This is a genomic window from Microscilla marina ATCC 23134 (genome assembly GCF_000169175.1).
GTDB classification, from domain to species: Bacteria; Bacteroidota; Bacteroidia; order Cytophagales; family Microscillaceae; genus Microscilla; species Microscilla marina.
Window position 1 is genome coordinate 1 of the sequence record NZ_AAWS01000059.1, and the last position, 56379, is coordinate 56379.

General features: G+C 41.0%; 34 protein-coding genes. 21 read left to right on the forward strand and 13 right to left on the reverse strand.

What is annotated here, in order from left to right:
* The 9 genes from M23134_RS32125 to M23134_RS32165 all read left to right on the forward strand — a co-directional run.
* A partial coding sequence (locus tag M23134_RS32125; protein ID WP_045114774.1) for a hypothetical protein occupies positions 1–639 on the forward strand: 639 nt, incomplete at its 5' end.
* Positions 640–829: 190 nt separating this feature from the next.
* Positions 830–1114: a hypothetical protein gene (locus M23134_RS32130; RefSeq protein WP_157558756.1), complete on the forward strand. Its 285-nt coding sequence runs from the start codon at positions 830–832 to the stop codon at positions 1112–1114.
* Between the two features lie 162 nt (positions 1115–1276).
* Positions 1277–2530: an RHS repeat-associated core domain-containing protein gene (locus M23134_RS40675; RefSeq protein WP_053337434.1), complete on the forward strand. Its 1254-nt coding sequence runs from the start codon at positions 1277–1279 to the stop codon at positions 2528–2530.
* Entirely contained in the window at positions 2517–2885 is a 369-nt protein-coding gene (locus tag M23134_RS39260) for a hypothetical protein (protein ID WP_002703908.1), read from the forward strand. The genes M23134_RS40675 and M23134_RS39260 overlap by 14 nt, the downstream gene beginning before the upstream one ends.
* 314 nt (positions 2886–3199) lie before the next feature.
* On the forward strand, positions 3200–4690 hold the full coding sequence (locus M23134_RS39265; RefSeq protein ID WP_053337435.1) for an RHS repeat-associated core domain-containing protein: 1491 nt from the start codon (positions 3200–3202) through the stop codon (positions 4688–4690).
* Positions 4687–5067 carry a hypothetical protein gene (locus M23134_RS32150; RefSeq protein WP_045114775.1) on the forward strand — a complete coding sequence of 127 codons (381 nt, stop codon included), beginning with the start codon at positions 4687–4689 and terminating at the stop codon, positions 5065–5067. The genes M23134_RS39265 and M23134_RS32150 overlap by 4 nt, the downstream gene beginning before the upstream one ends.
* A gap of 109 nt (positions 5068–5176) precedes the next feature.
* Positions 5177–5407, forward strand: a complete 231-nt coding sequence (locus M23134_RS32155; RefSeq protein ID WP_002703912.1) for a bacteriocin immunity protein — start codon at positions 5177–5179, stop codon at positions 5405–5407.
* A gap of 69 nt (positions 5408–5476) precedes the next feature.
* Positions 5477–6118, forward strand: a complete 642-nt coding sequence (locus tag M23134_RS32160; RefSeq protein ID WP_002703914.1) for an SMI1/KNR4 family protein — start codon at positions 5477–5479, stop codon at positions 6116–6118.
* A gap of 307 nt (positions 6119–6425) precedes the next feature.
* Positions 6426–6878 carry a hypothetical protein gene (locus M23134_RS32165; protein ID WP_002703920.1) on the forward strand — a complete coding sequence of 151 codons (453 nt, stop codon included), beginning with the start codon at positions 6426–6428 and terminating at the stop codon, positions 6876–6878.
* A gap of 608 nt (positions 6879–7486) precedes the next feature.
* Here the strand turns inward: M23134_RS32165 and M23134_RS32170 are convergent.
* Positions 7487–8431, reverse strand: coding sequence for a substrate-binding domain-containing protein (locus M23134_RS32170; protein WP_002703922.1), 945 nt, complete (start codon positions 8429–8431; stop codon positions 7487–7489).
* A gap of 260 nt (positions 8432–8691) precedes the next feature.
* On the opposite strand from M23134_RS32170, the gene M23134_RS32175 reads away from it, so the two are divergent.
* A complete protein-coding gene (locus tag M23134_RS32175; RefSeq protein ID WP_002703924.1) occupies positions 8692–9609 on the forward strand; it encodes a TIGR01777 family oxidoreductase in 918 nt (305 codons plus the stop codon).
* A 670-nt stretch (positions 9610–10279) separates the two neighbouring features.
* Here M23134_RS32175 and M23134_RS32180 read toward each other — a convergent pair.
* Entirely contained in the window at positions 10280–10765 is a 486-nt protein-coding gene (locus tag M23134_RS32180; RefSeq protein WP_002703926.1) for a hypothetical protein, read from the reverse strand.
* Positions 10766–11555: 790 nt separating this feature from the next.
* Between M23134_RS32180 and M23134_RS32185 the strand changes: the two genes are divergently transcribed.
* The gene (locus M23134_RS32185) at positions 11556–13940 is read left to right on the forward strand and encodes a PKD domain-containing protein (protein WP_002703928.1); all 2385 of its coding nucleotides are present in this window, start codon (positions 11556–11558) and stop codon (positions 13938–13940) included.
* A gap of 157 nt (positions 13941–14097) precedes the next feature.
* Here M23134_RS32185 and M23134_RS32190 read toward each other — a convergent pair whose 3' ends face one another.
* Entirely contained in the window at positions 14098–14766 is a 669-nt protein-coding gene (locus tag M23134_RS32190; protein ID WP_002703929.1) for a hypothetical protein, read from the reverse strand.
* 413 nt (positions 14767–15179) lie between these two features.
* Between M23134_RS32190 and M23134_RS32195 the strand changes: the two genes are divergently transcribed.
* Both M23134_RS32195 and M23134_RS32200 read left to right on the forward strand, forming a co-directional pair.
* Positions 15180–15926, forward strand: a complete 747-nt coding sequence (locus M23134_RS32195) for an LOG family protein (protein WP_002703931.1) — start codon at positions 15180–15182, stop codon at positions 15924–15926.
* A gap of 5 nt (positions 15927–15931) precedes the next feature.
* On the forward strand, positions 15932–16903 hold the full coding sequence (locus M23134_RS32200; protein WP_045114776.1) for a lytic transglycosylase domain-containing protein: 972 nt from the start codon (positions 15932–15934) through the stop codon (positions 16901–16903).
* Between the two features lie 699 nt (positions 16904–17602).
* On the opposite strand, the gene M23134_RS32210 is transcribed toward M23134_RS32200, so the two are convergent.
* Positions 17603–18325 (reverse strand): LytR/AlgR family response regulator transcription factor, encoded by a 723-nt coding sequence (locus M23134_RS32210; protein ID WP_002703936.1) that lies wholly within the window; start codon positions 18323–18325, stop codon positions 17603–17605.
* Between the two features lie 1549 nt (positions 18326–19874).
* On the opposite strand from M23134_RS32210, the gene M23134_RS32215 reads away from it, so the two are divergent.
* The 4 genes from M23134_RS32215 to M23134_RS32225 all read left to right on the forward strand — a co-directional run bounded on the left by M23134_RS32215 (position 19875) and on the right by M23134_RS32225 (position 43695).
* Positions 19875–24596 carry a T9SS type A sorting domain-containing protein gene (locus M23134_RS32215; RefSeq protein ID WP_002703938.1) on the forward strand — a complete coding sequence of 1574 codons (4722 nt, stop codon included), beginning with the start codon at positions 19875–19877 and terminating at the stop codon, positions 24594–24596.
* Between the two features lie 722 nt (positions 24597–25318).
* Positions 25319–25510 carry a hypothetical protein gene (locus M23134_RS41505; protein ID WP_002703940.1) on the forward strand — a complete coding sequence of 64 codons (192 nt, stop codon included), beginning with the start codon at positions 25319–25321 and terminating at the stop codon, positions 25508–25510.
* Between the two features lie 159 nt (positions 25511–25669).
* Positions 25670–33715 carry a T9SS type A sorting domain-containing protein gene (locus M23134_RS32220; RefSeq protein WP_002703942.1) on the forward strand — a complete coding sequence of 2682 codons (8046 nt, stop codon included), beginning with the start codon at positions 25670–25672 and terminating at the stop codon, positions 33713–33715.
* 1244 nt (positions 33716–34959) lie between these two features.
* Positions 34960–43695, forward strand: a complete 8736-nt coding sequence (locus tag M23134_RS32225) for a T9SS type A sorting domain-containing protein (protein WP_002703944.1) — start codon at positions 34960–34962, stop codon at positions 43693–43695.
* A gap of 319 nt (positions 43696–44014) precedes the next feature.
* Here the strand turns inward: M23134_RS32225 and M23134_RS32235 are convergent, their stop codons facing one another.
* The 8 genes from M23134_RS32235 to M23134_RS32270 form a co-directional block, all read right to left on the reverse strand.
* The gene (locus tag M23134_RS32235; RefSeq protein ID WP_002703946.1) at positions 44015–45871 is read right to left on the reverse strand and encodes an OmpL47-type beta-barrel domain-containing protein; all 1857 of its coding nucleotides are present in this window, start codon (positions 45869–45871) and stop codon (positions 44015–44017) included.
* 822 nt (positions 45872–46693) lie between these two features.
* On the reverse strand, positions 46694–47113 hold the full coding sequence (locus M23134_RS32240) for a hypothetical protein (protein ID WP_002703949.1): 420 nt from the start codon (positions 47111–47113) through the stop codon (positions 46694–46696).
* Between the two features lie 606 nt (positions 47114–47719).
* Complete coding sequence (locus tag M23134_RS32245) at positions 47720–48139, reverse strand: hypothetical protein (RefSeq protein ID WP_002703952.1); 420 nt, start codon at positions 48137–48139, stop codon at positions 47720–47722.
* A 597-nt stretch (positions 48140–48736) separates the two neighbouring features.
* The gene (locus M23134_RS32250; RefSeq protein ID WP_002703956.1) at positions 48737–49156 is read right to left on the reverse strand and encodes a hypothetical protein; all 420 of its coding nucleotides are present in this window, start codon (positions 49154–49156) and stop codon (positions 48737–48739) included.
* Positions 49157–49502: 346 nt separating this feature from the next.
* Positions 49503–49922 carry a hypothetical protein gene (locus M23134_RS32255; protein WP_002703958.1) on the reverse strand — a complete coding sequence of 140 codons (420 nt, stop codon included), beginning with the start codon at positions 49920–49922 and terminating at the stop codon, positions 49503–49505.
* 321 nt (positions 49923–50243) lie between these two features.
* The gene (locus M23134_RS32260) at positions 50244–51119 is read right to left on the reverse strand and encodes an SGNH/GDSL hydrolase family protein (protein ID WP_002703960.1); all 876 of its coding nucleotides are present in this window, start codon (positions 51117–51119) and stop codon (positions 50244–50246) included.
* A 46-nt stretch (positions 51120–51165) separates the two neighbouring features.
* Positions 51166–51531: a hypothetical protein gene (locus tag M23134_RS32265; RefSeq protein WP_002703963.1), complete on the reverse strand. Its 366-nt coding sequence runs from the start codon at positions 51529–51531 to the stop codon at positions 51166–51168.
* Positions 51532–51997: 466 nt separating this feature from the next.
* The gene (locus tag M23134_RS32270; protein WP_045114779.1) at positions 51998–53053 is read right to left on the reverse strand and encodes a hypothetical protein; all 1056 of its coding nucleotides are present in this window, start codon (positions 53051–53053) and stop codon (positions 51998–52000) included.
* 797 nt (positions 53054–53850) lie between these two features.
* Here M23134_RS32270 and M23134_RS32280 point away from each other — a divergent pair.
* Positions 53851–54516 carry an HAD family hydrolase gene (locus M23134_RS32280; protein WP_002703968.1) on the forward strand — a complete coding sequence of 222 codons (666 nt, stop codon included), beginning with the start codon at positions 53851–53853 and terminating at the stop codon, positions 54514–54516.
* 55 nt (positions 54517–54571) lie between these two features.
* Here the strand turns inward: M23134_RS32280 and M23134_RS32285 are convergent, their stop codons facing one another.
* The gene (locus M23134_RS32285; RefSeq protein ID WP_002703969.1) at positions 54572–55186 is read right to left on the reverse strand and encodes a hypothetical protein; all 615 of its coding nucleotides are present in this window, start codon (positions 55184–55186) and stop codon (positions 54572–54574) included.
* 322 nt (positions 55187–55508) lie between these two features.
* Here M23134_RS32285 and rpsF point away from each other — a divergent pair, with 322 nt between their 5' ends.
* The 3 genes from rpsF to rplI all read left to right on the forward strand — a co-directional run.
* Positions 55509–55883 (forward strand): 30S ribosomal protein S6, encoded by a 375-nt coding sequence (rpsF, locus tag M23134_RS32290; RefSeq protein WP_002703970.1) that lies wholly within the window; start codon positions 55509–55511, stop codon positions 55881–55883.
* Position 55884: 1 nt separating this feature from the next.
* Positions 55885–56136, forward strand: coding sequence for a 30S ribosomal protein S18 (rpsR, locus tag M23134_RS32295; protein WP_002703971.1), 252 nt, complete (start codon positions 55885–55887; stop codon positions 56134–56136).
* A 44-nt stretch (positions 56137–56180) separates the two neighbouring features.
* On the forward strand, positions 56181–56379 hold a 199-nt coding region (gene rplI / locus M23134_RS32300), incomplete at its 3' end, for a 50S ribosomal protein L9 (protein ID WP_002703974.1).

Here is a 56379-nt window from a genome sequence, read left to right on the forward strand (position 1 = left end):
AAAAAAAGGTGTAAAATGATATACAAGCTAGGGATATTTATATTGCTTTTTTGTCTGAAAGCAATGGTAGTACAAGGACAAGGTAATCCAAAAATATCATTCAACATACAAGAGATAAAGCGAGTTTCTTGGTTAGAAAAAGATGGAAAAAAGGAGGATACTCTTGTTCGTTTAATAGCAAAGGTTACATTCAAGTCACTAGATAAAGATACTTTAAGGTTTATTTGGGATCACAGAGCTTTAGAAAACAAAATAATGGATAGTCATGAGGTGCTACTTAGAAAAAATACAAAGGGGAAGTTCAACAATAGCGTTGGCATTACTCAAATCTTGGATAAAAGCACCATCCTAGTAGAAAACCAAAGTAATGAATTATGTTTCTTGGGTGATATATCTTGTTTGAAGGAAACCATATATTTTGGAGGCCACTATGATTGTGAGCAAGACTGCTTAGAACAAGTAAGTATATTACCCAAACAAGAAAAAAGAATTAGGGATATCTCATTAATTTTAAATTTTCTAAGAAAAAATAAGAATGATACGAAGGTTAGATTACATTATTTATTTAAGCCTACAGAAAAGCAAATGCTTGAAGGTTACGACAGCTTAAGGTTGGTTTCCAATTGGATAAAAATTTAACTTTATCTTAGTTTAAAATCCCAGCCATTTCAAGTCTTCCAAATGAGACTGGAAAGGTTGAGTAAACATAAGCTGAGTAAAAAACTAAAGCCCAAATCATGTAAAAATGGTTTGGGTTTTCTTATGAGCCTGAAAGGTAGGAGTTTATGAGTTGTGAAAGTGTATGATTGTATATACTTTTGCAATACAGATGATTTGGGATAATCACTTTGTGTATGAGTATCATTACAAGGATCACTTGGGCAATTTGAGGGTGGCTTTCAGAGAAGGAGAAAAGAAAATTTACCGGGCTGATTTTGAATATTTTAGTGTCCATCAACAAGCAGGAATTGAGTACGATGAGGTGGTGCGGGTACCCCACCCAATGGGCAACGGATACGCGGCGAAGCTTGGGGGAAACACTTCCTCGTTAGGCTCCTGGAAAACCCTGAAGGTAAGTAAAGGTGACCAGGTATCTTCAGAGGTGTACGCCTAGGAGGCTTCCAACGAAGGCGAAGGCGGAGAGTTTGGCTTGTTTTTGGGGACGCTAACGAAGCCTTCTCAACCATCGGGAGAAACCACCCACGCCGAAAACCTCCGGACTTTACAGGTAGGTCTGAGTTTTACTCCTCCCAACCCAAGTAGTCAAAGCAGCGGTTTGCCCAATGCCTATTTGCGCTACGTGCTGTATGACGAAACGGGCACTAAAGCCTTGCAAAGCGGTCGGGTGTTTGTGACAACGGCGGCCAAGACTCACTGGGAAAGACTGCATTTTGATTATGAGGTGCCAGCCAATGGGGTGCTGCAAATTTATATCGCCAACGAAACCGAAGATGAGCCTGTGTATTTTGATGATATGGTGGTGGAACATACCCCACAATTGATTGTACAGGAGAATCATTATTATCCGTTTGGACTTGAGCTCGAAGGACTTTCTAAACACGGAAAACCGGAGCATAGGTGGAAGTTTACCAGTGTTGAACTTGTAAGTGACTTTGATCTTCAATGGTATGATTATAAATACCGTAAGAATTACAACTCACAAGTTGCCCGTTTCTTTTCTGTTGATCCAATTGCAGAGGAATATATTTATTTGACTCCTTACCAACACGCCAGCAATAACCCAGCAAGTAATATTGAAATTGAAGGCTTGGAAGGACAACCTGTTGCAGGAAATGAAAAAGCTGGAAATAAAGCGAAGCATATACCTGTAGTTGCAGGAATGTCCAAAGCTGCTGGAGAAACAGCAAAAGCAACTGTCACACAGAGTGGTGCAGGAAGAGCACTTTCAATATTAGGCGTAGCGGCTGGTACAGGTGTTTTAGTTGCCACACCTCATAAAGTTGGTGTGGGTAGCTCTTTGACTGATGATCCGAGGCATGCTCATAAATTTCGTTCTGGTGGTGAAGGTAGAGGAGGAGTTGTCGGTGAGATGCTGTTTAACATCACCAAGGCGAAAGTGGAGAACGCTTTGAATACTGATGAGCAAAGATACCTCAAAGAGCTGAGAGAAAGACCTGCTGGATCATTAAGTGGACAAGAGAAGAATGATTTGCAGTGGTTGGAAGGGAAGGAATCACAAAGTAGAGGTAGTAGTACAAAAGGAGTTGAAATCACATTTAAAACGAAGGAAGTTCCTGCTATTGCTAAACTTGCTGAACAAACATTTGTTGGTAATGAGGCTTTACGAAATGAAGCAAATGGTCTTCTAGAGCAAGTTAAAAAAGGAAATGATAATCCTGGAATTGGTACAAAGAGTATAGGAGATGGAATTCATGAATTACGAGGTAGGAAAGGGGTAAGAATATATTTTAAGAATACAGATAATGGTATAGAAATATTAGGCTACTCTGATAAAAAGAACCAGCAGAAAGTAATTAAAAAGCTAAAAGAAGTGTATGGAAAAAAGTAAACGCTCATTGACAAGGCTAAGCTTCCCAACAGGGTATAAAGCTCAAGAGATTCAGGATAGTAATGTAGATGTTTATATTATTTTGGATAATCAGGATGTTTATTATGCTACTTTCTTTACGTTGAAGAACATTCAGAAATTGATGAGTAAGGCTGGCATTGGTAGTGCTGAGGGGTGTTACTTTTGGGTTGCTGATATGGTCATCATAGAAAGCATTACTTTGAATAATATAGTTGTTGCAATTCAGGATTTAATACAAAGTTATAGCATTGATAAAGCTTTGTCTAAAGTTGGCAACGAGAGTGAGTTTGTAAGTACTCCTTCTGAGTGGTTAAATTTAGTAGAAGTTGCATAGCAAAATATAGGCTGAGCAAAAAAAAAAAAACCAAAGCCCAAATCATGTAAAAATGGTTTGGGCTTTTTTATTTCTTATGAACCTGAAAGATAGGGGTTTATGAGTTGTGGAAGCTGTATGATTGTATGTAGCTTTGTGCCAGATGATTTTGAGATAGTCATCAAGTAAAAAAAAGTTGAACCCTGTACTAAATTGTTAGTGCAGGGTTGTTTATTTTGGAACCGGGTTACAAACGCTCGTAGAAAAAAAGACACGCATTAAAATGCGCGCCAGGGGAGATTGAGTACGATGAAGTGGTGCGGGTGCCCCACCCAATGGGCAACGGATACGCGGCGAAGCTTGGGGGAAGCACTGCATCGCTGGGCCCCTGGAAAACCCTGAAGGTAAGTAAAGGCGACCGAATATCTTCAGAAGTGTACGCCTACATCAAGGAGGCTTCCAACGAAGGTGAAGGCAGAGAGTTTGGCTTGTTTTTGGGAACGCTGGCGAGGTCTTCTCAATCATCGGGAGAAACCACCCACGTCGAAAACATCCGAACTTTACAAATAGGTCTACGTTTTACTCCTCCCAACCCAAGTAGTCAAAGCAGCGGTTTGCCCAATGCCTATTTGCGCTACGTGCTGTATGACGAAACGGGCACTAAAGCCTTGCGAAGTGGGCGGGTGTTTGTGACAATGGCGGCCAAGACTCACTGGGAAAGACTGCATTTTGATTATGAGGTGCCAGCTAATGGGGTGCTGCAAATTTATATCACCAACGAAACCGAAGATGAGCCTGTGTATTTTGATGATATGGTGGTGGAACATACCCCACAACTGATTGTACAGGAGAATCATTATTATCCGTTTGGAATGAACCTGCGAGGGATTGAGAAGGTAGGGAAGCCTGAGCATAGGTATCTCTACAATGGTAAAGAAAAGCAAGAAGAGTTTGGGTTGAATTGGATAGACTATGGGGCTAGGTTTTATGATGCACAACTTGGAAGATGGCATGGAGTTGATGAGCTATCTGAAAAATATCATGCTACATCCCCTTATGCGTATGTTGTAAACAACCCGTTAAAATTTATTGACCCCAATGGTAAAGAAATAGAAAAAGGTAGCCAAAAAGAATGGGATAAGCAGAAAAAAAAGATTGCCTCTAGAAGAAGTGAATTGCAGAAAAAAATTGAGAATTTGAAAGCAAAAGCTGAAAAAAAAGGATGGAGCAAAAAGAAGTTAGCTAGAAAAATAGGCAACCGACAAGAACGTATATCAAGACTTAGCTCAACTTTGACAACAATGGATGGATTAGAGTCCAGCAAACAAACTTATGCATTGGAGAAAACCACTGATGAATTAGGAGAAACTAAACTAGATCCGAATACTAAAAATATTGTTATTAAATTTGGTGTTACGTCTAATTTTGTGCACGAAGTTACACATGCTGGTCATTTTGAAAAAGGAGAAGTTGGATTTTCTGCCAAAACAGGGAAACCGGTGTTGCATGATGTATTTGATGAAGCTGATGCATATCAAGCACAATTTGCATACAGTCCATCTAGCGTATCACAATTAAGTTCTATACATACAGCGAATTCTTTTAAAAAGATAACTGCAAGCTGGGTTCAAGGGATTACCACATCAAATAATAAGCAGCCATATAAGCCAGGCGGTAGCGCCAATACTGCTGGAGTTCGTCTTAGCATAAATTCTAAAAGAGATGACTTGATAAAAGCCTTACCAAGGTACAAGGATATGTTAATGAAATATCCTGCAAATACCAACATACTTTTCTTTTTAAAAGGCACATATTATAAGAAATGATGAAAAATTTAATAGTTCTATTGATTTATATATTTATTTCCTCTTGTGTTGCAACAAGAACAACACTTGATGATTTGCCAGGGGAGTTTTTCGGGCAAACCAAAAAAAGCAAGAAATATTTAATGGTTATCTATCACTTGATAATTAAGCAAGATGGCTCTTTTATTTGGACTCAGAAGATGCCTGGCGCAACGCCAACCTGCGAAGGAAAATGGGAAGTAGTCAATAATAAGATTTTATACCTTAAGTGCAATGAAGAGCGAGATTTAACTACAATATTAAGTTCAGGGTTTATGAATAGAAGAAGTCTGAATGTTGAGATATTGAGTAATAGTAAACTCAAAATTGATGACGTTGTTTTAAGAAAAAAAAAGTAGCCCCAGCCCTTTCAAGTCTTCTTCAGAAGACTTGAAAGGTTGAGTAAAAATAAGCTTAGTTAAAAATCAAAGCCCAAATCATGTAAACTAAAAAATATCATAATGAACCATGAACAAAGAAGAGTTAATTGATTTAGTGAAGACAATTATTGCGTGTAAGGGGACAGAAGAAGAAATGAATGCCCTGATTGACTTATTCGATGAGAATGTACCTCATCCAGAAGGGAGTGATTTTATTTTTATGAAAAAACATGAAGGGCTTACACCAGAAGAAATAGCAAATAAAGTAATGAATTATCAGCCTATAATAATACCTTCATCTAATACAGGCCAAGCGTAAAGTAGCCAAAAGTGGTGCTGAAGCAAGCTCTCAAGCTTGTGTCCGGCAAAGATAAGTTAAGGATGATTGATGATGAACGTAAAAAATGAATTAAAAAAAAATAAAGTAAAAAACTTTAGTCCTCCCACTATAGATAGTTTAGAGTTATCACAGGTTCAAGAAAGCATCAATGATAAATATTACTTAAAGTTTTTAGATGAGATGAATGGAGGATATTTCTTTAATGGTTCTTTGCACTTTTATGGAGTTTGTGCTGATCTTCCTTTCCATAGCATAATGAATGTCAACAGTCACTTAAGAAGTTGTTATAAAGACCTGTCTCAGGGTATTTTTTCTTTTGGAGAAGACTTATTTGGTAATCAATTTTGTTTTTCAAAAGATGGTGTAATTCTTTTTAACTTGGAAAGTGCAGAAAAGGAGAAAATAGCAACAAACTTTGAAGGGTTTCTTGCTGCAATATTTGACAATTCTGAAGATTTAGATTATTACACAGGGCAAAGTTTGATGCAGGAATGGCAAAGCTTAGGTCATTCCTTGCAATATGGAGAGCGTTTATGCCCCAAACAACCGTTTATTATAGGTGGGGAATTTGAGGTTGAGAATTTACACGTTAAAAGTTTTGACAAGAATTTAGAATATAACTCCAAGATTGCATATCAAATATCTAATTTACCAGATGGAACCGAAATAAAGATAACGATAGAATCTTAGAGCTTTTTAAGCTTCTACTTATTACAATAAATATATAGCCTGATTCATTCACTTGAGTCGGGATTTTTTTATTGCCCACATTAGTAGCACACCCAGTCAAAACACAGCAAGCAGCTTAAGCTTGTTTGCTCCATAAGCTAAAACAGTGGCTTGCCTAGTGCCTATTTGCATTATGTCTTTTATGACGAAACGGATACGATAGGTTTGATAAAAAGGTGACATTGCCTTATTCGGGGTATAAACATGCTTCTGATTTAGCATTAGTATGGGTACTTAGGTTATTGGAAATTAATGAAATAGGAGAAAAATGGCGATATGGCAATATAATTTTATAGTGGTTCCCAGAAAGTATTTGATTAATTCTGAAGTAAAAGTCAGTTTTGATAAAGATGGATTTTTGGATGATGAAACTTATTGGTTAAATGATAAGGTCAATTGTGACTTATTTGGAGAGATTAGCACAGTTCTTCCAAAAGCAAAGCCCTGGCATAAAGATTTGACACTTTTTGGAAGGCAAGATTCAAACTGTTTTGAGGTTTACAGTGAATATGGCCTGGTAGAGTCTGTGTCTTTTAGAATTGATTTTACCACGCTATACAAGGATATATTAGATTTCATATTAGAGTTTTTAAGGTTACATGATTTCTTGATTATTGATGAACAAGGTTACTCTTCAAGTTTAGACAGTTCAGAAATTAAAATGCTTATTGAAAACTCAAAACAGTTTCATAAGTATAAAGCATTGTCCTCTTCTATCTAATCCAATAAAGTTATTGGGTGGGGATATAGATGTTATTGCTAACGAAACAAAAACTTGGGCCAGAGACAAATAGAAAACGAGTTTTGCTGAGATTGTTGGGCTTCAAATAGCATATGGTACAGGTCGTAACTCTTTTGTAATGTATAGATACCCAGCTCTTTTAAACCTTCCGAAGGAGACTTAAAAGGCTGAGTAAATAGAAGTTTCGATCCTTACAGAACAAGTTTTCTTTGCGCAACAAAATATAAGCTGAGTAAAAAACCAAAGCCCAAATCATGTAAAAATGGTTGGGGCTTGTTTTATTTCCCTGGTATGCGTTACTCATTAGTGATCTGGAAAAAATAAGCTGTGCCAATTCAAGAAAATATATTGTTCTCAGACGATTCAAAAAAAACGGTGCATAGCCAAAGCTATGAAGCTTTTTTTTGAGAAGAATGAGGGCAATAGATACACTTTAATGGCTCAAATTATTTATGAAAGATCACTTAGACATATTTAATTCTGTCTTGGTACTTATACTCGAAAAAAAATCGCACTGCTCAAGCAAACAGTACGATTTCAGAAATAAGATGGTGAGTGAAGTATTGTATTGAACGATAATGAGTAAACTAATCGGTGTAATAGTTTAAAATGAGCACGAGTTCTTCTAACGAACTGGCCATTTTTCGGATAGGGTCGTACCAGGTATTTTGGGCTTTTACAAAATAAGTTTTTTTGCCTGAGGTATGCCATAGCTTTTTAAAAGCTGCCTGTAGCTGAGGAGCGTTGTCGGGCATTTTCAGAAACGCCTGGCCAATGGCTGTCTTCAGTGACTTGTCAAGTTGGGTACGCACTGCTATGGGGCCGTTTACTATGGGTGACGACACCCATAATACCTCCACGGCTTTTTTTGAGATCTTTCCGGTAGCCATCATTTTTTGTAAATCGTCGTAAGAGCAGGCGCCCAGGTCTGCCTTGTGGCTGGCTATCTGCCGGATGGTGTTGGTGTGGTTGTTACCAAATATAATTTCTTTAAAATGCGACTCGGTATAGTTGAGCCCCAGCGAGTTGAAATAAAGGCGGGGCACCAAATGTCCTGAAGTAGAGGTGGGGTTTACAAAGGCAAACCTCAATTGAGCTGCATTAGACTTTTTCACTACATCGGGTATGGTTTTTACTTTGGTATCGGGGTGCTTTATCAGGCAGCTTTTATAGGCAGCTGGTTGGCGGGCATCTGCCGACACTACCACCAAAGGGTCTATAGCTACTTCGGCCGACGCCAATATATACCCAAAGGTATTCAAAAAAGCAATGTCTACTTTTTTGTCTTTGAGCATTTGAATCAGCTCATTATTTTTTTGCGGAAGCAACACCACTATTTTTTTTTGGAGTTTTTTTGCCAGATAAGCGGCAATGGTTTCACCCGCTTTTTGTCTCTCTTTGAGGCTGCTTACATCGGTGCTTATGCCCACCACCAAAGGGCGCTGTGCATAGGCTATGCTTACACAAAACAAAGTGCTTGCCCAGCAAAATATAAGGGCTGCTTTGATGTACTTTTTAGGAATAATGTTCATTGTAGTATGTCATTTTTTTACTTGTCGAAAGTTACAAATTATCAGGCAGTTAGAGGTTATTAAAAGGTGAAGGAATGTTTATGTTTGTGGGGCTTTGTATAAATAATTTGGGTTGTTTTGTGAATATTAAAGGTTTTTGGTAAATCATTGGCAAAAACTGTCTGAATACCGCTTTTGAGAAAGGATTCAAGGGAGGATTCAGGCGCTTTGGGGCGATGTAAGAAATCAAAACAAAAGCTTATTTTAATTGTTGGTAATGTATGACTAAAACGATACTAATTACTGGAGGAACCGGATTGATAGGACAACGCCTGACCGAACTGTTGTTAGCCCAAAAAGGCTACAGTATTCGGTACTTGAGCCGAAGCAAACGTTCTATAAAAAATGTAGAAGTATTTGAATGGCATCCCCAGAAGGGGGAAATAGATGCAGCGGCTTTTGAAGGGGTAGATGTGGTAGTGCATTTGGCCGGAGCCGGAGTAGCCGATAAGCGTTGGACAGAAAGCCGCAAAGAAGAAATATTGAAAAGCCGTACCCAATCTACCGAGCTGATTGCTCAAACCATCCGTAAGATGTCTACTGCCCCCAAAGCATTGGTCAATGCCTCGGCCATAGGCTATTATGGTATCAACACTGGCGACCAATTGCTGCACGAAGAAAGTCCGGCGGGCAACGATTTTTTGGCAGAAGTAACCAGTAAGTGGGAAAATGCCACCAAAGAAATAGAAGAACAAGGCATTAGAACCGTAAAAATAAGGGTAGGCGTAGTGCTCAGCCCCCAAAGTGGCGCTTTGCCCAAGTTGCTTCAGCCAGTGCGTTTGGGTTTGGGGGCACCATTGGGCAGCGGCGATCAGTACATGTCGTGGATACATATAGATGACATTGCCCGCATATTTATGAAAGCCCTGGCAGATGAGACCATGCGGGGTGCGTATAATGGGGTGGCCCCTGCGCCCGTTACCAACGCCGAAATGACCAAGCGGTTGGCTTCGGTGGTGCATCGTCCTGCGTTTTTGCCCAATGTACCCGCCTTTATGCTCAAGATGATGCTGGGCGAAATGGCCTCTATTGTATTGGAAGGCAACAAAGTATCTTGCGATAAAATAGTAAGGGCTGGTTTTGAGTTTGAACACCCTGGGCTGACCGAAGCTCTGAAAGATTTATTGGGCAAGCATTAAAATAGTCTACAGACCAATGGTGGCGTAGCTCACTGCGTTCGGTTCCATAAGTATTGGGCGCTTTAGTCCATAGACCACAGTAGATGGTCGATAGTGCTGACATATACTATCAAATTATGGCTAAGGAACTGGTAGTGAGTTTAACAAAGTTACGCCACCATTGGTCGACAGTGCTGACGCTTATGATTACTTGCAAGTGTAGGCTCGGAACCGATATAAAAGTGTATTATCAACCCAAGTTACGCAGTTTTTAGGCTTGACTTCACTTCTGTTGTTAGATGGTTACTATGATTACAATTGTTGCGCAATGCGCTGATTACACCAATAAATTTTACTGCACTCAAATTATTTAAGGCACAAATTTATGGACTGTTCAACAATGGCCGCAATCTAGCAATTAAAACAATACAAATAAGCATACTTAGGAATGGTGAGCAATTAAATTACCATTCTTGAGGTAGAGGTTTTGTTTTGAGACGAGGCTATTTTTTGCGCCCATAGCAGCGCTACGGGCAATAACCGATGGCTACAGCTAGGCTGTGCCGAGCTCTGCCAACGGCTAAAAATAACGAAGTATCAAGGCGAAAAATCACCTCTCAGAGTGTAAATTTATTTTTGAACAATTCCTTAGAAGAAGTTGCGTAACATCAGTTATCAACAGAACAACACCCTAAAACGGAATCAGGCTTTTGTGGAGGGTGGTTTTGGTAAGACGCTTTGACCGATCAAAATAAAACTTAAACAACCACTTGGCTTTAGTCATCACTTTCTCGCTGATAATAGGGGAGGAGGCGGTAATAAAAAAACCTGGTGGATGCGGGGTAAGTGGAGAAGGTGATAAGCCTTGTTTTTTGCAAAACTGGGTGACTATTGCAGGGGTGGCTTTTAATGGCACTTTTTGGGCAATAACACTTTGGGCACTATCTTCTTTCATTCCTTTCCATTCAATGAGTTCGGGATTGTTTCGATGAGTAATAGGGTCGAGGCAACTGCTCAGGCTGCATAAGGTCAATAGTATAATAAAGCAGCATTTTAGGGTCACTTTTTTATCAGTTATTTTTTTTATATACACCTTCAGATCACCTCTTTCCTCTTCGATATTTCCCATCAATGGATACTCATGCCTGTTTTGTCCTACTTTATTTTTTTCTGTCATAAAAGTATCTAGTGCATTGGGGATTAAATAAGTTGCCTATTAATTTGGATGAATTAACTACGTTGAGCTCGCGAAAAGCTCGGTTTTGTTTTCTGACGAGTCGTGAAAATGGCGGATAGCCATAGCTATCTAACTTTTTTACGAGGAAGTCAGGGGGCAAAAGTCGCCAAATAATATGTGAGTAACTTAGTACCCAATGCACTAGGTTTTCACCTCATATTTAATTCCGAACAATTAGTCTATCTTCATGACTATCAACTGTACTTAGCTAAAATATTATAGCAACAAAAGTTGTTGATCTTCAAAGTAAAAGAGTAGTAAAGCTATTTATTCTTTGAATCAGACAAAAAAATAACCGCAAAATATCTTTTTAAAAAAATACTAAGTCAATAACTGACATACAGCGGGTGAATATAAACCTATGTGCTTGTTTGTTTCTCTACCTTTGCCGCACGCAAAAAAGTGGTTTGCGTTTGCCGTACTTGATGTCTGACACATCAAAATGTGCAATTTATTTATGTAATTTTTTTAATTACGATTATTCATCAATACTCCGCAGTGATTTTAGTCAAAGTTGTTTGCTGGTTCTCAGTTATTTACGAATTTAAAAACTATTTAATTGGGTGTTTGGGCGTAAAACCGACACACTTTTAAAAATAAATTGAGTAAGCAATCTTAATATAAGATACTGGTTTACAGTATTTAACAAGGTAAATATTTACTCGAATCAGCTATCGACTATCGGCTAAATACTATGGACTATTGTTCATACAACCATCAATTAAATACAATGCAAAATATCACATTGAACAAAATCCTGTTAACATTTGCTATTTTTGTCAGTAGCCTTCAACTAACTACTGCCCAACAGCAAGTAACCAACGCCCTTGTTACTACCTATCCTTATACCGAAAGTTTCGAAGAAAGTACAAACGACTGGACACTGAATGTAGGTGGAAATGATTTTAACTGGGCACGTAGCCAAAGTGGCACAGCAACAAAAGCAACCGAAGGTCAATATTATATGTATATTGACGCGGGTAGCTCTTCTAACCTGAATAAAAAAGCCGCGTTCCAAAGCCGTACTTTTGACTTGACCAGCTTAAATAAACCAAGCCTTGTTTTTGCTTTTCACTTGTTGGGTGGTGCTACCAGTATAGGTACTCTAGAGGTAGAAGCAAGCACCGATGGCACTAGCTGGACCAAGGTGTGGTCTACCGACGGAAACACTACTACTGGAAGTGGATGGACTGCACCTATGCCTGGGCACGATAATTCTTGGAAGGAAGCTGTGGTTAATTTATCTGCCCACAAATCGGCAAACACTCAATTACGTTTTGTAGGAAGTGCAACCAATATTTGGGCAAATTATATTGCCATTGATGCCATCACTATTACCGAAGATGGCGCGCCTGCTATTACAGGTGTTACGCCTTCAGGAGGCTTCCTGCATAGTCCGGTTACTATAAACGGTGTAGGTTTGACTGGCAATGGTAGCTCTTTAATAGAATTTAACGGGGCAGCTTTTTCTTTCAGTACAGCACAAGGTCCTTATATAGATTATACCTACATCAACTTTAGTATACTTGTGCCAGAGGGAGCAACTACTGGTAAAGTAACGGTGACTGTAGATGGACAAACAGCCACAAGTATGACCGACTTTCAGGTACCTTCTGTGGTGACTACTTTCCCTTATAATGAAAGTTTCGAAGCTGGAGATGCAGGTAGTTGGAAACGAAACGGAAGTGATCCTTGGTACCGCCGTGAGGGTTGGCATGGAGAACCATACTGGAGCACAAAACCCCATAAACCATCAAAGGGTTACAGCTATATCACATTGATGGGTAACAAGGGCAAAAAAGGTTCCTTGATAAGTCCTCCAGTGGATGCTCGTAAACTTAAAAACCCTACGATTACATTCGATTACCACATGGGGATATATCTTTATTACACTGATTCTTCAAGCCCTAGCATCCTTACATTAGAAGTAAGTAAAGATGGAGGAGCCACTTGGACTCAGGTTTGGCGTAAAGAACACACCCATCAAGAAGGGAATCCAAATGGGTGGACAACAGCTTCGGTTTCCTTAAAAGGTCATAGCTATGCTCAAATGTTGCTTCGTTTCTCAGGTACCAGAAGCAATTCATGGAACAATGATATCTCTATTGATAATGTAACTATTGAGGAAGTGCCTGTATTGGGGCAACCTGTGGCTGATTTTAAGGTAAGCTCTACCGAAATCTGGGAAGGCGAAAGTTTAAAGTTCAACAACGAGTCGCAAAATGCAACTTCTTATTTGTGGAAGTTCTCGCGTGGGTATAGCGACCAAACCAGTGTGGAGGAACACCTCACCGTAAAATACGATATCCCAGGTTCTTTCCATGTCATTCTGATTGCCTATAACGAACTTGGACAAAGTACAGCAAAAACGATGGCTGTTACAGTGAAGGCACGCCCAAAATTGCCTGTAGCTGATTTTAAGGTAAGCTCTACCGAAATCTGGGAAGGCGAAAGCTTAAAGTTCAACAACGAGTCGCAAAATGCCACGTCTTATGTGTGGAGGTTTACGGCTGGGTATAGTGACCGAACCAGTATGGAGGAACACCTCACCGTAAAATACGATAGCCCAGGTACCTTCTATGTTAGACTGATTGCCTATAACGAGTTTGGACAGAGTACAGCAAACAGGATGACTATTACAGTAAAGGCACGCCCAAAACTACCAGTGGCTAATTTTAAGGTAAGCACTACCGAAATCTGGGAAGGCGAAAGCTTAAAGTTCAACAACGAGTCGCAAAATGCCAGTCGTTACGAGTGGAGGTTTGAAGGTGGCGACATTTTTACCAGCACCGACACTCACCCAATTGTTAAATACGATACGCCTGGTTTTCATTTGGTAAAGCTGATTGCTTACAATGATCAAAACCAAACGGCAGTTAAATATATGAGAATTTCGGTTTTGAAAAGAGCTACTGCAAGAACTACCAGCAACACCACTACCACCATTGCTACTGTAGATGTAAAAGTTTACAGCAAAACAGGCGCTTTACTAAAAACAACTAAAATTGCTGAAAATGCTCCACCTGCCAAAAGCTTAAAAGGCTTACAAAACGGTTTGTATTTTGTACATGTAGCTACAAAAACAGGGGTGCAAAAATATCAAATAATGAAATAAGATTAATCGGAAACCGACAGTTAAATCAGAAAGACTCATTTTTGGTAATCCTGTAAACTATTAAACAAAAACGACGGTAGACAATTTGGTTTACCGTCGTTTTTGTTTTTATACACGGGCTGTTTTTCGTGGCGAGGTAAAAAAACGAGTCATTATTTCACTGATTTTTTTCTACAATTGCGTTTAAGTATACCTTAAGCACGTCAAAGTGTGCTATAGTACGTGGAATGTGTAACTGTTTTCTCCCTTTTTTTGTTTGATAGCCTACCACCAAATACAATTGATTAAGCGTTGTTTGTTGAATCTGGGACAAAGCAATTTTTCTTTTAGTCAAACGCTTGCCTCCCACCACCAGTTGGTGCTTATCAAACCTTAGTCGTAGGCGAGCATTGGCAAAGGCCTGTGGATACTCCCAGCCAAATACAATATTGAGCAAAAAGATAATAATACACCAAACAACTACGCTTGTAGCTAAGTTGGGTTGTACCTCTCCGCTAATGTCAATGACACAATGCCCAAAAACTACCATCATTGTTACCAGAAACGAGGTAAAGCCTATTGTTGACAAAAAATCTTTCCATAAATACCTTCGATGAACTTTTTTGCTTTGGGCAGTCATATCAAACCTGACAAGTTCAAAAGAAGGGTAGGCAGGTGTATCTGGGTGTGGCCAGGGGAAGTTTTGTCTTTTTTGGCGGGCGCGTTGGGTCAACATTTCATAGTTTGCCCAAAAATTTTCGTTGCCCATTCTTGTATGCTGGTTGTTTGTCAGGTAATCGTTCCAAAGCAATTGGGCTTGTATGTCTATTGAGGGAGATGGAGTCATGGGAATAAGTGGATCACAGTTGATGCATTGATTTTAATACGGATAAACGTTAAGCAATGGTTTTGCACAAAGGAAAAATCAAGAAATAGCAGGTGACCTGAGTGTGGGAATAAGCTTGGGAAAAACGTAACTAAATCACTATAAGCATGTTATAATATAACACAAACCCTGCTTTTACTCTTATCTTCTCAAAAAATTTCTTGCTTTTAAAATCTAAAATAATAGTTTTGTAGGCTTGCTTAAATTTTAATGCGTCAATTTCAGCCCTGTATTGAAGTTAAGCGTTAAAAGTGATACGGTCAAATACAGCAGACCTCACCCCACTGAAAACCTACCCAAATATAGACAAAAATATTGGCTTGGTGGGTACAAACAGGCAAGTCACATTTTATTCATAAAAAAAACACATATACATGCAAACAGATAACGAATCACAATCGGTAAATCATGAAGATGAAAGTAAAATCCGCAAATCTTTTAACCGCTCACAGCGCCCGTGGGCACAAATAAGAAGCTCCGACTCCTGGGGTATATTTAAGGTGATGTCTGAGTTTGTAAACGGTTACGAATCTATGGCCAAAATAGGTCCCTGTGTCTCTATTTTTGGCTCGGCACGTACCAAACCCGATCATCCACACTATAAAAATGCTGAAAAAATTGCTGCCAAACTGGTACGCCACGGTTATGGGGTAATTACTGGTGGTGGTCCTGGTATTATGGAAGCCGGAAACAAAGGAGCTTACGAACAAGGAGGTAAGTCGGTAGGGCTTTGTATCAATTTGCCATTCGAGCAAGGCAACAATGCTTATATTGACACTGATAAAGTCATCAACTTTGACTACTTTTTTGTGCGCAAGGTAATGTTTGTAAAATATGCCCAAGGTTTTGTGGTAATGCCAGGAGGAATGGGTACTTTAGATGAGCTTTTTGAAGCAATAACTCTTATCCAAACCAAAAAAATTGGTAAGTTCCCTATCATCTTGTTTGATAGCAGCTACTGGGGAGGGTTGGTTGATTGGCTTAAAAGCACTGTGGCACAAAAAGCGCACAATATCAATATAGAAGACCTGGATCTTTTTACCTTGGTAGATGACGTGGATGAGGCAGTGCAGGCAATTGACGAATTTTATAGTAACTATAACTTGTCACCCAACTTTTAAACGTTTTGAAAAACACACTATTAGTTATACTCTTGCTGGTCAACCTAGGACTGGCAGGGTATATTTTAACCTCTCAATCACAAGCATCTAACCAACCTACTCACCCAAGTACTGGTGTTCCGGCTCCACAAGCTTTCAAGTATACCAGTGTTCCCATTCCTTCATCGGTCAGTTTTGCCGGAGAAAAAGTACCGCTGCAAGACCCTGAAGTGCGCGAACGCCTCGAACAAGAGCTGGTACAAACTGCTTACCGTCATAGTCGCACCATCATGAACTACAAACGTGCCGGGCGTTGGTTTCCACAAATTGTACCCATCCTCAAAAAAAACAACATCCCCGAAGACTTCAAGTACATTGCCGTAGTAGAAAGCAACCTGCTCAACCTTATTTCGCGGGTGGGTGCCACCGGGTTTTGGCAGTTTATGCGCGCCACTGGCAAACAATACAAACTAGAGGTAAACAAAGAAGTAGACGAGCGTTACCATAGGCTCAAAGCCACTGAAGCCGCCTGTAGGTACCTGAACGACGCCCATGGTATTTTTGGCAACTGGGCGCTGGTGGCAGCTTCTTATAATCGAGGCATGGGGGGCATTCGCAGCAATGTAAACCGCCAAAAAGTAGCTTCATACTATGACCTGTTCCTCAATGCCGAAACTGCCAAGTATGTAATAAGGGCAGTAGCCGTCAAACTCATTTTTGAAAATCCCCAAAGCTACGGATTTCATATACCCGCCCAGCAACGCTACCAACCCATTGATTACCGCAAAGTAACTGTGACCGAGAGCATCCCCGATTTGGTTGATTTTGCCATTAAACAAGGCATAAGCTATAAAATACTCAAAGTGCACAACCCTTGGTTGCGCAGCAAAACACTGACTATTAAAAAAACAGGCGCCACCTATACCATTCTGATCCCCAAAGGCGCCAAATCCAACGAACCATTCAGGCAAGAAGACATCCCCAAGATTCGGTTGTAGTGGTGTATTTAGTGTGGGACTTTTCTTTCTGGCAGAGCTTTCTTATAAAAAATGAGAAACACTTGGTTACTTGTTTGAAAAAAGTAGATCTTCCTTCCTAACGACTTCGTTTGTGTCCCCACAAACGAATAAAAGTCAAAACCTCGAAATACGTTTATGCAATGAGGAGCATAGTAAAAAAATCGCTTAAAAATACTGTCACCGCCTCAGCGAGTGCCCCCACGCGCTGATCGAATCGCCAAAATTTGGATACTAAAAGATGTTTCAGGGGTAAAAAAATAGTAGCCTGACGGCTATGGTGGAGACATGAGCTGAGGCGATGACGGTACTTTTGAAAAACCGAAGCTACAGTTTTACTGTGCTGAGCTCAACGAAGTTAAAAGCTGTAGTGTCTTATAATCGACTTACTTTATTTTTTAGTTAATCGTATCGCTTATTTGCTACATTTGCCTCTGGCGGCTTCATTTAACTTACGTTGAGCTTGAGCTTCGCCCTGCGGTTTTTGAGGCCAAAAAACAAAGGAAAAAAGCCTGGACAGCATAAACTCACCCGCAATGCTGACCACCTCCCCGCGAGCAAAGCAACGCAAAGTACTACGCATAAGTTGCTGCAAGTGAAAGATATGTGTGAAAATCATAGTGCGTTTAGTCTGTAACAATTCATAGTATGTTTACTTTCAGTGGATGATGAGTTTGTGAATTATAAGGTAAGCATCTCTACCAACTCTTTTTTATGCCTTCTGCTCAAAGGAATAACGTGAGGCCCCATTTTGATAGACTCCTTATCCAGGTCTACCTCATCTATTTTTTGTAGATTTACCATATACGACTTATGCACTTTTATAAAAGCATCAGCAGGTAACTTGCGTGCCAAATCCTGCAACGACATCCTGGTCTTGAATTTTTCGTCCTCCAGGGCAATAGTAGAGTACTTTCGGTCTACCTTTAGGTAACAAATATCGGAAACATGTATGCGTCGCAATTGTCGTCCCACTTTCACAAAAAAACTTTCTTCGTCTTGCACCCTATTCTCTATCTCTTCAAAATCGTTTTGTTGGGTGTATTTATACAGCGCCAGTTCAACAGTACGCAACAAGGTACACTTGTCTACTGGTTTGGTAATGTAAGCAAAAGGATTGGTTCGCTTGGCCTTTTCAAATATATCAGGGTCTTGCAAAGAAGTAATAAAAATAAATGGAATGGGCGAGGCATACTCCCTGAGCTCTTGGGCAATATAAATACCATCCACCTTTCCGTTTACCTCAATATTGAGCAAGAGCAAGTCTGGTTGGGTGGCTTTGATAAGCCTTAGTGCCTGTGGTGCATTATTGGCTATGCCCACTACTTGGTGCCCTATGCTTTCAAGCAAAATTTCCAGTGCATCGGCATAAATTGGGTCATCTTCTGTAATTAAAATTTTCATGAGGGATGGTTGTTATTTGTATGTTGTTTTATAAAGAACACTCAACTCTTGTTCAGACATTCAAGCTGGTTGTTTGGTCAAAGGATAGGACAAATGTCTGCCAGGCTATAGAGCCAGTATCTTTAATTAGAAGGAATGCCTAAGCAAGTATTTGTTGAAGAGTCAGTGATATTGCTCTGAGACAATATGATTTACAAACCCAGGGGCAATGCTATGGTATTGACTACGATGCGTAAATGCTCAAATCTTGGTAAATTACCAGAATAGTTGTATCTGAGTGTAAATGCCTGACGTTTTATCAAAAAACAACCTATTGGTCATTCCTAAGCTGATTTTATTTAGTTGTATAGTAAAAGTACCTCTTCGAGTCGCGTCTACTATGTTTGTGACTATCTTTTACCCAAAATTACCCATTATTACCCACTAAAAAGGTGGAATGTATGAAAAACTGACAAAATTCGATGAAATATTCTTTTTTCTTCAAAATCATTGTTTATACCATTTTAGCTGCTGTTTACAGGCTTTGTTGGGCGAATATGGCCTTGCGAGTAGCCAATTATTGGCTGTTTTTACCTGTGTTTAGTGATGTGAAAAATAAGTAAAGTACAGTTAGCAAACACTTGATGTAAACCTTCTGATGGAGGCTGTTTTTTTATGATTGCCTTATTGCAACAGCCAGCTACCAAGCCTTATTAGTGACCGTTCTACGCTTAGTACAGCCCCAATGGGTGTATACCCTAAACCAAAGGCAAACCTGCCAAATGCCGCTTGTACCCCAAAAACAACCGGATAGACCCTAAAAACGACCTAATGATGCCTAAAAAGTGGAAAAGTAGCCCTCAATGCGTCAAAAAAATGCTCAGTAACAAAAAATAAAAATAAAATAAATTATATAATTGATTTGTAAAATACAATCAATAACCGCTTGTGTTGCAAAAACAACCGTTGAGCCCCTTTTTTTTTATGTTATAAAATCAGGTGGTAGCTTTGCGACTACTGCTAATCATACAACTAATAAATATTGAAATGGGAATAATGAATTTTCAAAATACAATGCACAAAGGGTAGTAAATAATGTGCGTAAGGCGCCTTTGGGTAACTATTGGCATTTCTTGTAAATAAATGCAGCCTTCCGTGGTTATAGCCTGGCAACCTTAGGAATGGTGAGAAATTAAATTGCTATTCTTGAGGTAGAGGTTTTGTTTTGAGACGAGGCTATTTTTTGCGCCCATAGCAGCGCTACGGGCAATAACCGATGGCTACAGCTACGCTGTGCCGAGCTCTGCCAAAGGCTAAAAATAACGAAGTATCAAGGCGAAAAATCACCTCTCAGAGTGTAAATTTATTTTTGAACAATTCCTTAGGCATCACGATAGTATTTTGCATCAGTAAATGGCCATTCTTTTATTGCGCTTAGTTGGGTGGTAATACACAAACTGCGTTTGTTTGTGGGCAGTATTATAGTTGTATTATACAATTATAAAAGCTTGTGATTCAGCAAGTTTCTTTAACACTAAAAATGGTTGAAAAATAATTTTTGCAAGTCTTTATGTTTAATCAATACAAAATCAAGTACCCCAAAGGAAGCGCAAGAAGCGCCCTGGTTTTTGGTGTCCTCGTCAAAGTAAGCCTGGTAGTAACTACTGCTGTGGTGGCGTTGTTTGTGGCTTGGTGGGGTGGCAACACTATGAAAGACCTCACCAATGAAAGCTTTTCTCAAAAAGAAAGTAGTACCAGACCGACAAAAGTTAGCTTGTTTTTTACTCCAGATACTTCCCGCAATACCAGCACACCCCTGGCAGTCGCCCAACAACTCACCAACGGCAGTGCTGTGGCTACCCAGGCAAAATACAGTAGTCAAGTAGGCACCAGCGAAGGAGCGCCTATATTTGCTGGGCGTTTCCGTTTGGGTATGAATGCCCACCAGCCTTTAACTATTTTGGGAAAAAAACACCTGTTGGTAGGCGAAGAAGCTGTTTATAAAATAAAGGGAGCCTCTGAGCAATATGTGCGTACCTATCAATGGACGATTCCTGAGGGGTTGACGCCAATGGATGCCAAAGGACAAGCAATAAACTTTGACGCCAACAAAGACAATACTTTCTTCACAAGTGGTGGTGTCTTGCGCCTGAAGGCAACCAAGGAGGTAAACAAGGGGGAGCTAAAGGTACAAATGAAAAGAGCTGGCGAAGTAGAGAACAAGGGCTACGGGTTTGAAAATGGCATAAATACGGAAGCTTCAGGGACAATACTCATTACAGCTATTGCCAATGAGGGCTTAGCCCAACCCGCTGGCATACAACAGACAGGACTCTTTAAAGCTTTTGAAGTAACTATTGAGGGTAATCCACTGGTACTTGATGACGATCCGGTCTCGTATGTGGCAAAGCTAGAAAGCATAACAGGTATTCCTATTGATGTATCTGACTATACATTTGAGTGGAAGGTGTCGAATAATGGTGTAGAAGTAAGTCAAAACAAGGATAATATTAATATCAAGTGGGTAGGTGATGGTACAGTTTCGGTTACATTAACAGGGAAATTAGCTGGTTTTACAATAACTCGGAGCGCAGAACTGAAAGTGGCAAGAACTAAGCTGTTAAGCTCATCAAATTCAAATATTATATGCGCTGATATTGCACATCATTATGAGTTGGAAGCGCCACCCACCCCTTCTATACTTGTTGAGTGGGAAGTTGAACATGGAATGATAAAGAAGAGTGATGGTACATTCACGCAAACGCTGTCAGTCCAGAGTAATGAAAAGGTTGAGATAATTTGGCAGGGAGGCGATAATGGCGAGGGAGCAATAGAACTAATTACAGAGATAAATGATAAGCCGTATCTTTACCGTCAGGCAGTATTTGTGAGTAAAAAGCCTGCGAACCTTAATTTTAAACAAGCACAATACACCTACTGCAAAAACGGCAGTCCTGTGATACTCACTCCTGCAATAAAAAAAGAGGCAGACGGTACAATTATGTTTTATAAGGTAAACAAGGGGGGAGCGGATGAGGTAATAAACCAAGAGTTTGTTCCGGCCGATGGTGAAAATGAAGTAGAAGTATATTATGCATATACTATAGGCAAATGTTCGTATGAGTCTTCTCATTGCAAAGTGCTTACGTTTAGTACTTCACCAGTTGATTTTACTATAAAAAATAGTTCAACCATTACAAAAACAGACACCACAGGCAACCAGCCAATCACATTTTGTAGCACAAATGCTGACACAACGAGTAAAATAATTTTGAAACTATCCGGCAATACGCCTACCTCAGGGGGTAAGTTTGAGGTAACCAATAGCAGCACTCACCAGCAAGTAGGAGGGCTTATAGAGGTTGACAAAGGCGAAACCAGTGTGAGCCTTGACTACAGTTTATTGGCCGTTGGGGGAGTTTTTACAATTACTTATACCTTAAATGAGTCTTGCGCTCAATCTGTAAGCAGAAATATACGAGTCCTTGCGCGTGTGTCTAACCTTGACATTCAATTAACAAACGGCTCAGAAAATGAGACAAACAGAAGCTTTTGTGTCAGTCATACTAAGCAATACAGCTTTGCCCTGGAGCAACCTGCCAATATTGTGACACATAAAGGCGATTTTTATATCAGGCGAGCAAGCGGCACCCACTATACTGCTGATGACTTTGCTTCACAAGGCTTTGTGAAAATCACAGGTTTTGACCCACAAAATCCTATGGGTACAGCTGACCAACCAAGTGGTGGAGGTGTATCAATCATTCAACAAAATGCCAATGCGGGACAATACGACGTTGTGTATGTTTATCAATACATTGCTGGAGAAAATGATAAAAAATATCCTTGCAGGTATATCTCCGACGTGCTCACTGTCTCTCTTGAGCGGTTGCCCATATTGACAATAGAAGGGTTACAAGGGGCATATTGTCACAACGAAAGCAAGGGAAGCATTGAAGTGTTTGATCAGGGCAATCAAGCGGGTGATTCAGTGTTGGTACTGACCCAGCTTGAGTATAAAAGTGGCGATGCTTGGGTAAAAATGCCAGGCAACGACCCTACAAAGTTAGCGGCTGCCATATACGAGGTGAGGGCTACCCATACCAACAATGCTGGTTGTACCAACAAATCTAAGATCAAGAAGGTAAAAGTATCAGAAGAGCCTACGGGGTTCAAAGCATATATTAGCAAAGTATACCATGAGCAAGCCATGCATTTTGTAGCGGTTGAAGGCAGCCGGGTTAAAAACTGGGACTGGATGATTGATGGAGTGGCCACCAGTGCCCGAAAAGCAAAGCATATACCCAATCGCAAATCAGACAATATTAGTTATTCGCTGACTGCCAGCACCGAATTATGTCAGGCTTCTCTTCAGAATGAATTCAGGCTTGATTTTGATTTTGAAGGGCATTGTGTCGGTGGGGGCTCTACCCTTACCAACCATTCGGTAATAAGAACCAAGACTGGGCAAAACGAGTTAGGGGAGGTCACCTGGACAATTGCCGATAAAGATGGTCATATCATCGAAACCCTCAACGGAACCAGTCAGCACATCAACTATTTTTTTCCCACGGCTGGAGAGTATTGGATTACCCTTACTATGGTCAACAAAGCACAAAATGTAACCTATGAGCTCAAAAGAAGGGTAGATATTTTTGACTTAGTAATAGTAACCAAGGGGGCAAATTACCTGGAGACCTTTGAAAATGGAGCAAAAAGCTGGGTAAGCAGGGGAGTAGTGACCCAAAACCAAGCGTTTGTTGGCAAAACCAGCTGGAGGCTGAAACGCCTGAGCAATGCCCATGAAGACGTGATCAAAGGAAACCAAGGAATGGTTTGGATGACTGATAATGGGAGCGCACCCCATTATTACAACAACGAACAATCGTATGTAGAGAGTCCTTGCTTTGACCTGAGCGACTTGGACAAACCGATGGTATCGCTGCGTTATTGGTCGCATACCGACAGTGGAGCCGATGGAGTGGTGTTGTTGTATACTTTAGACGATGGCAAAAGCTGGCGAAGGGTAGGCAACAAAGCCCGCGCAATAGAAGGCTGGTATAATGACCGGGGAATTTTGGGGGCACCGGGTAGCGCCAGCAGCATAGAAGGTACCAATGCCAACGAAGGCAACCAAGGGTGGACAGGCACCGATAGCACCTGGCGTACTACAGCCTACAACCTGAGCAATGTAAGACAGGAGATGTTGGCACAAAATACGTCGCGGGTAAGGTTTAGAATTGCCTTTGGAAGCAACAACGACAACCCCTCGGCTCGGTATGAGGGTTTTGCTTTTGACAATTTCGGTATAGGCAATCGCAACCGCACCCTATTGCTCGAATACTTTACCAACAATAAAGCAGACAATGCGGTAGGGCTGGACAAGGAGGTAAAGTTTTTTCCTTATGCCAATGACAGTACCCACGCTGAAATCATCAGCATACACCACCATGTGGGGTTTCCTGGGGTAGACGAGCTCAACGAATATAATACCAAAGATGCCAGTGGCAGAGCGTTTTACCACGGAATAAAAAGTGCTCCTACGGCGGTAATTGATGGTTTGAACACCCACCACCACCCTCATAATGAGGTCTCAAGCTTGTTTTATGAGCAACGGGTGCTGAGCGTGTCTCCTTTTAAGGTTGTGGTAGCGCCCACCACTACCGACACAGGAACACTGAGAATAAAAACTAAAATAACGGCGCTCGAAAAATTTGATCGTAAAGTAGTCATTCAAGTGGCAGTGATAGAAGATGAGGTGGTGTCTGAAGACAATGTTTACCACAATGTGATGCGTAAAATGTTGCCCGATGCTGCGGGGACTTATTATGACCATTCCTGGAAGCCTGGCGATGCGTATGACCTTGATTTGCGGTGGAACGTAAATGACCTGCCAATGAAATCGTACCGGGTAGTAGTATTTGTAGAAGATTACGTGACCAAAGAAGTGCACCAGGCAGCCGTAAGTACTGTACAAACGCTGCACCAAGGCGAGGGACAAGCCGACCAGGGGGTAACCGGGCTAAACCATCAGGTGGTAAGGTCAGGAGTACTGCTTTTTCCGAACCCGGCAAATGATGAAGTACAACTCAAGCTCCACCCAAACCAACAGCTTAAGTCTCAGGCTGCCTGGGAGGTGAGTACTATCCACGGACAAATTGTAGACAGTGGTGTCTGGCGGCAACACCAGCGCGGCATACGGGTAAAAGTGGGGCGTTTGATAAGAGGTGTTTACCTAGTGCGGGTATTTGATGCTGAGCGGATATTTTTTCTCAGATTTGAGAAAAAATAATCACACTAAACGACAGGGTTTTCTTATAAAAGATTATTTAGGAGAATATACCCCCTAAAAACCATATTTCCGCCTCGCCCGCTCCGAGCTTGTCCTCGGAGGGTAGGTCTTCACGCCCGATCGAAACTTCGTACTTTACAAGCTTCAGAGAGGTTGCTCATTTTTTATAAGAAAGCCCTACACTAAACGATTACCAATGTAGCAAACTAAAATGCCTGCGTTTATTGAATGCGGGTATTTTTTTTACCCTGTTCTTTTAAGTCTTCCGACTTGCATTGCGAATGCAAAGCCAACCCTTACGGAACATTAAACACAGCGTGGGGAGCTACCGACTTTTAACTACGCTTTTTGTAAGTTATTGAAAATCAACGTGATACAAAAGTGTAGTTGCTTAGGGAACAGGGTGTACCTAGCACCTAGCACCTAGTTAGAGCCTTGTTAGGGCTCCGGACTAATTAACTCCGGACTAAACCGAATTTACTCAAAAAACAACCGGACATACCCAAAAAACATCCTGATAGCCCCAAAAGGAGCCATTGTTCATTGTGAAATTGAGTAAAAAAACGGGATGAATCATACGAATAGTGATGTTTTTTATGTGTATGCTACAACTATAAACCGCTCATACCTTAAAAACGACCGTTGAGACCCTTTTTTTTCATGCTAAAAAACAAGGTTGTAGCTTTGTTGTCACTGCTAATTATACAACTGTAAATATTGAAATGAAAAATAGCGTATCACAAAATACAATGCCTCCACTGCAGGTAGTGGATGGCGTATGTGCTATACTATCGGGCGTCCCTTTATATTTTCTGCAAATAAATGCAGGGCTTCAAGGCAATCATTTGATGCCATCAGGCAAGGCTGATGTACTGTCGCCAGTAGCCATTACACGTCTATTAGGTTTGTTTTAGTTTTATTGGGTTGGGTTGTGGTGTATGCTCTCTACGTGTTTATTTATAGTTGTATTATACAATTGTGATAACAAAACGCAAGGATTAAAAAGGCGCTATCCGATCATTTTGTATGCGTCTAAATTATGGTACACAAAAAAATAATTCCTACAAAAATTTATGCTTAATCAATACAAAACCAAACACCTTGCGGAAGGTGTGGCAAAGACCCTCAAACGTGGGGCGGTTGCCAAAATAACCCTTACTGTGGTGGCTACCACCCTGCTATTGCTTGTTGCCAATGCCTGGTATGCGCCCAACCTGTGGAATTTTAGCCAAGGCAAAGCAACTACTAATGCCCAGGTTCAGCTTAAGGTACAAGCCAAAAACGACTTTTACGAAAGTACTCCCTCGGCTGGCTACCCGGTAACTATTGTGCCAGTGGGAATCAAAATTACCCAGGATACAGTCAAATTTTGCGAAGGTACCACCGAAACACAACCCTTGACTGAACTCGTTTTGCAAGAAACTGGCAAGGGGGATTTTTCTGGAAAAGACACTCTGGTATTAGCGTTGTCAGACCAAGATTTCACCTTGGGTAACGACAATCTTAAAATTATGGCAAAGTTTCAAGATCCTCAGGATGGCAAGTTTCAAAATCTTAAAACACCACTGCAAGAAAAATTTCAGGTAAACATTACAAATGAAAATCAATTACAACTAGTGTATGATTTTACTGGTGATGCCTTCAAATCAAGGGTAGATCAACTGAAAATCAGCGGCTTAACAGTGACTCCCAAAACTGAGGCTACAGCCTCAGTGGTTACTTTACGTCCAACCCCTGATAGCTTCAAAGCTATCAAGGATTGGAAGGGGGTGTTTAGAAACACCGACTTTGGCTGGTTTACCATGGTAGGTAAACCCACCAATGTTACAGATATAGAGGTTGTTAAACTGAGTAATCAACAATTGCGCCTGGTAGCAGTTGGCGCAAGTCATGCTACCCACTATCAGTGGACATTGCCTGCGGGGGTGGCGCTGGCGGGGGAAGCCCTTACCGATAAAGTAACCGTTGAATTTACCAACACTTCCATTATTACTATACAGCATGATCCTGCGGCTAATTTATCTGACTTGACAGTGACAGTAAAAAGTAAAAATGCTACTTGTGAAAGTAATGATTTTAACACTGACTTATCAAATGATTTAAACATCGAGGTCAACTTTCAAACCATTGACACACTTTTATGTGTAGGTGGTACACCTATAGCTGTGCCTCAACACATAGTATGTACAGAAGCTGAAAAAAATGCCTTTAGTACACAAGGTGTGACAGTTGAATTAACCACAGGCTTTAAGTTACTGGCAAAACCCAGGGTGTTTTTTGGTAAGAAAGGGGAAAAACTTAAAGAAATAACCGACGTAGCATATACCACTGATCAACGAGGCATTGGATTTAGTCTGGAAGATTTGGAAAAAGATGATGAGCTCAACCAATTAGAAATTCGTGGGGTAGTAGTACAAGCTACCAAAGCCACCAGTGCCAACCGACAAGCCCTTTTGCGGGCATCGGGTTTGTCTAGCCGTACCTTGTCTTTGGCAAGCTTCATCCGTTACGACCCGCCCCCAACCCCTGAGTTTTTGGAGGTACCTTCGTTGCTTTGCAAAAACACCAGTGTTACCTTTTCGGTGAAGCCGCAGTCGGGGTTTAAATACAGCTGGGGATTGCCGGTAGGGGTGACCATTAAACCATCATCATTACCTACTGCGTCTCGAATAATGGTAAACATAGGCAACAGTTTCAATGGAGGCATGCTTAAGGTTACTGCCACTTCCACCCATGGTTGCAAAAGTGCAACGGTGAGTAAGTTGCTTGCTGCGCCACCTGCAAAGCCTCTCGATGTAATAACGATTGAGGGAAAAGACAATTTATTTGTGGGCGAAGAGGCTACCTACACCGCAAAAGATGGGCAACCCGCCGCTACTTACCAGTGGACAGTTCCTGTGGGTCTGGAGCCAGTTGGTGATTTTGAGACTATAAGTAACAACACTATCTCAACTACAGAACCTACGCTAAAACTAAAAGCAACCAGTACAGTAGATAAGGTTGATTTAAAAGTACAAGGAGTAAATGCCTGTGACGATAAGGGCGAAGCAGCTACTAAAAGTATTACCAGTGTTCAGTCTGCGGTTGAATTTGTGCCTGTTATCATTGAAAATATCTGCCCTGAAGCACAAAACTTTGCCATAGGTGACATTATAATTAAGGAACAGTTTGTAAAGGATTTTAAAGGAGCAGGATCATTGGTGCTGACAAGCGAAGATGTTTCTTTGGTTGATTCTAAGACTGATACTGATCCTTTGACTGTAACAATAGATGCAGCAGGTTTAGGTAATGATAAATTTAGTGCTTCAGTGACAGATAATAAGCTTACCATCAGCTATAATTTTGATGATAGCTTTGATCACAGTGGCATCAATACTATGGTCATCAAAGGGTTGAAGATCAACTTAAAGAATAATACCCCCACCCAACTGAGTTTTACTACAGACCTTACATCATCTACCCTAAACATAGGCGACTCTTATGTATTTGCGCAAATAGGATCATGGGTTACTTTTGATACCAATGAGGCAGAGGTGAAGATTTATAAGGAATCCTCGGTTTCGTCTACACCGATTAATACGTTATGTGCGACAACTAATACTTATACTTTGAAGGCAACTGGCATAGAGGGGGCCACGAGTTATGAGTGGACATTGCCTAGCGGTTTGGTTTTTAAGAACGATGGAGATAACAATAACAACACTGTTGAAGTAAGACTAAACAACACTGTAACCTTAGCAGATGGCGACCTGGAAATATCAGTAGTTGGTAAAAAAGAGGGGATACAATGCGAAAGTAATATGGTAACGCATACGATCAAGGTATTGACCAAATTTGCCAAGGATGTAAAACCGAAATTTACCAATACTATTAAACACATTTGCCAGAAAGAGGGTGAAATAAAGTCGTTAAGCGTGGAAAAAATAGAAGGAGCAACCCACTATCAGTGGACATTGCACGATGCGCTTGAAGCCGTTACACCCGACGAGGGAGTAAACAAAGCGGATAATGTTATTCTTACTTCAGGCACTACCCTTTGGTTTAAAGTGAAAAGCACTGCATCGTTTGGCACAGAGAAAGAAGGTGTAAAGATAGGAGTAAAAGGAGTGAAAATGACTGATGAGAATACCTGCAGCATTACTACAGATGAAGAAAATTCGGGAAATTTCACATTGTATGGCGCACCTGAGAAAGTAAATATTGAGGGTATAGAGGAGGGAAAAGTATTTGCGAAAAACGGCAATGATATATTACTGGAAGGCACGCCCGTAGGCGGATATTTCAAACTCACCAAAGGGATTATTACTAAAGAAGAAAATGGTGAGTTGAAAACTTACTTCTCACCAGAGAAGGCAGGCATAGATGAACATACCCTTACCTATGTATATACAAATGGAGAGTGTGAGTGGAATGCTTCAAGAACAGTGAAAGTAGTAAAAGCGACCAGCACTGGGTTGGCTACACAGTGTAGAACTACTACTGAGGCGAAGTTTTCACTACCTACCAAAACAAACGATGGGTGGTTGTTGTATGCCGTGATTGAGGAGTTGGGTACAGACGGAAAATCAGTGATTACAAAAAATGACGCACAAAATACCGATGCTCCCACCCCTATGCTGATTACAGACAGTAAAGCAAAAGCGCTAAATTGTGAGTCACCTGCCATCAAAGATAATATAGACAACATTAAAAAACTGAATGCTGATAGCAATTATCATTACAAGCTTGATCCTTCTAGGGTAACAGGAACTTCTATAACCGTAAAAGCAGTGTATGTAAAGCTTATAGGTGATGCTTGTGTGGGGGTTAACACCTTTGATAAGGAGTCTGTGGAAATATTACCCCTTCCGACTAAGCCGACAATAGCTCCCTCGTTTTCGGCAAAAATATGTACAAACAAACAAGGGGTGTATCAAGTGAACTCGCCTCACCCTGAATATATTTATGAGTGGGCAGTAGAAGAGTCTAATGGCTTGTCAGGGTCGTCTGGCTACACTTTTAAAGAAGGCATAACAACAGGAACTTCGGTAACAATTAACTGGACATTGCCAGGCGTTAAAAAGGTGACAGTAACTGCCAAACAGGAGCTAGCAGCTTGTGCATCAGGGTCATCAGAGCCTATAAAAGTACAAGTAAAAAGCCCTTTTAACGTAAGCATTAAAGGTTCTCCTATTGCATTGAATGATCAAGCTATTCCATATACTGTTGAACTGAAAGATCATGAAGGTAAGACAATTAATAACATAGAGCACAACTATAGCTTTAGATGGACTATTGAAAATGGAAAGGGAACAACAAACCCCAGAGCTTCTAATAACATACAATGGTCAGCTAGTGGCAAAGTATCAGTCAAAGTAACCGAGAAAGCGCCTAATAATAATTCTGATTATATACCATTGATGTGTGCCCAAATGGCAACTTTTGAGGTTGTAAAGACTGAGTTAAACTCAATGAAGGGGTGTGCCGAAACCACCACGGCCTATAAGTTAGACAACCCACCAGCTACTCCAGTAAATATTACCTGGACAGTGGAGGGTGGTGCCCTCAAAGATGAAAATGCTTCTATAATTGCCCAAAGTGATGAAAGCATACAGGTAACCTGGAGCAACATAGCCTCAGGAACAATCAAGGCAAGTATAGGAGAAGGGGATACTGAGTACGAGCAAACGTTTACAATAAATATTGATGAAAAACCTGAAAACCTTGCCTTGAGTGAAGATGTATATAAATACTGTGACAACGATGAAAAAGTTAGCCTCACGTCGAAAGTAACATTGCCAACTAGAACGCTTACCTTTTATGAAGTGAAGGGTGCTGATATTGATGAAGAAATTACAAACCCAAATGCGTATAACCCTAAGAATGATACTGTAACAGTCTATTTTGTATACACGACTGACAATGGCTGTAAGTATGTTTCAAAGAAGGCGGAAGTATTAAAAGTACCTCCTTCAAAGGTTAATTTTACGGTAAATGTGGGAGCAGGTTCAAATATTACCAAAACAGGTTCTATAGGCAAACAACCCATCACATTTTGTAGTACAAATGATGATGAAAACCACACATTGGTTTTTAAACTAGCCGATGCTACGAGCAAGGAGGGAGGCAAGTTTGTGATAACTAATAAGAATACTAATCAACAAATAGGAGACACTATTGAACTTGCGGCTGATGAAACCGAGGCTGAGTTTGCCTATAGCCTGTTAAATGCAGGAGGAAATTTTATAATGACTTATACCTTAAACGAACTTTGTCCTCAGCCCAAAAACATAGAGATTAAGGTGCTGAGACGTGTTGCCAACCTCGATGTAAAACTGCGGAAGACCGGAAGTAATGATGCGCACACCAGTTTTTGTGCAAGTGACGGAGGTTCATACGACTTAATGCTTGAGGGTTTTCCCGTGAATACTAACACAGTTGGAAGCTTTCACATCAAACGTATCTCAGGACCTAAATATTCAAAGGGTGAAGGCTTTGTGGAGATAACCGGTGAACAGCCAAAACTGAACCCTAGCAATCCTATGCCAGGAGAAATCCCGCCGGGTGATGATGCTTCTACTGAAGAAATAAATCAAAATGCAGGACAATACAAGATTGAATACCGCTATAAATATAGAAAAGGCGACACAGAAGAGACCTATCCCTGCGAATATACTTCTGATGTGCTTACTGTTACAATTAACCCATTGCCTAAACTAACCATCGAAGGCTTAAAAGACACCTATTGCCGCAACGAAGCCAAGGGAAGCATTGAAGTGTTTGACCAAGGCAACAAAGACAATACGTCGGTATTGGTATTGACCCAGCTTGAGTACAAAAATGATAGCGTGCCTAAAAATGGTAATCAATGGTCTAGCGTGCCCAAAAATGACCCTACCAGGCTGACGCCAAGCGAAACTCCTTACGAAATAAGGGCGAGACATACCAATAGTGCAGGCTGTACAAATGTTTCTGCCCCTCGGAAAGTAAAAGTATTGTCGGAGCCTACCGGAGTAAAGCTCTTTGTTAGTAAGATATACCATGAGCAGGCAATGTATTTTAAGTCTACCCAAGCCGAACCCAAAGCCAACGCCACCGAAGGTTGGGAGTGGGTCATCAACGGATCGGTTACAAATACCAAGGAGACCATGTACGCCACTAAAAACAATAGCGGAAATATTAGTTATTCGATGACCGCCAACATTAAAGCCTGTAAAAAGATCGTCAAAAAAGACTTTAAGCTTGATTTTAGCTTTGAAGGACACTTGGTGGGTGGCACCTCTACCCTGACCAACAAGTCAAGCTTGAGAAACGAAAACGGAGAAGATGAGTTAGGCAACGCCAAATGGACAATTGCCGATAAAGCGGGTAATATCCTAGGCTCTTTGGATGCAAAAAATGAGCGGGTCACCTATTCTTTTGCCAAAGCTGGCGAGTATTGGATCACCCTTACTTTGGTCAACAACGCAAAAGACGTAACCTATGAACTCAAAAGGAGGGTAGATATATTTGACGTAGTAACCATTACCAAAGGAGAAAATTATATTGAACACTTTGAAAACGGGGCAAAAAGTTGGGTAAGCCGAGGAGTGGTTACCCAAAACCAACAGTTTGTCGACAAAACCAGTTGGCAACTAAAACCCTTGAGCAATGCCAACAGAGACGTGATCAAAGGAAACCAGGGAATGGTGTGGATGACCGACAACGGGGATCAAACCCATTATTACAACAACGAACAATCGTATGTAGAGAGCCCTTGCTACAACATCAGCGACCTGGACAAACCCATGGTATCGTTGCGTTATTGGTCGCATACTGACAAAGGAGGCGATGGGGTAGCCTTGTTATACACTATAGATGACGGCAAAACCTGGCAAAAGGTAGGCAAGAAAACCCCCGAAATAGAAAACTGGTACAACGAACAAGGTATTTTGGGTGCTCCGGGTAGCTCTAGTGATGCAAATGCCAACAAAGAAAACCAAGGTTGGACAGGTGCCGATACTACCTGGCGTACTACTGCCTACACCTTGAGCAATGTAAGGCAAGCCATGTGGGCACAAAACACGTCGCTGGTAAGGTTTAGAATTGTCTTTGGGAGCAATAGCGACAACCCTCCTAGCCAGCATGAAGGCTTTGCCTTTGATGATTTTAGTATCAGCAATCGTAACCGTACTTTATTGCTGGAGTATTTTACCAACCATGGGGTGCCAGGAGCCGAGACTTTGGACAAAGAAGTGAAGTTTTTTCCTTACAACAACGGCAATACAAGCACTGAAATCATCAGCATACATCACCATGTGGGTTTTCCTAAGGCAGACGAGCTCAACGAGTACAATTCCAAAGATGTAAGTGGCCGTGCTTTTTACCACGGGATAAAAAATGCTCCAATGGCAATCATCGATGGGTTAGACACGAGCCGTCACCCCCAGAATGAAGTATCGAGTTTGTTTTATGACCAACGGATACTGAGTGTGTCTCCCTTTAATATTACCATAGAGCCCTCTCAGGTGGCCAACCGACAGATGAAGATAAAAGCCCGCGTAACCGCACTCGAAAACTTTGATCGACCAGTAGTAATACAAGTGGTAGTCATAGAAGACGAAGTGCCATCGCAAGGCAAAACTTACCACCACGTAATGCGTAAAATGCTGCCCGATGCTGCGGGTACCTATTACAAACATACCTGGAAACCCGGCGACTCATACAACCTCGACTTGAGACCGTGGGACGTAAGCGACCTGACAATGAAATCGTACCGGATAGTAGTATTTGTAGAAGATTATGATACCAAAGAAGTGCACCAGGCAGCGGTAAGCTCTACCCAGGCATTGCGTCAGGACGAGGGACAAGCCGGGCAGGAAGTAACCGGGCTGGACAAGCGCATTGTAAAGTCAGGCATATTGCTTTTTCCTAACCCGGCAAGCAATGAAGTACAACTCAAACTTGCCCCCCAACAACAGCTCAAGTCTCAGGCTGCCTGGGAGATCAGCAACCTCAACGGACAGGTTGTGGGCAGTGGAGTTTGGCAACCACACCAACGCAATATGCGGGTAAAGGTAGGGCATCTATCGCAAGGCGTTTACCTGTTCCGGGTGTTTGACGTAAACCGGGTGTTTTTGCTCAGGTTTGAGAAAAAATAACATTCCTTAATTAATGTGGTTTAAAATGCCTGCGCTCTTTGGGTGCAGGTATTTTTTTTACCAAACCTCAATACCAATAGTCCATAGTTGATTCGAGTAAATGTTCACCTTGTTAAATGCTGTAAACCAGTATTTTATATTAAGATTGCGTACTCAATTTATTTTTAAAAGTGTGTCGGTTTTACGCCTAAACACCCAATTAAATAGTTTTTAAACTCATCAATAACTGATAGCTAACAACCAACTTTGACTAAAATTACTGCGGAGTATTGTCAATACAGGGAAAAAAAACTGGAAAAAAAATGCGCATGATCGGCATCTAAGTACTTGCAATTTGTGGCAGTCGTGACCTACTTTCAACCTACACAGTGCCCCCACAGCGCCTTTATCATATTTGCAAATATGCGTATGGTAGCCGCATGCCCCTACATAACCCCCTGGCGAGCTTTTGGGTACTCAAGTGCAAAGCCCTAAGGCCAACCCAAGAAGTTGTTTTTCGGTTTGAAAGCCCTTCTAAGAAGTATACTGGTTTAATTTGCTGTAAACCAATACTTTGATCAATGACCGCCTACTTGTAATTAGCTTCGCAGCACTTCCTCCGGTCGGTTCGTAATTGAAAAATTCGTAATTAAACTACCACAGGGCGACATGAACAATGCCCCTCGTCAATTCAAAAACAACTTACTTTTGAACAACCTCCCGGCGAGCTTTTACCACTTAGGCCTCCAAACAACCGAATATGCCAAAAACAACCCGGAGAGACTCCAGGAGCGGTATAAATCCTTATAAACCGGGGTGAAAGCCAGCTGTTTTGTATTAATAATTATGTTTTGTATTGATAAAGTACAATGAATAACCACTTACGCCCTCAAAACGACCGTTTAGGCCACTTTTTTTTATGCTATAAAACAAGACGGTAGTTTTGTCGCCATTGCCAACGACGCAATGATAAATATTGAGATGAAAAAAAGACGATTGCCAAACAAAACTTGTCAAGCAGCAACCCTGGTGGGTAAAAACCCTTGTCTGCCCAGGTATGACATAGGTACTACACCTGCCACCTGCTTCTATACTTGTTGGGAAATCTCAAACGCAAAGGCTACCTGCGGGCAGCTATTGATACTGATGAATAATTGTATATACAAAGCTTAGGAACATGTTCTAAACCGGACAGTTATTGTTGAGGGCTATGCCCGAAATCCCGTTTACGGGGCGATCACGTTCCTTAATAATTATTAACCCCTATGTTTAACCCAAACAAAAAAGATAAGCACCTGACAAAAGGTGTGGCAAAGACCCTACAAGGCAGGGCGGTTGCCAAAATAACCCTTACTGTGGTGGCTACCACCTTGCTATTGCTTGCCGCCAATGCCTGGTATGCGCCCAACCTGCGGAATATTAGCCAAGGCAAAGCAAAGGTTACTGACCAAGTAACAGTGACCAAAGGCAGTGCGATGTTATGCAACGTAAGCGATAGCAAGGAAGTGACGATTGTAATTACTGAGTCTGAAGACAGTGATTTTGAGGAGACTGATGATGTGAATACTTTTACGATGAAGCTTGATGACCACTTCAAGTTTGACCTGAATAATACTCCTAAGGTAGTGATATCAGGTAATGCCAGTGAAGGAACCGATATAAATGTACAACTTGAAAATAAGACACTACAGTTTGACTATAAATTTACAAATGTGTCTACAAGCAATGACATCATTAATTCTATCACCATTGAGGGCTTGTATGTACAGGCAGTTGATGAGAGTGCTACTACGGGCAACATTTATGTGACATCAGGTGGAACATCTATAGGTTTAACAGACGAGGATGAAACCTTAGGCACAGAAGGAACTGTGTTGGCTGACGTTAGCCTGCTGGGTGTTAATATTAAGCAAGCAGGCAATGCCACCACCATCAATGAGGGGCAACAGATTACCCTCAAGGTAGGCCAAGTAACCAATGCTGAATATACTTGGGAGGTTCCGGCAGGGTTGAGCATTGTGAAGGAAGAAGTAATAGGTACTCAGTCCACCATTACATTGCAGGCTGACTTGATAGACCAAGAAAGCACCAGCATAGAGGTAAAAGTAGGGGTAACAGCAACGGCAAAAAATGATGAGTGTATCGGCGATTACTCTGATGAGTATCCATTAACCATTCAGTCTATAAAAGGTCTGAGTATTACCCCTGCCACAGCTAAGTTTTGCGAAGGTACCACCGAAACACAATCCTTAACTGACCTTGTATTGCAAGAAACTGGTATGACGGATTTTTCTGGACAAGGCACCCTGATATTAGCATTGTCAAACCAAGATTTTACCTTGGGAGGCGACAATCTTACCATCAAAGTTAATGATAAAGTGCCTTCGTCCTCTTCAGAAAAATTTATGGTAAGTATTGAGGAGAACCAACTAAAAATAGTGTATGACTTTACTGGCAAAGATTCTGATGGTAAGGATTTTAGCTCAAAAAATGACCAAATAAAAATTAGTAACATAACAGTGACTGCTGACAAGGATGCCGAAGCCTCAGTGGTTACTTTACGTCCAACCCTTGATAGCTTCAAAGCCTTGAATTGGAAGAAGGTGTTCCAAAACACCGACTTTGGCAGGTTTACCATGCTAAATAAGCCTGCTGATGTTACAAATATACAAGTGCTTAAAGCTGCCGAGGAGAACCAATTACACCTGATAGCAGTTGGTGCAAGCCATGCTACCCACTATGAGTGGACATTGCCTGCCGGGGTGGGGGTGGCGGGGGAGGCCCTTACCGATAAAGTAACCTCTGAAGTTACCAACACCCCCAATATTACTATACAGTATGATCCTGATAAAGTAACTGATCTGTCTGATGTGAAAGTAAAAAGTAAAAACGCTACTTGTGAAAGTGATAACCCTAAGTCCCTTGAATTATCAAAGAGCTTAAACATCATGGTCAACTTTCAGTCTGTTAGTGTGCCTTCGTGTGTAGGTGACTACCCAGTGAGGCTGTCACGTATTGTATGTACTGAGACTAGCAAAGGGGACAAGGGTTTTCAGGGAGGCAAAGTAACTATTAAGTTGCCCGAAGGGTTTAAGTTCTCGGTGAAACCCAGGGTGTTTTTTGGCAAGGCAGCAGAAGATTTGAGCGAAATCACGAGCGTAAGCTATCCAGGTAATCAGAGGGAATTTACCTTTAGTCTGGAAGGCTTGGCAGATAATGAGGAGCTCGAAAAATTAACAATTTATGACGTAGTAGTAAAAGCTACTGAAGCTACCGATGCCAACGGAGAAGCCCTTTTGCAGGCATCAGGTTTGTCTAGCCGTACCTTGTCTTTGGCAAGTTTCACTCGTGACGACCCACTCCCAACCCCTGAGTTTTTGGAGGTACCTTCGTTGCTTTGCAACGAAGCCAAGGGTCTTATCTTTTCGGTGAAACCACAGCCCGGGATGACATATAAATGGGAGTTTCCAACTGGAACAGCTATTACTTCCCCTTCTAACACCACTGCTGAGGTAACTGTAGATTTGAATAAAAATTTTGAGGGTGGTTTAGTAACAGTTACTGCTAAATCTACGGTAAATAGTTGCACAAGTACCAGCGCAAATAAAGCATTAGCCCTACCTGCAAAACCTGCCACCATAATAACGATTGAGGGAAAAGACAATTTATTTGTGGGCGAAGAGGCTACCTACACCGCAAAAGATGGGCAACTCGCCGCTACTTACCAGTGGACAGTTCCTGCGGGTTTGGAGCCAGTTGATGCCCCAGACGACTTTAATCCTAACCAGGAGAACTCTGTCTCAACTACAGGACCTACGCTAAAACTAAAAGCAACCAGTACAGTAGATAAGGTTGATTTAAAAGTACAAGGAGTAAATGCCTGTGACGATAAGGGCGAAGCAGCTACTAAAAAGATTACCAGTGTTCAGTCTAAGATAAGTTTTGTACTTGTAGACCTTGATGATGTGTGTGTAGGTGTTGATAATATCAAACCGCTAGATGTAACGCTGAAAGAAACTTTTTATCAAGACTTTAAAGGAAAGGGAACCCTTACCCTAGAACTCAAGGCAAGTGAACCATTTACTTTAGTCGATAGTGATAGTGAGCTTACAGTAAATCTTACGAATGTAAAAAATGAAGCCATTAAGAGCGCTAAGGTGACAGGTGGAAAGTTGATTATTGAATATGATTTTACTGGAGAAGATGCTACTGACCTTGGAGAATTAAAGATCACAGGTGTACAAGTAAAGTTTAGCGGCAGCAACAGTGGTACGCTTACTCAGCTAGAGTTTGCGTCTACATTGCAACTTGACTCTGAAACTACGAATAATGTGCCCTTAGTCCTTGATGACTCTAAGGTATTTGCTACTGTTAAAAGCTTGATTGTGTTTTCTACTAATGACGCCAAAATTACCGTTGATGAAACTACAAGTACCTTTTGCAAAGGCGAAATTTATACCCTGAGTGTAAGCGACATTACGGGAGCTGATAAGTATAAATGGACTTTGCCTGCTGGTGAGTTGGATTTTGTGAGTGATGATAGTGAAAGTAGAACTAAAAGTTCGATTGAGGTAAAGGTGATTGCTAATGCTGATGTAAAAGATGCTATAGTAAAAGTACAGGGGATAAGCGGCAAAAATAACACTTGTACAAGTGCAGAAGTAAGTTCAGAGTCGATTCAGCTACTGGCTAGTTTTAAAGCGTCAACTACACCAACATTTGTTAGTCCTCCTACCTTTATTTGCAATGTAAACAGTGAAATCAAGGTGATAGAGGTAGAGCAGGTAGAGGGAGCTACTCAGTATGAGTGGACATTGGGCGAAGGCTTGACATTGGCGGTTATGGATGACGGTGATGAAATCGATGAAGGGGTTTTAACCACTACCAAAAACCGAATCATTATTAGGGTAGGTGATGGTATCATCGGAGATAAGTCGTCATTCATTAAAGTAAAGGGTGTGCAGGGTAACTGTGGGGTTAAAACCGATGGGGAGGCAACCCATCTAATAGAAATATACGCTCCTAAGCTTAGCGTTAAAGATTTGAAGGATGCTTATACAGTAAATGCGGATCCTGTGCCACTGATAGGGCAACCAGCAGGAGGAGTATTTTCTGGTAAAGGTGTTTCTTTGGCTTCTGACCAAACTTATTATTTTAACCCAAAAGAATTAGGAGATATAGGGGAAACAACAATTATTTATACTTATGAACATCCTGAGGCTAATTGTCTGTTTAGAGAAGGGTTTAAAGTGAATATTACTCGTTTTGTTACTGGATGCTTAAGCGCTGATGGTACTTTTAGTTTGCAAGTACAACAAGATGGAGGCAAAGTGTTGTATGGTTTGATAAGTGATAAGGTACAAGGTGATGATACTAACTTGGGGAGTAATGTAAAAGAAGGAAAAGTTTTTCCATCAACTACTATCAACGATTGTAGCAAGGTAACAGACCCTATTGACTTAACTGATGGTTTGATGTATAAGTATAAGTTTCTTGCTCCTGATAGACCTACCACCAAAACAACGCTTAATGCGGTATTTTTGACGGTGGATAATGATAATAAGTGTGAATCAGTAGAAATAGCGCCAATAGATATTTATGTCAGCCCTAAGAAACCCATCATTGATGTTCAGTCTATGGCGCTTTGCAAAGACCAGGAAGTTTCTTATACAATCCAACACTATGATGCTAACTATGAATATGAGTGGGAGTTGGACGATGAGAGTATAGCTAACTTTGTAAAAACCGTTGGTAGTAGCGATGATAATAATAAAGGTCAAACAGTTACAATTAAAGGTGCGAAAGTTGGTAGCGTAGGTTTGAGTGTGATTGCCAAAGGTAAGAATACCAGTTGTAGCACACCGTCTGATGCTGTGCAAGTCACCGTGAAAGCGCCATTTGTGGTAGATGTAGAGGAGAAAGCGGGTGTAGCGTGCAATGGTGCCATAAAGACCTATATCCCTAAGCTTACCCAAACAAAAGATGGTGGAAGTACAGAAGAAATCACAGACTTTACAGGTTATACATTTCAATGGATGTTTACCTCGGTAGATGGGATTTCTAAGGACCTAGGTGGCACAGAAGTAACGTATGATTGGGGAGCAACTGCTGGTGAAGGGAATCTGACCCTTAAAGTTATAGCACCTGAACATTGTGAAGTAACAAAAACATTTACTTTTACTATCACTGATTTTTCTGCCCCTGCAATAAAGGATTATGTAGAAGGTGAAAATAAAAATAAACGATTAGTGTGTGAAGGTGAGGTGGTAGATTATAAGCTGAAAAGTTCAGCCAACTTAGATAGGATTACTTGGAAGGTAAGTGGTGGGCAACTGCTCACAGATGATGGCAGCAATGTAATAGTTGGAGGCAGTGTATCTAATACAAGTTCTATTAAAGTAAGGTGGAATGCCTCTGGGGGGAAAATTAATATTACAAAAAAGGCAGATGTGATGAAAACAGGTGATAGTGAATTGGACTGCCAAGTGGAAAAGATAGAGGAGATAATTATCAACTCAAAACCTGAGCTGAAGTTTACTTCCAATAATAGTTCTTACTGTAAGGGTAGTGCTGAAGTTTTATTACTACCATTGATTATCATTGATGGGGTACAACTTAGTGAAGCACAAGTTGAGGCGAAAATTAAGGATCAGAAGATTAAATTTTATGAAACCAAAACTGACGATGCTGAAGAGGTAGCAGATAAAGAGAAAGAGTTTACAAATCCTTTTATACCTGCTGATCTTTCGGAAAATAATGAGTATAGGGTGGTGTATGAGTATACCTCCGAGAGCGGTTGTACATATACTTCATCTGTAAGGGCGTTCTCTGTTCAGAATCTCCCTGAAGTTGAATTGAGCATCAACACTGACAGTCAGCTACAAACTACAGAAATTGAAGAAGTTACTAAAATAACTCAACTTTGTAATAGAGACCTTACTAAAGACGCTGATATTATATTGACGGCTAAAGAAGGTGGTGCAACGATTGGTAATGATAAAGAGTTTTTGTGGGAAATAGTCAAACAAGGCGAAGTCATTAAGACAGTTGACCAAAACACTGACGACTCTCAATTGCTCAAATATAGCGACTTGGCTAAAGTTGGCGGAGGTGATTTTACTATCAACTACACTTATTACATAGACAAAGCGAATGGCTGCAAAGCCACCCAAACCAAGAAGCTAAAGGTGTGGATGCCTGCTGAGGTGAGTGTGAAAGTAGGAACAGGTGGGAAAACCAGCTTTTGTGTCAGTGATAAGGATAAGTATGAGCTTACTACATTGGGTTTTGCGATAGGTGTCGAGGAGACAGGCCATTTTGAGATTAAGAAGTTACCAAATGGTGAACCTAAGATATTTGAAAAGGAAGATGGAAAGGTGTGGTTTAACCCCAATAACCCAACGTTAAAAGAAGAAGCTCCTGATAATGATGCTTCTATTGATGAGAAAAACAAGAACGCAGGGAAGTATGAAATTAGGTATGTATATAAATATGATGTATTAGATGAATGTGTTTTTAGGTCTGAGTCATTGACCATTGATATACAACCTTTGCCTAAACTTAGCATAGAAGGTTTAACTCAAGAATACTGTAATAACTCTGGTGCCATTGATTTCAATGTTTTTGATGAGGTAATAGGTGCTGATGGTGGGGAAACACAAGTGGTGGTACTTACTCAACTTGAGTATTATAAAGTATATCCTGATGATCCCTCAAAGGATGGTTGGGAACCTGTAGAGGATAATGACCTTACTAAATTGACTCCAAGTGAAACCCCATACAAAATAAGGGCTATACATACCAATAGTGCAGGTTGTAGTGCTACATCTAGTGAACAATATTTTAAGGTTTTGTCAAACCCTACCGGTATCAAGCTCTCCGTTAGCAAAGTATACCACGAACAGGCAATGCATTTTAAGCCTTCCCAGACCAAAGAGAAGTGGCAGCGGGAGTGGATCATTGACGGCTCAGTTACCAATGCCGAGAATGCAGTGCACGCCACCAAAAGCAACAACGAAAACATTGGTTATTCTCTCACCACGAGCACTGGCGCTTGTGATGTTACCATCAAAAAGAGTTTTACGCTTGACTTTGACTTCGAAGGACATTGTGTGGGGAGCGGCTCTACCCTTACGAATAAGTCAATCCTCAGAGATGACCAAGGGGAAGACGAACTGAGAGAAATCAAGTGGACCATTGCTGATAAGGACAGAAATCAAATCAAAACTTTGAGCGGAGCAAAGGTTAACTACTCTTTTGCTGCGTCTGGCGAGTATTGGATTACCCTTACCCTGGTCAATAAAAATAGAGATGCTACTTATGAACTCAAGAGAAGGGTAGACATTTTTGACGTGGTGACCGTAACCAGGGCGGAAAACTACATTGAACACTTTGAAAATGGAGCCAAAAGCTGGGTAAGCAGAGGGAGGGTTACCAAAAATCAGCAAACTAGCGACCAAACCAGCTGGCAACTAAAACCCCTGGGCAATGCCAATGGAGACGTGATCAAAGAAACCGACGCCAACGATAAGAGAACCACTGTTTGGATGACTGACAACGGGAATCAAACCCATTATTACAACAACGAACAATCGTATGTAGAGAGCCCTTGCTACGACATAAGCGACCTGGACAAACCTATGGTGTCGTTGCGTTATTGGTCGCATACCGACAAAGGAGCCGATGGAGTAGCCTTGTTATACACCATAGATGACGGCAAAACCTGGCAAATAGTGGGCAAGCAAACGCCCAAAATAGAAGGCTGGTACAATGGGAAAGGAATTTTGGGGGCACCCGGCAGCTCTAGCAGCAGAGAAGACGCCAACACCAATGAAGGTAACCAGGGGTGGACCGGTCTCGATTCTACCTGGCGTACTACTGCCTATAGCCTGAGCAATGTAAGGCAAGCCATGTTGGCTCAAAACACGTCGCGGGTAAGGTTTAGAATAGCCTTTGGTAGCAACAGCGACAACCCTCCCGGTCAACATGAAGGCTTTGCCTTTGATGATTTTAGCCTCAGCAATCGTAACCGTACTTTATTGCTGGAGTATTTTACCAACGATGGGGTGCCAGGAGCCGAGACTTTGGACAAGGAAGTGAAACTTTTTCCTTACAACAACGGCAATACAAATACTGAAATCATCAGCATACATCACCATATGGGTTTTCCTGAGGCAGACGAACTCAACGAGTACAATTCCAAAGATGTAAGTGGCCGTGCTTTTTACCACGGGATAAAAAATGCTCCAATGGCAATCATCGACGGGTTAGACACGAGCCGTCACCCCCATAATGAAGTATCGAGTTTGTTTTATGACCAACGGGTATTGAGTGTGTCTCCCTTTAGCATTACCATAGAGCCCCCTCAGGTGGCCAACCAACAGATGAAGATAAAAGCCCGGGTAACCGCACTCGAAAACTTTGATCGACCAGTAGTAATACAAGTGGTAGTCATAGAAGACGAAGTGCCATCGCAAGGCAAAACTTACCACCACGTAATGCGTAAAATGCTGCCCGATGCCGCGGGCACCTATTACAAACATACCTGGAAACCCGGCGACTCATACAACCTCGACTTGAGACCGTGGAAGGTGAAAGACCTGACAATGAAATCGTACCGGATAGTAGTATTTGTAGAAGATTATGATACCAAAGAAGTGCACCAGGCAGCGGTAAGCTCTACCCAGGCATTGCGCCAGGACGAAGGACAAGCCGGGCAAGGAGTAACTGGGCTGGACAAGCGCATTGTAGAGTCGGGCATGTTGCTGTTTCCTAACCCGGCAAACGACGAAGTACAACTCAAGCTTGCCCCCCAACAACAGCTCAAGTCTCGGGCTGCCTGGGAGATAAGCAACCTCAATGGGCAGGTTGTGGGCAGTGGAGTTTGGCAACCACACCAACGCAATATGCGGGTAAGGGTAGGACATTTATCGCAAGGTGTCTACCTGTTCCGCGTGTTTGATGTAGACCGGGTGTTTTTGCTCAGGTTTGAGAAAAAATAGTCCTTAATTATTAATGTGGTTTAAAATGCCTGCGCCCTTTGGGTGCAGGTATTTTTTTTACCAAAAGCTTGGGCAAAATCAATACTCCGCAGTGATTTTAGCCAAAGTTGATTGCTGATTAACTCGTTGAGCTCACAAGTTCGGTTTACAGGTATTAATCGGGTCCTAGTGGAGGCTATGCCGACATCCCGTTTGCGGGGAACCTTGTCGGAAAAGTATATAAGCGCTGAAGCAAAAAACCCCACCAACCAAAAATGGAAGGTAGGGTTAGCTTTGGGTTATAAAAAGTTTCTTTTTTGCCGTAAGCCAAATGTTTACTTTATTTGACGAAAACTTCCACTGTTTTGTTCACCGTTTCATTACCTAGTTTATCAACTCCCCGTATTTTAATCGTTTTTAAGCCTTTGCTATTCATCAAAATAGGCTTATTGTACTTTACTTCCTGCGAGCCATTAATAGAGATATAAGCGCTCTCTACCTCTATGTTGGCATCACGAGCAGTTACAAACAAATAAGTGCCCGTGGCATATACCGAGGTAGTTTGAGTAATGTCTTCAGCCGTAATTTTGCCTATAGGGGGTGCACTAAACGACACGGCCATTTCGGGCCCTTTGTTATCTACAATCACAAAAAACTCTTCGGCTACCCGGTTGTTTACATTGTCTAGAGCATAATAAGCTATTTTGTGGTAACCGTCATCGTTTATACTAAAAGGCTCACGGTAAGGGTTGGCACGGGCACCATCTATTTTAAACCCAGTACGTTTAATGCCCGACTCGGGGTCTTTAGCCACAATATTGATCAAAGTCTTGCGACTGATAAACACCGTATCATTTTTGCGATACACAGGCCCGGTAAACGTATGTTTGATAGAAGGCAGCGTCAAATCAAGAAACATATTTTCATAAGAATCACTTGTTTCAAATCCTCCTTTATTTTTTACCCTGTCCAGAGCAGTATATTTAATCGTATGCGTACCCTCACTTTTAACCAACGGGAAAGGTTCGCGGTATAAACGCTCCAGCCCCCCATCTATAGCATAATACACCTTGTCTACCCCCGACTTATTGTCGCTTGCCGTCAAGCGCATCTTAGTTCGGCTTGAAATAAACACCCGCCCTCGGTTTTGGTACTGATCTCCTATCACCTCCGCCACAATTTTAGGCGCAGTTTTGTCTAAATAAAAAGAGTAAGTTTTTTCCTCCTCCTGGTTTTTTACCCGGTCGATGCTATGATAAGTAAGCACATACTCTCCTTCTTTGAGGTTGTTTAGTGATATAATGCCCTTGTAAGCCTGGAAGGGCTGCTCATTGAAACGGTAGCGAGTCACCGAAATGCCCGAAGCCTGGTCTTGAGCCGTAAGCAAAATAGTAGCTTTAGGTGATAAAATATCTCCTTTACGGTCGCCATTCACCTTATGCTCAGTTACCGGAGGGTTCAGGTCTACGCGAAATTTGGTAAACTTGGGCTTCTCTACATTGCCCACCTTGTCTACGCCATAATAATTGACCGTATAGTCTTTGTCTTCGTCAAAATTGATAGTAGCGGTGTGGGGCACATAAGTGGCACTGTCTATCGACTGATATGTTTGGCGCACCCCTGCCAGCTCATCCTTGGTGATGATGTCAGCAACCAAGCCTTTTCCAAAAAAAACTTCTCCTTCTTGTTCGTAGCGAGGCGCGTTTTTTAACTCAATTACTGAAAAAGGGTCTGCCCCATCTGCGTTTATTTCAAACTGAACCTCTTCATTTGGGTTGGCGTCTTTGTGCCCAATAAAGTGCTTGCCTGGTCCTTCCCAATACATAGGGTCAGAAAAAGCCTCCATCTGCTTTACCTTGCTATAGCTAAGGCGGTGCATGTCTGATCCATCGGGTTTCGACGAAGCAAATACATAAACAGGTAACCCTACTTGCCAAAAAACCCTTCCTTCTTTGTCTACAAAAATCTTCTTTTGGTGGATACGGTCACGTTCGCCAGTATTACGAACTGTAATGGGTTTATCAGACATCTTATCAAGCTTTTTTTCGAGACTGTCTGCCAATGCCCTCAGTTGCCGGATATGTTCCTGGAGAATGGCACGTTGGCTGGTTTGAGCCATTGCCATACTCGATACAAGCAGCAAAGCACATACCCTGGATAAAAACAAGGTAACTTTGTTTGTACTTCGAAATATCATTTTTTTGTAAGTTAAAAGTTTGGAATACAAAATGTATTCTCTTGTCGTATTTTAAAGATAGTGTAAGTTTATAGTACCCATTGGGCTTATAAATCAAGCACTTGCAAGCAAACTTTATGCTTGTCCAGTTTTTTTCAATGTAAAAATTATGAAGCCCACAAAAAACTAAAATAAATGATAAAAAGCAATACAGAAGGTAGCCAACAGGATAAAAAAAAAGACCCTCAGCTTAGGTAAACTAAAGGTCAGTTTTTGATTTTAAGGAATGATGAAAAAAAATACCTTGCCAGTTCTGAGGCAGAGACTTTCTTCTGGGGCAAAGCTCAATACAGCAAACTATAGCCCGGTTTGTGGGGGGAGTTTACTTTTTGAATTCCGACGCCTATCATTCCTAAATGTTAGGTTTTGTAGAGTTTTACCAAATATTTACATCATTTTAAAACTTGTAAAAAGCGATAAAATATTGCGTTAAACTTACATCAAAATTCAAACCACTTTGTATTGTCCCCTGTGAAGGCTTACGTATGTTGTTGGCATCAAAGCACCATCAACCACTACTTATGATATTCAATACTCCGCAGTACTTTTGGTGAAAGTTGTTTGCTGGTAATCAGTCATTGATGAATTTAAAAACTATTTAACTGGTTGGTGTAGGCTAAAACTGAAACCCTTTTAAAAATAAAGTGAGTATACAGTCTTAATATAAAATACTGATTAACTTCGTTGAGCTCACAAGTTCGGTTTACAGTATTTAACAAGGTAAACATTTACTCGAATCAGCTATGGACTACCGACTAAATACTATGGACTATTGATATTAATTTAATCCTTGCTTGTGATCGCTATTTCGGCGGCTTCCCGGCTGGAAAAGTACCGTATCTTTCCTTCTTGCGAAACATTATTTGCTTCATCCGTAAACTGCGAAACGGATAACCGGGAAATAAACTCTTCGGGTAATACAAAAAAGTACTTGACTACTGAGCCAATGGCCAGCACCGGCATGGTGATATTTTGAACTATCCAGGTTTGGAGGCTAGGTGAGATGGGAAAGTGAGAGTTGAGGCTGTCTATCAAAATCCACTGAGGATTACAAGAAATCATCAACTGTTTCCAGTTCAGAAGCATGTGCTTAAACTCTGCCTCTGTCATTTGGGCAGTAGTAGACTTGGCAATGTGGTAGTAAATACCGTTTTCTTTGTTATAAAGAATGTCATTGAAATGATCGCTAAAAAGAGTTTCCATAGAATAGTTTGAAATTTTGGTTAATAAATAATTTGCGCATATCAGATCAATGTCAGTACATTTCTATGTATACGCCCAAATACATCACAGGATAGAATAAGCCAGAAAAAACTGCCTAAAATGAGGCATAATACTATGAAAATCCGCTTTTTTCTGTCCAAACATTCAGTACTTTAAGGAAAGGGTTAGAAAACAAAGTACGTAAATTTTTAATAGGGAATCTTTGTGCAATACTCCGCAGTACTTTTGGTGAAAGTTGGTTGCTGGTAATCAGTCATTGATGAATTTAAAAACTATTTACCTGGTTGGTGTAGGCTAAAACTGAAACCCTTTTAAAAATAAAGTGAGTATACAATCTTAATATAAAATACTGGTTTACAGCATTTAACAAGGTGAACATTTACTCGAATCAGCTATGGACTACCGACTAAATACTATGGACTATTGTTTGTGGAAACAAGGCATTTTTTAAACACCCAGCTATCAATTGATCGTATTCATCACCAAAGTGCACCGCATCAGGCAAGCGTACCTTTTTAGATGTGTTCCAAAATAGCCTGATATAAATTGATAAAAGTACAACCAGTCAAATCTTATCATACTAATTTAATCATTGCTTTTGAGCCATATTTCTGCGGCTTCTTTACTGGAAAAATACTTTATCTTTCCTTCTTGTGAAACATTATTTGCTTCATCCGTAAACTGCGAAATGGACAACTGGGAAATAAACTCTTCAGGCAATACAAAGAAATATTTGATTACTGAGCCAATTGCCAGCACAGGCATGGTTATATTTTGAACTACCCAAGTTTGGAGGGTAGGCGAGATGGGAAAGTGAAAGTTGAGGCTGTCTACCAAAATCCATTGAGGATTACAGGAAAACATGAGCTGTTTCCAGTTCAGAAGCATTTGCTTAAACTCTGCCTCTGTCATTTGGGCAGTAGTAGGCTTAAGAATATGGTAATGAATACCGTTTTCTTTGTTATAAGTAATATCGTTGAATTGATCGCTAAAAAGAGTTTCCATAGAATAGTTCGAAATTTTTGTTAAGATAAAATATATGCATACCAGGTCAACGTCAGTACATTTCTACGTATACGCTCAAATACATCATAAGATAGAATAAGTCAGAAAAAATTGCCTAAAATGGGGCATAGTACTATGGAAGTCAGCTTTTTTCTGTCCAAACATTCAGTACTTTAAGGAAAGGGTTAGAAAATAAAGTACGTAAATTTTTAATAGGGAATCTTTGTGCAATACTCCGCAGTACTTTTGGTGAAAGTTGGTTGCTGGTAATCAGTCATTGATGAATTTAAAAACTATTTAACTGGTTGGTGTAGGCTAAAACTGAAACCCTTTTAAAAATAAAGTGAGTATACAATCTTAATATAAAATACTGGTTTACAGCATTTAACAAGGTGAACATTTACTCGAATCAGCTATGGACTACCGACTAAATACTATGGACTATTGTTTTTGAAAACAAGGCGTTTTTTAAAGAGCATAGCTATCAATTGATCGTATTCATCACCAAAATGCACTGCATCAGGCAAGTCTGCCTTTTTGGATATGCTCCAAAACGACTTGATAAAAGCACAACCAGTCAAATCTCATCAGGCAAATTTAATCCTTGCTTTTGAGCCATACTTCTGCGGCTTCCCGGCTGGAAAAGTACTGCAGATTGTTTTTGGGTGAAACATGGTTTGCTTCATCCGTAAACTGCGAAACGGATAACTGGGAAATGAACTCTTCGGGCAACACAAAGGACGATTTTATGATCGAGCCAATGGTTAGTACCGGCATGGTTATATTTTGAACCACCCAGTTTTGGAGGTCAGGTGAGATAGGAAATTGAAAGTTGAGACTGTCTACCAAAACCCACTGAGGGTTACAGGAAAGCATCAACTGTTTCCAGTTCAGAAGCATTTGCTTAAACTCTGCCTCTGTCATTTGGGCAGTAGCAGGCTTGGTAATGTGGTAGTGAATACCGTTTTCTTTGTTATAAGTAATATCGTTGAACTGATCGCTAAAAAGAGTTTCCATAGAATTGTTTGAAATTTTTGTTAATAAATAATATGCGCATATTAGTCCAGTGTCAGTACATTTCTATGTATACGTTCAAATACACCATAGGATAGAATAAGTCAGAAAAAACTGCCTAAAATGGGGCATAGTACTATGAAAATCAGTTTTTTTCTGTTCTAAGCATTCAGTTCTTTGAGGGAAGGGTCAGAAAATAAAGTACGCAAATGTTGAGTAGGAATGCTGTGTGGAAACAAGGCATTTTGTAAGAGCACCGCATTAGGCAAGTTTTACTTTTTGGATATGCGCCAAAATAGCCTGATATAAATTGATCAAAGCACAGCCAGTCAAATCTCATCACATGAACTTAATCCTTGCTTTTGAGCCATACTTCTGCGGCTTCCTGGCTGGAAAAGTACCTCACACTGTCTTTTTGTGAAACGTTTTTTGCTTCATCACTCAGTTGCGAAACGGATAATTGAGAAATAAACTCTTCAGGTAGCACAAAGCAAGATTTTATGATTGAGTCAAGCGCCAGTACCTGAGCGCTCACGTTTTGAGCCACCCAGTTTTGGAGGTCAGGCGAGATAGGAAATTGAAAATCGCGGTTGTCTATGAGTATCCATTGGGGCTCGCAAGACAGCATAAGCTGTTTCCAGTTCAAAACCATTTGCCGAAATTCTGCTTCTGTCATTTGGGCAGTAGCAGGCTTGGTAATGTGGTAATGAATACCGTTTTCTTTGTTATAAAAAATATCGTTGAATTGATCGCTAAAAAGAGTTTCCATAGAGTAGAGTAGTTGTTTTGGTTAATAAAAATGTGCTCATGCCTGTATGTGTATACGCTTAAATAAACAGTAGGATAGAGTAAATTATAAAAAACTGACTATTTAAAGGCAGGGCACGATGCAATGGAGCTTTTTTGTCATCAAAATAATCATTAAAATTGAAAAAATAAAGTGATCTAAAAGAGGGTAGTCTCTGTTTGTTCCGCCTTGCGGAATTTCTGATTGAGGAAGTACAACGATCAGAGACGAAGTTCAGTAGGTGAGCCGTGTAGTACTTGAACTTCGTTCTATGGCGAGTTTGGTAGTTTTCCTATGCCCTGTTTACTGGTCAAACACCCTAAAAATCTCCTCAGCAATCAATTGATAATATTCATCGCCAAAATGTACCTCATCGGGTAACACCTTGCCCAACTCAAGCTTGTCTTTTTGGATGCGTGCCAAGATAGCTTGATGCAAGTTGATAAAAGCACAATCGTATTGTTTGGCCAGTGCCTTAAGTACAGGCAAATAAGCAATTGCTTTTTGGTTATAGGCAGTAGTAAAAGGAGTAGGGGTAAAAATGATGACTTCTATATCCTGTGCTTTGAGTTGTTTTACCAGGCTTTCCATCTTCTGCCCAAAAAACTTCGGAGTCCAACCCGCGTAAGCGTCATTGATGCCAAACATCAAGGTTACCCAATCAGGCTTTTTAGCAAGCACCAACGTATCTACCTCTTTTACTGCCTGATCGCTACGCCAGCCATTGTGTCCTTCTTTCACTATCTTGAGCTTTGCATTAGGGTATTTTTTCTTAAGCAGCCGTTCCAACACATAAGGATAAGGATTGGCCACCACCCCATAACTGCCCACCTTGTAGCCATTGGTGATACTATTGCCAAAGCATACCATTTTTAGTACTTCCCCTTTTTGTAAAGCCAGTTTTAACTTGGTTAGCTTTTGCAGGCTGTTTTTTAGGCAAAGTGTCTTTACCTCCTGAATAATAAGTGTATCACCTTCTTGGCAGGTGGTGGTATCGTTGGTTAGGTTAGGTTCATTGGTTTGCATACTATCATGAGTTAATTTTTTAGAAACTGTCATTGTATCTGGCGTGAGCACCGCGTTTTGAGTGATTGTATCGGCAGAGTTGTTGGTATTGGGCGTGCCTCCGCAGGCTGTGAGCCAGAGCAACAACAAATAAAAAGGGAGTGATTGAGTCATAAGTGGTGATTTAATTGATACATAACCTTGATGTTGAACGGGCTAATTAGTCCAAAATTTTTAATTTATTAGCTGCCTTTAGGCGAATTTGAGGCTTGCCCTTGTGCACACCAATACGCCCGGTTACTTTCACCTTTTTGCCCTTGTAGTCGCGCAAAGGTCTAAATCGGTTTTTGTACCGCCCCTTGATTACTATAGTAAAGTATTGTCGGGGATGTGCACGTCCTAAATTTAAGAAGTTGAGTTCGTTGGGTTTGCCAAAATTGATAGTTTTTACACTGGCTACCTTTCCGTGTACGGTGGCATACTTGCCCTTATGCTGGGCAGCCTCCGAGGCTTTAATGTCTAAATGTTCGCAGCCAAACAGGGTAACTATCAGGAGCCAACTCAAGTAAAGAGCTTTTCTTTGCATATTCTCGATGATTTTATTGAACTATACCAAATATAAAACAAAACTGATGATTTAAGCCTGGCTTTGTAAAATATTGGCACAAAGGCCTAAGAACCAAGGCAAGCTACAAGTCGATACATTGTACAGTTTTACAGAAATTGCGTTTGCACTATGGAAAAACTTTTAACTACGCTTTTTGTAAGTTGCTAAAAATCAACGTGATACAAGAAGTGTAGTTACCTGTGAACCGAATCTACAGCAGTTTGCTGTGATGAGCTCAACGCAGTTAAACAAGGTGTAGCACCGATATTCATCGGTATCTAAGGACTTGCGACTTGTCGCTTGAAGCTTGCCCCTGCAGGCGCTATGTACTAAGCACCTTCAAAGGATTGAAGCAGAGAATGCCTGCCCGAAACCCCTTATGCTAAAGTAGGCAAAGGTGGAAAGCTTCCAGCTCCCCACCTTTGCAGTGATGTTACTACTGTTTTTACTGCGTTATTTCAAAAAAGCAATTTCTTACAAATCCGCGAAAATCAAAGCACACCTGGGCCCCTTTTTTGTAGGCTACCCACACGCCTTTAGAGTGCAGTAATTCTGTATCTTTGCCTAAGACTCCTTGTACCACCCCAGGGTAATAATAGGTAGCCAGTGTTACCTTAGAATTACTCAAAAACAGGACTTTATCTCCAGGTACGTCCTTTTTGTGAATACGCAACCAGGTATTTTCTGCCAGGGTGCCATAATAAGCTCCACCTGCACTATTAGACGAAGCAGCAAACTTGATAAAGCCAGCCTTGAATTTGGCAGCAACATGCCCCACTACATATACATAAGAGTCTTCTACCATCTGCCCTTCAAGCACATAATTACGGGCATCCAGTTTCAGGTATTCATTGTTATGAAACTTTACCTTGGTACTCATTCCGGCAGGTACAAGCTCTACAATAGGGTGGCAGGGAGACACCCACCCGTTTTCGTCAAAACAAAGTTTACTTCCCGCATTATAGGTTACTCGTGTACCGTTAGGAGCCGTTCCTAGGCGTGCACTACTGCCCAAGGTTCCCTGGGTTACTCCTGGATAATCGCCACTGGTGGCCATTTCTACTTTGGTATTGCTCATAAACTCTGCCGGATACCCAGGGCCAAACCCTGTGCTTCGATTAATGGCAAGTGTGGTATTGCTCGCCAACTTTCCTTCGTAAACACCCTTACTGTCATACTTGCCAAATTCGTGGGTGAACTTAACCAAAGAACCGCTCCTGAGGCGTGCTACACGACCACACACTGTCTCAAGGTTGGTTTCCTCTGCCAAGTAGCCCTCTGCTATAAACCCGCGATGGTCATACTTTAGAAAAGGGTCATTGAAAAACTTCACATCATAGGAAATTCCGGCAGGTCGAGCATATATAGTTCGATTCTTGGCCGAGATGTTAGATTTTTGCGTTGCAGGTGTTGCCTGTGGCATAACTTTTTCCTGATTTTGGCAGGCGAAAATAGTGGTCATCAGTCCAATAAAGACCGCTAGTTTTGTGATTTTGTACATTGTTTTTAATTTTTAAAGATTGTTAAAATTAATTGCGAAAGCAGGGCTTTAGTTAGGTAATAAACCCCTTGCTCCGTAAGCGACCAAGTATTTATTGTATAAGCAAAGACTATAAGCTTTTTGAAGGTTTGGCTGTACAGAGCCTCCATCCTCCAATAAGTTTGATCTAAAAAACAGTTTTTGCTGCAAAGCAAAACATTGAATCCACCTGCTTTTGGGTTTGTAAAGTGTATATTTCTTCAGAGCAGTTAAAGCTATCGCCTTGAAAAAGGTTATCCCGGAAAAATACCACATATAAACCTGATTTTCAGTAAGAAACAAGCATTTTCTCTTTGCTAACAACGCCCGTTTTTCTGTTCACTTATTCAGTAGTTACCTGATTTACCCCAAAAGTACATAACTATGTTGAACTTTGGCAATAATGACAGGTGCGAAACAGGATATAGGCTACTTCAGGCAGGATAAATAAGGCTTGTATTGGCACAAAGGAAAAGTAAAACCCATTGACATAGTACCCAGCTTTTAACTTTGTCGAGTTCATCACAGTGAAACTATAGCTTCGGTTTTTAAAAACATTATTCTCGCCTCGGTTGTGTGCCATCACCAATTGATAAATTCCGCTAGGAGCCAATCGGAACCCTAAAATAAGTTGTTTTTAGACTTGTGAATAGGTTGATTTACCTTCGATGAGCTCATAAACTCGGTTGTGAGGACACAAATCAGGGCGAAAAATAGTAGAGTAGAGTAAGATGCTTATACATTCCTAAATCGTTACCTTTGGCAAAAACAAGAAAATAATGAAACTATTTATTAGTGACTGTGACGGGGTATTGATTGACAGCGAGATACTTGCTGCCCAAATGATGGTGGAACACCTACAGACTTTTGGGGTACACATTGGGCTTAACGACTACCTGCGTACCTGGTCGGGTATGACATTTAGCAGCATTATGAATGCGTTGGCAAACCAACACGGTTTTGAGTTACCTCCTGATTTTGTAGAAGTCATTACCCAAAAGCATGAAGCTTACGCTGCGGCTCACTTGCAACCCATCGCAGGAGTAAAGGAGGCATACGCCCAAATAGCCTTGCCCAAAGCGGTCGTGTCTAATAGTTGGTTGTGGCAGGTAAAACACGCCGTAGAGTTTGTGCAAATGCAAGAAGTTTTTGGCGATCGAATGTTTTCATCTGAAATGGTAGCACGCCCCAAGCCTGCGCCTGACATTTACTTACATGTAGCCGCCCATTTTGGGCTCAAGCCCCACGAGATAGTCGTAGTAGAAGATAGTAAATCGGGGGCTAAAGCGGCTGTAGATGCGGGTATGCATGTAGTGGGTTTTGCCGGAGCCAGTCATATTCTGGACGATCACACCGACCAATTGTACAAAATAGGAGTAAAAACAGTAGTAAGCAGCATGGCAGACCTACCCAAAGCAGTAGAAGACCTTCGGGCTCAAGTTTAATGTTTAAGGTACCAGGAGCCTTGTTGATCAATGGTTTTACAAGGCTTTTTTTAAGTTAAAAATTTCTCATTCCACCTACCGACACCCCCACATTGCTAATGCTATAGTTGGGGTTACCCGCGCCAATAGTCCAGTCGTGCATAAGCCCCAGGTGTAGCCGTGCCTGGTCAGTAGCTTGCTGCGTGATAATGCCTACGTGGTTGTGCATGCCTAAATTATACAAAGGGTCGTTTTCGGTGAGCCCAAAAATACCAAAACCTATTTGGTGAAATAGGGTAACATCTCCTGTTTTGAGTTCACTAAACCAACCCACATTACTACTTCTAAACATAGCAAACTTGTATACTATATGTTTGTCAAAGCCCTTGTCAGGGCGATCAAAAGCTTCGCTCATTTTTCGGCGTTTTTTATTATTGGAGGCACCCTCTACCAAGGTGAAATGCAACCCCCCAGCGTAATTGTCATTGCTGACCAGATAAATGCCTGCATTTACCTTGAAACCAAAACTAAACCCTGGCGAATGACCCAAAGTTTTGAACTGTACGTTGTGTTTGCCCACCGTAAACTGCATACTGATAAAAGCCTGTGGAAAATTTGCGTTATTTTGTGCTGAGGTAGCCAAAACAACACCTGTAACAAGTAGAAGTGAATATAAGGTTTTTTGTATCATGCTGCCCCAATTGATTGATGACCATAAAGGTACACTTTTCGTGAGATTTTTTAACGTAATTAAGAAAAGCCGGAGAAAACATAGCATAGGCAACGCTTTTTAGCACTTCAAACCGCCCTTGGTTTTAGGATAACTTAAATAAAAAGCCAGCCAATGGGCCACTTTTTCGTTGCCCAGGCATTGGCTATCAGTATTTTATACCAAGGTTTGTTGTACTTGTCATTTTTCTTGAGCTGAATAACAAGATCATTTGCAATCTAAAACATAAAACCATATCTTTGCAGGCTCAAAATGTGTTATTAGTATTAATAAAACGTAGAAAATGCATTTAAACAATTACGAAACGGTGTTCATTTTAACTCCCGTTTTATCTGATGAGCAGATAAAGGACACCGTAGAAAAGTTTCAAAAAATTCTCGCTGACAACGGTGCAGAAATTGTACATGTTGATCACTGGGGAATGAAAAAATTGGCTTATCCAATTAAAAAGAAAACTTCCGGGGTATATACTGTTGTTGAGTTCAAAGCTCCAAGTACTATTGTAAAAGCTCTAGAGACAGAATACCGTCGCGATGAGCGAGTAATGCGTCACATTTGTATCGTATTGGACAAACACGCAGTAGCTTATAATGAAAAGAAACGTAGAAAACTATCAGACAAAAAAGTAGATGAAGCAGCAACAACGGAGGAAAAATAACATGACGTTGATGAACGAGCCCGTTCATACCAACGAAAACAGAAAAAAATATTGTCGTTTTAAAAAGAATGGCATCAAATATATCGATTACAAAGATCCTAACTTTTTGTTGAAGTTTGTAAACGATCAGGGTAAAATTCTTCCAAGAAGAATTACTGGTACGAGTCTGAAATACCAACGCAAAGTGTCGCAAGCCGTAAAAAGAGCCCGTCACTTGGCTTTGCTTCCTTATGTAACCGACTCGTTAAAATAAACGCAACTCAAACAGTACAAAACGTTTAAAATCTTATTATCGAGATGGAAGTAATTTTAAAAGACGATATACAAGGACTTGGTTACAAAAACGACATCGTAAATGTAAAGCCAGGTTATGGACGTAACTACTTGATTCCTCAAGGTTTTGCTATTCATGCAACTAAATCAGCCAAAAAAGTATTGGCAGAAAACCTTAAGCAGGCAGCCCACAAAGCTGAAAAAATCAAGAGCGATGCGCAGC

Excerpts from the sequence above, each read along its gene's own strand:
- M23134_RS32225 (WP_002703944.1), top strand. The coding sequence starts at position 34,960 with ATGTTTAACCCAAACAAAAAAGATAAGCACCTGACAAAAGGTGTGGCA.
- M23134_RS39265 (WP_053337435.1), top strand. The coding sequence starts at position 3,200 with ATGGGCAACGGATACGCGGCGAAGCTTGGGGGAAGCACTGCATCGCTG.
- M23134_RS32215 (WP_002703938.1), top strand. The coding sequence starts at position 19,875 with ATGTTTAATCAATACAAAATCAAGTACCCCAAAGGAAGCGCAAGAAGC.
- M23134_RS32160 (WP_002703914.1), top strand. The coding sequence starts at position 5,477 with ATGATGAACGTAAAAAATGAATTAAAAAAAAATAAAGTAAAAAACTTT.
- M23134_RS32155 (WP_002703912.1), top strand. The coding sequence starts at position 5,177 with ATGAACAAAGAAGAGTTAATTGATTTAGTGAAGACAATTATTGCGTGT.
- M23134_RS32175 (WP_002703924.1), top strand. The coding sequence starts at position 8,692 with ATGACTAAAACGATACTAATTACTGGAGGAACCGGATTGATAGGACAA.
- M23134_RS32250 (WP_002703956.1), bottom strand. The coding sequence starts at position 49,156 with ATGGAAACTCTTTTTAGCGATCAGTTCAACGATATTACTTATAACAAA.
- M23134_RS32185 (WP_002703928.1), top strand. The coding sequence starts at position 11,556 with ATGCAAAATATCACATTGAACAAAATCCTGTTAACATTTGCTATTTTT.
- M23134_RS32190 (WP_002703929.1), bottom strand. The coding sequence starts at position 14,766 with ATGACTCCATCTCCCTCAATAGACATACAAGCCCAATTGCTTTGGAAC.
- M23134_RS32165 (WP_002703920.1), top strand. The coding sequence starts at position 6,426 with ATGGCGATATGGCAATATAATTTTATAGTGGTTCCCAGAAAGTATTTG.
- M23134_RS32130 (WP_157558756.1), top strand. The coding sequence starts at position 830 with ATGATTTGGGATAATCACTTTGTGTATGAGTATCATTACAAGGATCAC.
- M23134_RS32150 (WP_045114775.1), top strand. The coding sequence starts at position 4,687 with ATGATGAAAAATTTAATAGTTCTATTGATTTATATATTTATTTCCTCT.
- M23134_RS32255 (WP_002703958.1), bottom strand. The coding sequence starts at position 49,922 with ATGGAAACTCTTTTTAGCGATCAATTCAACGATATTTTTTATAACAAA.
- M23134_RS32235 (WP_002703946.1), bottom strand. The coding sequence starts at position 45,871 with ATGATATTTCGAAGTACAAACAAAGTTACCTTGTTTTTATCCAGGGTA.
- M23134_RS32265 (WP_002703963.1), bottom strand. The coding sequence starts at position 51,531 with ATGCAAAGAAAAGCTCTTTACTTGAGTTGGCTCCTGATAGTTACCCTG.
- M23134_RS32280 (WP_002703968.1), top strand. The coding sequence starts at position 53,851 with ATGAAACTATTTATTAGTGACTGTGACGGGGTATTGATTGACAGCGAG.
- rpsF (WP_002703970.1), top strand. The coding sequence starts at position 55,509 with ATGCATTTAAACAATTACGAAACGGTGTTCATTTTAACTCCCGTTTTA.
- M23134_RS32220 (WP_002703942.1), top strand. The coding sequence starts at position 25,670 with ATGCTTAATCAATACAAAACCAAACACCTTGCGGAAGGTGTGGCAAAG.
- rpsR (WP_002703971.1), top strand. The coding sequence starts at position 55,885 with ATGACGTTGATGAACGAGCCCGTTCATACCAACGAAAACAGAAAAAAA.
- M23134_RS32170 (WP_002703922.1), bottom strand. The coding sequence starts at position 8,431 with ATGAACATTATTCCTAAAAAGTACATCAAAGCAGCCCTTATATTTTGC.
- M23134_RS32270 (WP_045114779.1), bottom strand. The coding sequence starts at position 53,053 with ATGTACAAAATCACAAAACTAGCGGTCTTTATTGGACTGATGACCACT.
- M23134_RS41505 (WP_002703940.1), top strand. The coding sequence starts at position 25,319 with ATGAAAAATAGCGTATCACAAAATACAATGCCTCCACTGCAGGTAGTG.
- M23134_RS32285 (WP_002703969.1), bottom strand. The coding sequence starts at position 55,186 with ATGATACAAAAAACCTTATATTCACTTCTACTTGTTACAGGTGTTGTT.
- M23134_RS32195 (WP_002703931.1), top strand. The coding sequence starts at position 15,180 with ATGCAAACAGATAACGAATCACAATCGGTAAATCATGAAGATGAAAGT.
- M23134_RS32245 (WP_002703952.1), bottom strand. The coding sequence starts at position 48,139 with ATGGAAACTCTTTTTAGCGATCAATTCAACGATATTACTTATAACAAA.
- M23134_RS32210 (WP_002703936.1), bottom strand. The coding sequence starts at position 18,325 with ATGAAAATTTTAATTACAGAAGATGACCCAATTTATGCCGATGCACTG.
- M23134_RS39260 (WP_002703908.1), top strand. The coding sequence starts at position 2,517 with ATGGAAAAAAGTAAACGCTCATTGACAAGGCTAAGCTTCCCAACAGGG.
- M23134_RS32240 (WP_002703949.1), bottom strand. The coding sequence starts at position 47,113 with ATGGAAACTCTTTTTAGCGATCATTTCAATGACATTCTTTATAACAAA.
- M23134_RS32260 (WP_002703960.1), bottom strand. The coding sequence starts at position 51,119 with ATGACTCAATCACTCCCTTTTTATTTGTTGTTGCTCTGGCTCACAGCC.
- M23134_RS32180 (WP_002703926.1), bottom strand. The coding sequence starts at position 10,765 with ATGACAGAAAAAAATAAAGTAGGACAAAACAGGCATGAGTATCCATTG.